Source organism: Ruoffia tabacinasalis, assembly GCF_042652985.1.
In the GTDB taxonomy this organism is placed as follows: domain Bacteria; phylum Bacillota; class Bacilli; order Lactobacillales; family Aerococcaceae; genus Ruoffia; species Ruoffia tabacinasalis.
In genome coordinates this window covers 1-55,936 of the sequence record NZ_JBHSHQ010000027.1, presented here as the reverse complement: position 1 = coordinate 55,936, position 55,936 = coordinate 1, and the positions used below count along the sequence as shown (strand labels likewise).

General features: G+C 36.7%; 69 protein-coding genes and 1 pseudogene (1 of these 70 cut by a window edge). 63 read left to right on the top strand and 7 right to left on the bottom strand.

Features of this window, described 5'->3' with window-relative positions; genetic code table 11:
• From ACFO5Y_RS03980 to ACFO5Y_RS03965, 4 genes are all read left to right on the top strand, one after another.
• Window positions 1–241 carry the end of a M20 metallopeptidase family protein gene (locus tag ACFO5Y_RS03980; RefSeq protein ID WP_197103601.1) on the top strand. Its footprint begins 974 nt before the window's first position, so only the last 241 of its 1,215 coding nucleotides appear in the window; the start codon falls outside the window, past its left edge; its stop codon occupies window positions 239–241.
• Window positions 238–1,440 carry an argininosuccinate synthase gene (locus ACFO5Y_RS03975; protein WP_197103599.1) on the top strand — a complete coding sequence of 401 codons (1,203 nt, stop codon included), beginning with the start codon at window positions 238–240 and terminating at the stop codon, window positions 1,438–1,440. The genes ACFO5Y_RS03980 and ACFO5Y_RS03975 overlap by 4 nt, the downstream gene beginning before the upstream one ends.
• A gap of 27 nt (window positions 1,441–1,467) precedes the next feature.
• Window positions 1,468–2,841, top strand: a complete 1,374-nt coding sequence (gene argH / locus ACFO5Y_RS03970; protein WP_197103597.1) for an argininosuccinate lyase — start codon at window positions 1,468–1,470, stop codon at window positions 2,839–2,841.
• 143 nt (window positions 2,842–2,984) lie between these two features.
• Window positions 2,985–4,598: a peptide ABC transporter substrate-binding protein gene (locus tag ACFO5Y_RS03965; protein WP_197103595.1), complete on the top strand. Its 1,614-nt coding sequence runs from the start codon at window positions 2,985–2,987 to the stop codon at window positions 4,596–4,598.
• A 145-nt stretch (window positions 4,599–4,743) separates the two neighbouring features.
• Here ACFO5Y_RS03965 and ACFO5Y_RS03960 read toward each other — a convergent pair whose 3' ends face one another.
• Window positions 4,744–5,478: an MBL fold metallo-hydrolase gene (locus tag ACFO5Y_RS03960; RefSeq protein ID WP_197103593.1), complete on the bottom strand. Its 735-nt coding sequence runs from the start codon at window positions 5,476–5,478 to the stop codon at window positions 4,744–4,746.
• Between the two features lie 155 nt (window positions 5,479–5,633).
• Here ACFO5Y_RS03960 and surE point away from each other — a divergent pair, with 155 nt between their 5' ends.
• From surE to truA, 41 genes are all read left to right on the top strand, one after another.
• Window positions 5,634–6,443 carry a 5'/3'-nucleotidase SurE gene (gene surE / locus ACFO5Y_RS03955; protein ID WP_197103591.1) on the top strand — a complete coding sequence of 270 codons (810 nt, stop codon included), beginning with the start codon at window positions 5,634–5,636 and terminating at the stop codon, window positions 6,441–6,443.
• Window positions 6,444–6,446: 3 nt separating this feature from the next.
• Window positions 6,447–7,466 carry an ABC transporter substrate-binding protein gene (locus tag ACFO5Y_RS03950; protein ID WP_231606811.1) on the top strand — a complete coding sequence of 340 codons (1,020 nt, stop codon included), beginning with the start codon at window positions 6,447–6,449 and terminating at the stop codon, window positions 7,464–7,466.
• Window positions 7,467–7,630: 164 nt separating this feature from the next.
• Window positions 7,631–9,220: an ABC transporter permease gene (locus ACFO5Y_RS03945; protein WP_231606810.1), complete on the top strand. Its 1,590-nt coding sequence runs from the start codon at window positions 7,631–7,633 to the stop codon at window positions 9,218–9,220.
• A complete protein-coding gene (locus ACFO5Y_RS03940; RefSeq protein ID WP_197103589.1) occupies window positions 9,217–10,251 on the top strand; it encodes an ABC transporter ATP-binding protein in 1,035 nt (344 codons plus the stop codon). Before ACFO5Y_RS03945 ends, ACFO5Y_RS03940 begins: the two co-directional genes overlap by 4 nt.
• A gap of 122 nt (window positions 10,252–10,373) precedes the next feature.
• Window positions 10,374–11,411: a phosphate/phosphite/phosphonate ABC transporter substrate-binding protein gene (locus ACFO5Y_RS03935; RefSeq protein WP_197103587.1), complete on the top strand. Its 1,038-nt coding sequence runs from the start codon at window positions 10,374–10,376 to the stop codon at window positions 11,409–11,411.
• 77 nt (window positions 11,412–11,488) lie between these two features.
• On the top strand, window positions 11,489–12,262 hold the full coding sequence (phnC, locus tag ACFO5Y_RS03930; RefSeq protein ID WP_197103585.1) for a phosphonate ABC transporter ATP-binding protein: 774 nt from the start codon (window positions 11,489–11,491) through the stop codon (window positions 12,260–12,262).
• 19 nt (window positions 12,263–12,281) lie between these two features.
• Window positions 12,282–13,103 carry a phosphonate ABC transporter, permease protein PhnE gene (gene phnE / locus ACFO5Y_RS03925; protein ID WP_197103717.1) on the top strand — a complete coding sequence of 274 codons (822 nt, stop codon included), beginning with the start codon at window positions 12,282–12,284 and terminating at the stop codon, window positions 13,101–13,103.
• A 15-nt stretch (window positions 13,104–13,118) separates the two neighbouring features.
• Window positions 13,119–13,928, top strand: a complete 810-nt coding sequence (gene phnE / locus ACFO5Y_RS03920; protein ID WP_197103583.1) for a phosphonate ABC transporter, permease protein PhnE — start codon at window positions 13,119–13,121, stop codon at window positions 13,926–13,928.
• A 439-nt stretch (window positions 13,929–14,367) separates the two neighbouring features.
• On the top strand, window positions 14,368–14,676 hold the full coding sequence (gene rpsJ / locus ACFO5Y_RS03915) for a 30S ribosomal protein S10 (RefSeq protein ID WP_138404402.1): 309 nt from the start codon (window positions 14,368–14,370) through the stop codon (window positions 14,674–14,676).
• 27 nt (window positions 14,677–14,703) lie between these two features.
• Window positions 14,704–15,336 carry a 50S ribosomal protein L3 gene (gene rplC / locus ACFO5Y_RS03910; RefSeq protein WP_197103581.1) on the top strand — a complete coding sequence of 211 codons (633 nt, stop codon included), beginning with the start codon at window positions 14,704–14,706 and terminating at the stop codon, window positions 15,334–15,336.
• 20 nt (window positions 15,337–15,356) lie between these two features.
• Window positions 15,357–15,980, top strand: coding sequence for a 50S ribosomal protein L4 (gene rplD / locus ACFO5Y_RS03905; RefSeq protein ID WP_138404400.1), 624 nt, complete (start codon window positions 15,357–15,359; stop codon window positions 15,978–15,980).
• A complete protein-coding gene (rplW, locus tag ACFO5Y_RS03900; RefSeq protein ID WP_197103579.1) occupies window positions 15,980–16,282 on the top strand; it encodes a 50S ribosomal protein L23 in 303 nt (100 codons plus the stop codon). Before rplD ends, rplW begins: the two co-directional genes overlap by 1 nt.
• A gap of 33 nt (window positions 16,283–16,315) precedes the next feature.
• Entirely contained in the window at window positions 16,316–17,146 is an 831-nt protein-coding gene (gene rplB, locus ACFO5Y_RS03895) for a 50S ribosomal protein L2 (RefSeq protein WP_138404398.1), read from the top strand.
• 37 nt (window positions 17,147–17,183) lie between these two features.
• Window positions 17,184–17,465: a 30S ribosomal protein S19 gene (gene rpsS / locus ACFO5Y_RS03890; RefSeq protein WP_138404397.1), complete on the top strand. Its 282-nt coding sequence runs from the start codon at window positions 17,184–17,186 to the stop codon at window positions 17,463–17,465.
• A gap of 17 nt (window positions 17,466–17,482) precedes the next feature.
• The gene (gene rplV, locus ACFO5Y_RS03885) at window positions 17,483–17,839 is read left to right on the top strand and encodes a 50S ribosomal protein L22 (protein ID WP_138404396.1); all 357 of its coding nucleotides are present in this window, start codon (window positions 17,483–17,485) and stop codon (window positions 17,837–17,839) included.
• Window positions 17,840–17,842: 3 nt separating this feature from the next.
• A complete protein-coding gene (gene rpsC, locus ACFO5Y_RS03880) occupies window positions 17,843–18,502 on the top strand; it encodes a 30S ribosomal protein S3 (protein WP_138404395.1) in 660 nt (219 codons plus the stop codon).
• A gap of 2 nt (window positions 18,503–18,504) precedes the next feature.
• Window positions 18,505–18,939: a 50S ribosomal protein L16 gene (gene rplP, locus ACFO5Y_RS03875; protein WP_138404394.1), complete on the top strand. Its 435-nt coding sequence runs from the start codon at window positions 18,505–18,507 to the stop codon at window positions 18,937–18,939.
• A complete protein-coding gene (rpmC, locus tag ACFO5Y_RS03870; protein ID WP_197103577.1) occupies window positions 18,929–19,123 on the top strand; it encodes a 50S ribosomal protein L29 in 195 nt (64 codons plus the stop codon). The genes rplP and rpmC overlap by 11 nt, the downstream gene beginning before the upstream one ends.
• Window positions 19,124–19,143: 20 nt before the next feature.
• A complete protein-coding gene (gene rpsQ, locus ACFO5Y_RS03865) occupies window positions 19,144–19,410 on the top strand; it encodes a 30S ribosomal protein S17 (RefSeq protein WP_138404392.1) in 267 nt (88 codons plus the stop codon).
• Window positions 19,411–19,444: 34 nt separating this feature from the next.
• The gene (gene rplN, locus ACFO5Y_RS03860; protein WP_197103575.1) at window positions 19,445–19,813 is read left to right on the top strand and encodes a 50S ribosomal protein L14; all 369 of its coding nucleotides are present in this window, start codon (window positions 19,445–19,447) and stop codon (window positions 19,811–19,813) included.
• Between the two features lie 26 nt (window positions 19,814–19,839).
• Window positions 19,840–20,142 carry a 50S ribosomal protein L24 gene (gene rplX, locus ACFO5Y_RS03855; RefSeq protein ID WP_138404390.1) on the top strand — a complete coding sequence of 101 codons (303 nt, stop codon included), beginning with the start codon at window positions 19,840–19,842 and terminating at the stop codon, window positions 20,140–20,142.
• A gap of 27 nt (window positions 20,143–20,169) precedes the next feature.
• Window positions 20,170–20,712, top strand: a complete 543-nt coding sequence (gene rplE / locus ACFO5Y_RS03850; RefSeq protein ID WP_138404389.1) for a 50S ribosomal protein L5 — start codon at window positions 20,170–20,172, stop codon at window positions 20,710–20,712.
• Window positions 20,713–20,730: 18 nt separating this feature from the next.
• Window positions 20,731–20,916 carry a type Z 30S ribosomal protein S14 gene (locus tag ACFO5Y_RS03845; RefSeq protein ID WP_138404388.1) on the top strand — a complete coding sequence of 62 codons (186 nt, stop codon included), beginning with the start codon at window positions 20,731–20,733 and terminating at the stop codon, window positions 20,914–20,916.
• Between the two features lie 34 nt (window positions 20,917–20,950).
• On the top strand, window positions 20,951–21,349 hold the full coding sequence (rpsH, locus tag ACFO5Y_RS03840; RefSeq protein ID WP_197103573.1) for a 30S ribosomal protein S8: 399 nt from the start codon (window positions 20,951–20,953) through the stop codon (window positions 21,347–21,349).
• A gap of 41 nt (window positions 21,350–21,390) precedes the next feature.
• Window positions 21,391–21,927, top strand: coding sequence for a 50S ribosomal protein L6 (gene rplF, locus ACFO5Y_RS03835; RefSeq protein ID WP_197103571.1), 537 nt, complete (start codon window positions 21,391–21,393; stop codon window positions 21,925–21,927).
• 27 nt (window positions 21,928–21,954) lie between these two features.
• Window positions 21,955–22,314: a 50S ribosomal protein L18 gene (gene rplR / locus ACFO5Y_RS03830; protein ID WP_197103569.1), complete on the top strand. Its 360-nt coding sequence runs from the start codon at window positions 21,955–21,957 to the stop codon at window positions 22,312–22,314.
• A gap of 21 nt (window positions 22,315–22,335) precedes the next feature.
• A complete protein-coding gene (gene rpsE / locus ACFO5Y_RS03825) occupies window positions 22,336–22,839 on the top strand; it encodes a 30S ribosomal protein S5 (protein WP_138404384.1) in 504 nt (167 codons plus the stop codon).
• An 11-nt stretch (window positions 22,840–22,850) separates the two neighbouring features.
• Complete coding sequence (rpmD, locus tag ACFO5Y_RS03820) at window positions 22,851–23,030, top strand: 50S ribosomal protein L30 (RefSeq protein WP_138404383.1); 180 nt, start codon at window positions 22,851–22,853, stop codon at window positions 23,028–23,030.
• A 33-nt stretch (window positions 23,031–23,063) separates the two neighbouring features.
• Window positions 23,064–23,504: a 50S ribosomal protein L15 gene (gene rplO, locus ACFO5Y_RS03815; RefSeq protein ID WP_138404382.1), complete on the top strand. Its 441-nt coding sequence runs from the start codon at window positions 23,064–23,066 to the stop codon at window positions 23,502–23,504.
• Window positions 23,504–24,799, top strand: coding sequence for a preprotein translocase subunit SecY (gene secY / locus ACFO5Y_RS03810; protein WP_138404381.1), 1,296 nt, complete (start codon window positions 23,504–23,506; stop codon window positions 24,797–24,799). Before rplO ends, secY begins: the two co-directional genes overlap by 1 nt.
• Window positions 24,800–24,832: 33 nt before the next feature.
• Window positions 24,833–25,483, top strand: a complete 651-nt coding sequence (locus tag ACFO5Y_RS03805; protein ID WP_197103567.1) for an adenylate kinase — start codon at window positions 24,833–24,835, stop codon at window positions 25,481–25,483.
• A 45-nt stretch (window positions 25,484–25,528) separates the two neighbouring features.
• Window positions 25,529–25,747 (top strand): translation initiation factor IF-1, encoded by a 219-nt coding sequence (gene infA, locus ACFO5Y_RS03800; protein ID WP_138404379.1) that lies wholly within the window; start codon window positions 25,529–25,531, stop codon window positions 25,745–25,747.
• Window positions 25,748–25,779: 32 nt separating this feature from the next.
• Complete coding sequence (rpmJ, locus tag ACFO5Y_RS03795; RefSeq protein ID WP_124058139.1) at window positions 25,780–25,893, top strand: 50S ribosomal protein L36; 114 nt, start codon at window positions 25,780–25,782, stop codon at window positions 25,891–25,893.
• Between the two features lie 27 nt (window positions 25,894–25,920).
• Window positions 25,921–26,283 (top strand): 30S ribosomal protein S13, encoded by a 363-nt coding sequence (rpsM, locus tag ACFO5Y_RS03790; RefSeq protein ID WP_138404378.1) that lies wholly within the window; start codon window positions 25,921–25,923, stop codon window positions 26,281–26,283.
• 27 nt (window positions 26,284–26,310) lie between these two features.
• Window positions 26,311–26,703: a 30S ribosomal protein S11 gene (gene rpsK, locus ACFO5Y_RS03785; RefSeq protein ID WP_138404377.1), complete on the top strand. Its 393-nt coding sequence runs from the start codon at window positions 26,311–26,313 to the stop codon at window positions 26,701–26,703.
• 83 nt (window positions 26,704–26,786) lie between these two features.
• On the top strand, window positions 26,787–27,731 hold the full coding sequence (locus tag ACFO5Y_RS03780) for a DNA-directed RNA polymerase subunit alpha (protein WP_197103565.1): 945 nt from the start codon (window positions 26,787–26,789) through the stop codon (window positions 27,729–27,731).
• Between the two features lie 42 nt (window positions 27,732–27,773).
• Window positions 27,774–28,154, top strand: coding sequence for a 50S ribosomal protein L17 (gene rplQ, locus ACFO5Y_RS03775; protein WP_138404375.1), 381 nt, complete (start codon window positions 27,774–27,776; stop codon window positions 28,152–28,154).
• Window positions 28,155–28,407: 253 nt separating this feature from the next.
• Window positions 28,408–29,247, top strand: coding sequence for an energy-coupling factor ABC transporter ATP-binding protein (locus ACFO5Y_RS03770; RefSeq protein WP_197103563.1), 840 nt, complete (start codon window positions 28,408–28,410; stop codon window positions 29,245–29,247).
• On the top strand, window positions 29,217–30,119 hold the full coding sequence (locus ACFO5Y_RS03765; RefSeq protein ID WP_138404373.1) for an energy-coupling factor ABC transporter ATP-binding protein: 903 nt from the start codon (window positions 29,217–29,219) through the stop codon (window positions 30,117–30,119). Before ACFO5Y_RS03770 ends, ACFO5Y_RS03765 begins: the two co-directional genes overlap by 31 nt.
• Window positions 30,112–30,918 carry an energy-coupling factor transporter transmembrane component T family protein gene (locus ACFO5Y_RS03760; protein WP_197103561.1) on the top strand — a complete coding sequence of 269 codons (807 nt, stop codon included), beginning with the start codon at window positions 30,112–30,114 and terminating at the stop codon, window positions 30,916–30,918. The genes ACFO5Y_RS03765 and ACFO5Y_RS03760 overlap by 8 nt, the downstream gene beginning before the upstream one ends.
• Before the next feature lie 22 nt (window positions 30,919–30,940).
• The gene (truA, locus tag ACFO5Y_RS03755; RefSeq protein WP_197103559.1) at window positions 30,941–31,714 is read left to right on the top strand and encodes a tRNA pseudouridine(38-40) synthase TruA; all 774 of its coding nucleotides are present in this window, start codon (window positions 30,941–30,943) and stop codon (window positions 31,712–31,714) included.
• A gap of 85 nt (window positions 31,715–31,799) precedes the next feature.
• On the opposite strand, the gene ACFO5Y_RS03750 is transcribed toward truA, so the two are convergent.
• Entirely contained in the window at window positions 31,800–32,309 is a 510-nt protein-coding gene (locus ACFO5Y_RS03750; RefSeq protein ID WP_197103557.1) for an N-acetyltransferase, read from the bottom strand.
• Window positions 32,310–32,446: 137 nt separating this feature from the next.
• On the opposite strand from ACFO5Y_RS03750, the gene ACFO5Y_RS03745 reads away from it, so the two are divergent.
• Window positions 32,447–33,097, top strand: a complete 651-nt coding sequence (locus tag ACFO5Y_RS03745) for a hypothetical protein (RefSeq protein WP_197103555.1) — start codon at window positions 32,447–32,449, stop codon at window positions 33,095–33,097.
• 61 nt (window positions 33,098–33,158) lie between these two features.
• Here the strand turns inward: ACFO5Y_RS03745 and thrC are convergent, their stop codons facing one another.
• The gene (gene thrC, locus ACFO5Y_RS03740; protein ID WP_197103554.1) at window positions 33,159–34,640 is read right to left on the bottom strand and encodes a threonine synthase; all 1,482 of its coding nucleotides are present in this window, start codon (window positions 34,638–34,640) and stop codon (window positions 33,159–33,161) included.
• 223 nt (window positions 34,641–34,863) lie between these two features.
• Here thrC and ACFO5Y_RS03735 point away from each other — a divergent pair, with 223 nt between their 5' ends.
• From ACFO5Y_RS03735 to ACFO5Y_RS03725, 3 genes are all read left to right on the top strand, one after another.
• Window positions 34,864–35,259, top strand: a complete 396-nt coding sequence (locus ACFO5Y_RS03735; protein ID WP_197103552.1) for a DUF3224 domain-containing protein — start codon at window positions 34,864–34,866, stop codon at window positions 35,257–35,259.
• A gap of 75 nt (window positions 35,260–35,334) precedes the next feature.
• Entirely contained in the window at window positions 35,335–36,813 is a 1,479-nt protein-coding gene (locus tag ACFO5Y_RS03730; protein WP_197103550.1) for a phosphate:AMP phosphotransferase, read from the top strand.
• Between the two features lie 228 nt (window positions 36,814–37,041).
• Complete coding sequence (locus ACFO5Y_RS03725; RefSeq protein WP_197103548.1) at window positions 37,042–38,211, top strand: ABC transporter substrate-binding protein; 1,170 nt, start codon at window positions 37,042–37,044, stop codon at window positions 38,209–38,211.
• A 116-nt stretch (window positions 38,212–38,327) separates the two neighbouring features.
• Here ACFO5Y_RS03725 and ACFO5Y_RS03720 read toward each other — a convergent pair whose 3' ends face one another.
• Window positions 38,328–39,299 (bottom strand): lactate/malate family dehydrogenase, encoded by a 972-nt coding sequence (locus ACFO5Y_RS03720; RefSeq protein ID WP_197103546.1) that lies wholly within the window; start codon window positions 39,297–39,299, stop codon window positions 38,328–38,330.
• 481 nt (window positions 39,300–39,780) lie between these two features.
• On the opposite strand from ACFO5Y_RS03720, the gene ACFO5Y_RS03715 reads away from it, so the two are divergent.
• From ACFO5Y_RS03715 to ACFO5Y_RS03690, 6 genes are all read left to right on the top strand, one after another.
• A complete protein-coding gene (locus ACFO5Y_RS03715) occupies window positions 39,781–40,944 on the top strand; it encodes an ABC transporter substrate-binding protein (RefSeq protein WP_197103544.1) in 1,164 nt (387 codons plus the stop codon).
• Between the two features lie 277 nt (window positions 40,945–41,221).
• On the top strand, window positions 41,222–42,100 hold the full coding sequence (locus ACFO5Y_RS03710; protein ID WP_197103542.1) for a branched-chain amino acid ABC transporter permease: 879 nt from the start codon (window positions 41,222–41,224) through the stop codon (window positions 42,098–42,100).
• A gap of 8 nt (window positions 42,101–42,108) precedes the next feature.
• Window positions 42,109–43,080: a branched-chain amino acid ABC transporter permease gene (locus ACFO5Y_RS03705; protein WP_138404361.1), complete on the top strand. Its 972-nt coding sequence runs from the start codon at window positions 42,109–42,111 to the stop codon at window positions 43,078–43,080.
• Window positions 43,077–43,853, top strand: a complete 777-nt coding sequence (locus ACFO5Y_RS03700; protein ID WP_138404360.1) for an ABC transporter ATP-binding protein — start codon at window positions 43,077–43,079, stop codon at window positions 43,851–43,853. The genes ACFO5Y_RS03705 and ACFO5Y_RS03700 overlap by 4 nt, the downstream gene beginning before the upstream one ends.
• A complete protein-coding gene (locus tag ACFO5Y_RS03695; protein WP_197103540.1) occupies window positions 43,853–44,557 on the top strand; it encodes an ABC transporter ATP-binding protein in 705 nt (234 codons plus the stop codon). Before ACFO5Y_RS03700 ends, ACFO5Y_RS03695 begins: the two co-directional genes overlap by 1 nt.
• Window positions 44,558–44,559: 2 nt before the next feature.
• Window positions 44,560–45,207 carry a CBS domain-containing protein gene (locus ACFO5Y_RS03690; protein WP_197103538.1) on the top strand — a complete coding sequence of 216 codons (648 nt, stop codon included), beginning with the start codon at window positions 44,560–44,562 and terminating at the stop codon, window positions 45,205–45,207.
• Window positions 45,208–45,261: 54 nt separating this feature from the next.
• Here ACFO5Y_RS03690 and ACFO5Y_RS03685 read toward each other — a convergent pair whose 3' ends face one another.
• Complete coding sequence (locus ACFO5Y_RS03685; protein ID WP_197103528.1) at window positions 45,262–45,732, bottom strand: glutathione peroxidase; 471 nt, start codon at window positions 45,730–45,732, stop codon at window positions 45,262–45,264.
• Between the two features lie 28 nt (window positions 45,733–45,760).
• The gene (locus ACFO5Y_RS03680) at window positions 45,761–46,474 is read right to left on the bottom strand and encodes a YebC/PmpR family DNA-binding transcriptional regulator (protein WP_197103526.1); all 714 of its coding nucleotides are present in this window, start codon (window positions 46,472–46,474) and stop codon (window positions 45,761–45,763) included.
• A gap of 1,127 nt (window positions 46,475–47,601) precedes the next feature.
• Here ACFO5Y_RS03680 and ACFO5Y_RS03675 point away from each other — a divergent pair.
• The 8 genes from ACFO5Y_RS03675 to ACFO5Y_RS03640 all read left to right on the top strand — a co-directional run bounded on the left by ACFO5Y_RS03675 (window position 47,602) and on the right by ACFO5Y_RS03640 (window position 55,661).
• Entirely contained in the window at window positions 47,602–48,057 is a 456-nt protein-coding gene (locus tag ACFO5Y_RS03675; RefSeq protein WP_197103524.1) for a CopY/TcrY family copper transport repressor, read from the top strand.
• 12 nt (window positions 48,058–48,069) lie between these two features.
• On the top strand, window positions 48,070–50,535 hold the full coding sequence (locus tag ACFO5Y_RS03670; RefSeq protein WP_197103522.1) for a heavy metal translocating P-type ATPase: 2,466 nt from the start codon (window positions 48,070–48,072) through the stop codon (window positions 50,533–50,535).
• An 86-nt stretch (window positions 50,536–50,621) separates the two neighbouring features.
• Window positions 50,622–50,828 carry a copper chaperone TcrZ gene (gene tcrZ / locus ACFO5Y_RS03665; RefSeq protein WP_091268732.1) on the top strand — a complete coding sequence of 69 codons (207 nt, stop codon included), beginning with the start codon at window positions 50,622–50,624 and terminating at the stop codon, window positions 50,826–50,828.
• Between the two features lie 138 nt (window positions 50,829–50,966).
• On the top strand, window positions 50,967–53,048 hold the full coding sequence (locus ACFO5Y_RS03660; RefSeq protein WP_197103520.1) for a heavy metal translocating P-type ATPase: 2,082 nt from the start codon (window positions 50,967–50,969) through the stop codon (window positions 53,046–53,048).
• Window positions 53,049–53,179: 131 nt separating this feature from the next.
• Complete coding sequence (locus tag ACFO5Y_RS03655) at window positions 53,180–53,800, top strand: adenylate kinase (protein ID WP_197103518.1); 621 nt, start codon at window positions 53,180–53,182, stop codon at window positions 53,798–53,800.
• A gap of 71 nt (window positions 53,801–53,871) precedes the next feature.
• Entirely contained in the window at window positions 53,872–54,717 is an 846-nt protein-coding gene (gene lgt, locus ACFO5Y_RS03650) for a prolipoprotein diacylglyceryl transferase (protein ID WP_197103516.1), read from the top strand.
• A 12-nt stretch (window positions 54,718–54,729) separates the two neighbouring features.
• Entirely contained in the window at window positions 54,730–54,912 is a 183-nt protein-coding gene (locus ACFO5Y_RS03645; RefSeq protein WP_197103514.1) for a hypothetical protein, read from the top strand.
• Between the two features lie 326 nt (window positions 54,913–55,238).
• Window positions 55,239–55,661, top strand: coding sequence for a hypothetical protein (locus ACFO5Y_RS03640; RefSeq protein ID WP_197103512.1), 423 nt, complete (start codon window positions 55,239–55,241; stop codon window positions 55,659–55,661).
• Window positions 55,662–55,745: 84 nt separating this feature from the next.
• Here ACFO5Y_RS03640 and ACFO5Y_RS03635 read toward each other — a convergent pair.
• Window positions 55,746–55,936 (bottom strand): annotated as a pseudogene (locus tag ACFO5Y_RS03635) (IS30 family transposase); the annotation flags it as partial.

Below are 55,936 nucleotides of genomic sequence, written 5' to 3'. Positions count from 1 at the left end.
CATTGAAAGAAAACCTGATATGTTCGGTGAAGATTTTTCCGTCTATAGTCAAGTCATTCCAGCAACCTTTGCGATGATTGGCAGTCATAATCATACGAAAGAAACGCAATATCCACTTCATCATCCTAAATTTAATATCGATGAAGGTGTATTAATAGTTGGTTTAAAGATGCTACTTACAGTTGCAATAGAATATAACAAAAAAATAACAAACATGAAATTAGAAGGAGAATTAGTATGAGTAAAGATAAAATTGTATTAGCTTATTCAGGTGGTTTGGACACGTCGATTACAATTCCATGGTTAAAGGAAAATTATGATGCGGACATCATTGCAGTCTGTGTTGATGTAGGTCAAAAAGAAGATTGGGAAGCTGTAGAGAAAAAAGCTATCGCTTCGGGGGCAAGTAAGTTCTACAATCCGCATGTGGCAGATGTTTTAGCTGAAGAATACATTTATCCAGCAATTTCAAGTAACTTGAAATACCAAGGGACTTACTTACTAGGAACTGCGTTGGCTCGTCCATTAATTGCCAAAGAATTGGTCGCTGTTGCCCATAAAGAAGGTGCTACTGCAATTTGTCATGGCTGTACTGGTAAAGGGAATGATCAAGTTCGTTTTGAAACAGGTATCGCAGCCTTCGATCCAGAGATGAAGATTGTTGCACCTTGGCGTATTTGGGATATTAAATCCCGTGAAGACGCACTTAAATATGCTGAATTAAAAGGTGTGCCTGTGACATCAACGATTGAGAAAATCTATTCAGAAGATGAAAACTTAATGCATATTAGTCACGAAGGCGGAGACATCGAAAGTCCTAAGAACGCGGTCGATTACTCAAGCATCCTAAACATAACTAATGCTTTAGAAAATACACCGGATGAAGCTGAGATTGTTGAAATCACTTTTGAACAAGGGAAAGCGACGGCTGTGAATGGGGAAGAATTGAAACCTCATGAAGTATTAGAAACTTTAAATGCGATTGCTGGGAAACACGGGATTGGTGTCCTTGATTGGATTGAAGACAGAACGATTGGAATGAAATCCAGAGGGATTTATGAAACGCCAGGAGCGACTCTATTAATGGAAGCTCATGAACGTCTGGAAAGTTTAACGCTGACAAAAGAAACGATTAAATTGAAACAACACTTGGCCGTTGAATTTGCTGAATTAATCTACAATGGACAGTGGTATTCAATGGCAAGTGATTCGATATTAGCCTTTATGAATCATACGCAAAAGACTGTGACGGGTGATGTTAAACTGAAATTATACAAAGGGAATATGTTACCACACGGATTGAAGAGTGAATTCGCACTATTTGACGAAGATGTTTCAGGCTTTGGTGAAGATGATTTATTCGATCACCATGATGCAGAAGGATATATTAATGTCATTACGTTACCGACTAAGATTCAAAAGAAACTAGGACTTCTCTAAATATTATTCAGAAAAGGAAGAGGATATATGGCACTTTGGAGTAATGAATACCATCAGGAAATGTCGAATTCGGCCTACGAGTTTAATCAATCAATTGTAATTGATATTCGATTATTTGATGCAGATTTACGCGGAAGTATGGCACATGCCCAGATGTTAGGCAAACAACACATCATTGAACCTGACGAGGCGAAGCAATTAGTTGCGGAGCTGTCATCAATGCGCGAAGAATACGCAAATCAAACACTTCAGATTGATTTAAATGAAGAAGACATACATAGTTTTATCGAAGCGGAATTAACACGAAGACTAGGTGATATCGGCAAGAAAATACATACCGGTAGAAGCCGTAATGATCAAGTGGCTACGGCAATGAAAATATATGCCTTAGATGAAGTTGAATGGATGATAGATGCCTTAGAAAAAGTCATGCTTGCCTTCACAGATGAAGCGCAAGAGCATCTTGAGACGATTATGCCAAGTTACACACACTTACAGCGGGCGCAACCAATAACCTATGGACATTATCTCATGGCCTATGTTGAGATGTTCCACCGAGACTATGGACGGATTAAAGATGCTGCGAAGCGAATTAAAGAGACAATGCCTCTAGGTGCCGGTGCCTTAGCAACAACAACTTTTCCTTTAGATCGATCGTATACAACGGAGTTGTTAGGTTTTAGTAATTATTCAAATAATAGTTTAGACGCAGTATCGGACCGAGATTATAGTTTGGAATTATTATCGGCATTTTCTATATTAAGCATGCACTTAAGTCGATATAGTGAGGAAGTGATTATTTGGACTTCACAAGAGTTTAAGTTTCTGTCCTTAAAAGACACATTCTCGACGGGTTCATCGATTATGCCTCAGAAAAAGAACGCGGATATTCATGAACTATTTAGAGGGAAATCCGGGCGTGTTTTCGGTGATTTAATGGGCGTGTTAACTGTTATGAAAGGAATACCTTTAGCATACAATAAAGATATTCAAGAGGAGAAGGAGCGTTTATTCGATGCGATTGATACTGTGAAGATGATGCTCTCATTACTCCCTTCAATGATTGACGAAACGATTGCTAATAAGGAAGTAATGTACAAAGCAGCGAGTACAGGCTTCATTAATGCAACGGATTGTGCAGATTACTTAACGGCTAAAGGTTTGCCGTTTCGTGACGCTTACCAAGTAACAGGTAATATTATTCAGTACTGTGAAGAAACAAATCAAACCTTAGAAACTTTGAGTCTGGCAGAGTATAAAGAAGAGCATGCTTTATTCGAAGAAGATATTTATGATGCGATCGATTTAACAGCTTGTGTTAAACGCCGACAAGTGGATGGTGGACCTGCCCCTGAGAAAGTACAGGAGCATATTGATAAGATTAGAAGCTTACTTATTTAAAAATTATATAATTGCTTAAAGCTTAAAACATGAGTATATCAGCCATTAAAACGCTTAATAATTAAAAAAAAATGACAAAGCCCCTTGTTAAACTCTCATATATACTGTATATTATTAGATATAAATTAAAAGGAGGAACATTAATGAAAAAGTTCTTACGAGTACTTACATTAGTTAGTTTATTTTTATTAAGTGTAGCGCCGTTAGCACAAACAACTGCATCTGCGCAAGATGCTGCAACACTTAACTTATCCCTAGGAGCAGAACCACCTACATTAGACCCTGCTTTAGCAACAGATTCAACATCAGGATCAATCATCCGTAACGTTTTTGAAGGATTAACACACAATAACCATGGTGAAATTGAACCAGGTGTTGCTGAATCATGGGAAGAGAGTGAAGATGGCCTTACTTGGACATTCACTTTACGACAAGATTCAACTTGGTCAAATGGAGACCCAGTTACTGCTAATGATTTCGAGTTTTCATGGAAACGAGCTTTAAACCCTGAAACTGCATCTCAATATGCTTCTATTCTTTACCCAATTGCTGGTGCTGAAGAATTTAACTCAGGTGAAGGCGAAGAAGACGCTGTAGGAGTTACTGCTGTAGATGACTACACATTAGAAGTAACATTAAACAACCCTACACCATACTTCTTAGAATTAACTTCATTCTACACTTACATGCCAGTTCATCAAGCAACAGTTGAAGCCGACTCTACTGGTTGGGCTGCTGAAGCTGGTGAAACATATGTAACTAACGGTGCGTTCAACTTAGATACATGGAACCACAACAGTGACTTAGTATTAGCTAAAAACGCTGAATATTGGGACGCTGATAACGTTGCTTTAGAAACAGTTAACATCCAAATTATCGAGCAAGAATCAACAGCTAACGCTGAATTCCAAGCTGGTAACTTAGATTACTTAGGTACTCCTTACGGAACCGTTTCTCTAGACTCAATCGACATGTACCGTGCTAATGAAGAACTAAACACAGTTCCTTACGCAGCAATCTACTGGTACAAATTAAATACGACAGATGAATTAATGCAAAACGTTAACTTACGTAAAGCATTATCATTAGCAATTGACCGTCAAGGTTTAATTGATAACGTAATTAAAGGTGGACAATTACCTGCATTAGGTGTTGTACCTCCAACAATCGAAGGATTCGAAGAAGACCGTGGCTACATGCAAGATGCAGCATTCGACGAAGCTAATGAATACTTAGCATTAGCTATGGAAGAATTAGGAATTTCAGATCCTAGTGAAATTACTGTTAACATCTCAATTAACGACAGTGAAGCTCACTCAACCATTGCACAATTTATTCAATCTGGATGGGCTACAAACTTAGGAATTAACGCTGAGATTGACTCAACAGAATGGCAAGTATACTTAGACCGTCTAAACGTTCTTGATTACCAAGTAGGACGTATGGGATGGATCGCTGACTACAACGACGCTATTTCATTCTTAGACATGTACCGTACTGCCGAAACTGGTAACAACGATACTGGTTGGGAAAATGAAGAGTACAAAAACTTAATTGATGAGTCTGCTGCAGAAGAAGATCCAGCTGCTCGTACTCAAATGTTATTAGATGCTGAAGCGATTTTCATGGAAGAAATGCCAGTAATCCCAGTATACTACTACACAAGTAACTACGTTATCCAAGATCACGTACAAAACTTAGAGCCAGATGCTTTAGGAAACGTAAGCTTGAAAGACGTAACACTTTCTGCTGAATAATTCACAGATAAATTAACGACTAGGTTAACCTAGAAATTAAATAATACCGCTACAAACAATTGTGCTGTTTGTAGCGGTATTTTTGTGTTTGATATCAACATTATAAAAAATTTAGGATATTTAATATTATTGAAGAGTAATCGTATTAAAAAGTTAGAGAATCTATATCAGATGCCATAAGTACTTCACCATTAAACTCTGCTTTAGCTTCGTCTTTCATATTAGAAAAATTACCATCAGAAGGCAAATGTGTCAAAATTAGCGTCTTAACTCGAGCTTTTTGAGCCAACTTACCTGCTTCAGAAGCGCTCATATGTCCCGTGCCAGTGGAATGGATACTGCCTTCAAAGTTTGTTGCTTCACATAGAAATAGATCAGCGTCTTTAGCAAAATCTATTAATGGTTCAAAGTAAGCAGTATCAGCCGAAAACACAAATATCTTTCCCTCGTAAGTCACTTTTATGGCGTAGCATGGGATTGTATGAGAAACAGAAAGAAACTCGACAGTCGCTCCAATCAGTGAGTAATCGAAGTTTTCTTCAATGACTTCAAGTTGAGCTTCATTAGCTTGAATAGCTTTCCACATGACGTCAGGTTTATTCGGTGCCAAAGTATATAAAGGCTCCTCAACCCATTTGTTCCTTAATGCTCTGTTGAAGCCATATTGTAAGATGCCATAATCAGCGATGTGATCAAAATGTAAATGAGTCAACAATACGGCATCAATCTCATAGAATTTGATTAGTGTAGATAAGCGACTCATTATTCCGCTACCACAATCAATTAATAAAGTTCCTTTTGATGTATGTAATAAATAACCAGTCGTTGCACCACCTTCTTCTGGTGTTCCGCCCCAAAAACCTAAAATATCTAACTTCAATTTGACACCTCTTTTTCAATGATTTTAATCTAATCATAACCCATACTTTTTTGGAAACAATACAATTTACTTAATCTTTACATAAAAAATACAAAGAATTTACAATGCATTGGTATACTTGTTTCTGGACGATAAATGATTTGGCTAAAAAATAAATGAGTTCATTCGCCATGTTGGAGGAGAAGACAATCAAACAGATTTTGATTTCTAATGATGATGGAGTAAATGCTGAGGGTATAAAAGTAATTGCAAAAGTGATGCAAGCATACGGTCATGTTACAGTTGTAGCACCAGATCGTGAACGTAGTGGTCATAGTCATTCGATTACGACTAAATTACCACTTCGAGCTTCAAAGCTTTCAGAAGAAAGTAATTTAAGTGTCTACAGTCTAGATGGGACGCCAGTAGATTGTATTAAATGGGCACTGGAACGCTTATATTCTGACTCATATCCTGACATTGTCATTTCAGGCATTAATAAAGGGGCGAATGTTGGTCAAGATATTTTCTATTCCGGAACCATTGGTGCTGCAAGAGAAGCTAGCTTGTATGGCATTCCTGCAATATCAATTTCGGCTGGAAGGGATAAGAATGAAAAGGTAGATTTTGCTTGGATTGAAGCATCAATCGAAGCTCTTATGCCAAAATTTTTGAATATCGATATACCACAAAACCACATATTAAATGTAAATATACCATCCGTTTTACCATCAGAGGTTAAAGGAGTCAAAGTTGTTGAGATGGATATAGCTCATAAAAGATTTGATTTTAAAGATTATGCAGATACCAAAGGTCATCCTGTTTACTGGATGAATAGTCTTTATCAGACAAGTACGGGTAGTACTCAATCAGATCATTTTTACGTCAAAGAAGGTTATGTTACTGTGTCGCCAATTAATGTTTCAGCAAGTGCACGAGAGATGCTTAGTCAGTTGAACGAAATTTTCAATACTATGGAGGAATAATCAATGAAAAAATTTATGAAAAAATTTGCATTAACGTCTTTACTATTTAGTTCTTTATTTTCAGGAAGCGCAGCTGCCTTAGCTCAAGAAACTAATGAAGATTTATCAGGAGAAATTGAATTCTATACATCACAACCTGATGTAGATGCTGAGCAATTAGTAGAAGCGTACAATGAATTATATCCTAATGTAACGGTAAATATCTTCCGTTCAGGAACTGAAGAAGTTGTAAGTAAAATCAATGCTGAGAATACAGCAGGTGAAGTTTTAGCAGACGTTATCTTATTAGCAGATGCTGTAACTTTTGAATCATTTAAAGAACAAGATATGTTATTAGAATATGTTTCACCAGAAGCAGAAAATATCGATGAAGAATTTGTAGATACTGATGGATTTTATACTGGGACTAAAATTATGACTACTGGTATTGTTTACAATACAGATAATGTAGAAGAAGCACCTACATCTTGGAGTGCATTAACGGATGAAGCTAATGCTGAACAAGTTGTTATGCCAAGCCCATTATATTCTGGCGCTGCTGCATATAACTTAGGAGTATTAACACGTTCTGAAGGATTTGGCTGGGAATTCTATGAAGGATTACAAGCAAATAGTCCAATGATTACAGAAGGTAACGGCGCAGTTATTGAAAACGTTGCGTCAGGACAAAGAAGTTATGGAATGATTGTTGACTATTTAGCAACACGTGCTGTAGCTGATGGATCTCCAGTTGAATTTGTTTACCCTGAAGAAGGTGTTCCTGTTATTACTGAACCAGTTGGGATTATGAGCGCGACTCAAGAGGAAGAAATTGCTCAAACATTCGTTGACTTTATCCTATCTGAAGAAGGGCAAGTGTTACAATCAGAGTTAGGTTATGCGCCAATTCGTTCAGGGGTAGAAGCACCAGAAGGATTAAGAACAGCAGAAGAGTTGGATACTGTATTATCAGCGGACATGAATAAATTATTCCAAAACCGTGATGCAGATAAACAACAATTTGATGAATTATTTGCTGAGTAAGAGAGTGGATTAATTTGAATTCAAATATGAATCAAAAACCTAACCAGAGGAAATCGCCTTTTAGTGCGCTTTCCTCTGTTAGTTTCCAAAGTAAATTATTAATTGTCATATTCTCTATAGTTGTTGTCACATTTTTTATATTGCCCATTGTACGTTTAGCCTTTATGAGCTTCATAGGGGAAGAAGGGCTGACACTATCTTTTTACCAAGATATATTGTCATCAAAACGAACATGGACGGTATTGCGTAATACACTCATCATGATTGTAGGATCAGTAACGATTGCCACAGTTTTAGGTGTCGTCTTTGCTTGGATTATGGCGTATACAGATATTCGTTTTAAAAAAGTGATTCAATTACTTATTCTCCTTCCATTTATTATACCGTCTTATGTCCTTTCTTTAGCGTGGGTCCAGTTCTTTGGGTTTAACGGGATGGTTCAACGGTTCTTTGGTCTTTTTATGGAGGAAGGCTTGTCTTGGAATTTATACAGTATGTCGGGAATTATCGTTGTCATGGGAATTACAACTTTTCCACTGGTGTATCTGTTCACTGTAAACACATTCCGACAAATACCGAGAGAGAATGAATCTGCAGCTCAAATTTCAGGTGCAAGTAAATGGCAGACGTTTAAACGTATCACTATTCCAATGGCTTTACCTGGTATTGCGGGTGGAATGTTTATTGCGTTCTTAGGCAGTCTTGATAACTTTGGTATTCCTGCATTTTTAGGAACACCAGCGAACATTACAGTACTGACGACTTATATTTACCAACAAGTGATTGGATTCGGTGTCACTGCATTTAATCGTGCTGCCGTTCTATCCGTGATACTTGGTGTGATTGCTTTAATTGGTATCGGTTTACAATGGCTTCTGTTAAGAAACTCACGGAGATTAGAAACAGCTAAAATTGATTACGAACCCCGAGTATATTTAGGAAAAAAACGGATGTTAGTAGAGGGTATTATTTTTGTGTTTTTTGCCATTACAACGATACTGCCGTTAATATCTATGATTTTAACACCATTATTACGTGCTTATGGGTTGGATTTCACTCTAGAAAACTTAACTTGGGAGAACTATGAATACATTCTATCAAGTCGGTCAACGACCGATGCCATTTGGGTGAGTTTACGATTAGCTTTCGTAACTGCGATAGCAACAATTATTATTGGTACAGCTATAGCGTATTATCGCGTTCGAAAAGCCACACCATTGTCTAGAGGTCTAGAAACGGTCATTACATTACCCTATGCTTTACCCGGAACAGTATTTGCTTTATCTATGATTTTTGCATGGATGGAGCCAATTCCAGGATGGAATCCAGGGATATATGGATCCATTAGTATATTATATATTGCATACATTACGCGATTTCTAGTTTTACAGGTACGTAGTGGTATAACTGCATTTCAACAAATTGATCCGTCCGTTGAAGAAGCAGCACGAATTGGCGGAAATAATGGTTGGGGTAAATGGCGTAAGATAATACTTCCTTTAATAACTCCGACTGTTATTGGAGGGTCTCTCTTAGTTTTTCTAAGTGCCTTGACTGAGCTTACCGTTTCTTCCTTATTATATTCATCAGATTCTGAAACGATAGGCGTATCGATATTGAGCTTTCAACAATCTGGTTATACATTATACTCAACTGCATTTTCTAGTTTAATCGTGATATTAATTGTAGTTGGATACGGATTGTTGTCTTTATATCAAAGAATTTGGAACAGAAAGGTAGTAAAGAGTAAATGAGCACAATATTAAAAGATGTAAATAAATTATTTGGAAATTTCCAAGCTTTATATGATATTAATTTAACGATTCGAGAAGGTGAATTTTTAGCTATTCTTGGACCGTCTGGATGCGGAAAGACAACACTCTTAAGAATGTTAGCTGGGTTCGAGACAACCTCTGGTGGAACAATCGAAATTAATGATCAAATTGTAGCTAATCATAACAAATCAATTCCACCTGAAAAAAGAAATGTGAGTATGGTTTTTCAAGGATTTGCTTTGTGGCCACACATGACAGTCAGTGAACATATAAAGTTTCCGCTCCAATACGATCAGTTTGCTAGTAAAGAACTAAAAGAAAATAGTTCTAGAAGAGTAGATGAAGTCTTGGATATTATTGACTTGAAAGACAAAGGGAATAATTATCCTCATGCACTTTCTGGTGGTCAGAAGCAACGCGTTTCATTAGGTCGTGCTATTGCTACACAGCCAAAGCTTTTATTAATGGATGAACCGCTAAGTGCCTTGGATGCAGAACTTAGAATTGAGATGCGCCGTGAAATCCAAAGACTTCATCAATTAACTGAAGCATCTATTGTATATGTAACGCATGACCAAGGAGAAGCATTGGCAATGGCAGACCGAATTGTTATTATGAATCAAGGACGAATTGAACAAGTAGGTACGCCTGAGGAGATATACTACCATCCTGAAACTGAATTTGTTGCGACATTCGTAAGTAAGGCAAACTTATTTAAAGGTGAATGGAAAGATAACCAATTCAAGGTTCAGGGTAGTGATGTAACTTGGTCAGATGTCGGTATGACAGAAGTATTGAAAGCTAAGAATATCTATGCGTTAAGACCAGAACAAATTCGTATTAGTAAAAATATAGAAAATCAACTAACAGGTGAAATTCTGACAAGACAATTTCAAGGGAAAGAATATCATTATTCGGTCAATATTAATGGTAAAGTAGTCATAATTCAAAGACCAATTACAGATATATTTGAAGTTGGAGATAGGGTTGGAATTGAGCCAGTTGAATAATTAGCAAGTAAGTTAACAATTCATCACTAATGAATTAACACAAAATTTACATAAAATTGATAGCGGTTGATTGGTGATTGGTATATAATGTTAACGTTATAAAAAAAGGGAGGAATTATCTTATGTTTAAAAATTGGATAAAAAAAGCTGCTTTAACTTTAGCATCTGTAACAACACTTGCTTCAGTAGCAATGCCAGCAGTAGCTGCGCAAGAAACAACTCAAATTGATGAGTTATCAATCGGATTTGTACCATCACGTGATCCGGAAGAAATCGTAACAGCAACAGAACCATTAGAGCAATTATTAATTGACGAATTAGCTACTCTTGGTTATGAAGTAGGTTCAGTAGATATCTCTGTAGGTACTTCATATGAAGCAGTTGGAGAAGGTTTATCAGCAGGGACTATTGATATCGGATTTATTCCAGGTGGAACATATGTATTATATGATGATGGCGCAGAAGTTATTTTAACTTCTACACGTGCTGGTTTAAGTAATGATTCAGACGATCCAGCTGATTGGAATGCGAACGAACCAACTGAAGCAACGGACGAACAAGTAACGTATTACCGTGCTATTATGATTGCAGGACCATCAGAAAAAGGTCGTGAATTAGCAGATAAAGTTAATAATGGTGAAGAGTTATCATTTGAAGACTTAAATTCAGCTAATTGGTCTGTTATGAGTCCATCTTCTTCAGCAGGCTACATTTATCCAACAATTTGGTTACAAGATAACTTCCAACAAAACTTAAGCGATTTAGAAAACGTTGTGCAAGCTGACTCTTACTTAAACTCATTTGCACGTCTAGCTTCTGGTCAAGTAGATATCTTAACAGTATTTGCTGATGGTCGTCGTGACTACGTTGATCAATGGCAATCTGAATTAGGTGGAGAAAATGACATCTGGACAGATACTGATGTTATTGGAGTTACACCAGGTATCTACAATGATACTATTTCAGTAAGTAACAATTCAGAAAATATGTCTGATGAACTTAAATCTGCTTTACAAGAAGCATTCATTAATATTTCTGAGACTGAAGAAGGTAAAGAGATTATCACAATTTACGCTCACGAAGGATATGAAGTTGCTGAGAGTGCGGACTACGATGTAGAGCGTCAAGCACAAGAAATTTTACGTGAACAATCTAACTAATAACTAATATTATAATAAATATTTGAAGGCTAGGATAAATCCTGGCCTTTATTTGCTTGAAGAGAGGTTTGTAAGAAATGATAAAATTTGAAAATGTAAGTAAAAAATATTCTAATGGCGTAACCGCGTTAAAAGATGTGAATTTAACCATCGAACAAGGTGAGTTTGTTGCGATTATTGGTCTATCCGGAGCAGGGAAATCAACATTAATCCGTTGTATTAATCGCATGCACAGTATTTCAGATGGAACACTGACTGTTGATAATGAAGATGTAACTGCCCTAGGCTCAAAAGAATTAAGACGTTTCCGTCGAAAAATTGGAATGATTTTCCAATCATTTAATTTAGTCACTCGAATTAGTGTATTAAACAACGTATTAGTATCGAGTGTGCCAGAGTTATCATTTTGGCGTAAATTAACGGGTAGTTTTACAAAAGAGGATAAAATACGAGGATTGGAAGCTTTAGATAAAGTAGGAATCTTGGATAAAGCATATACGCGTGTAGACCAATTATCAGGAGGTCAACAACAACGTGTAGCTCTTGCAAGAACGTTAGCGCAAAATCCTTCTATTATATTAGCTGATGAACCTGTCGCTTCTTTGGACCCAGTCACAGCTAAAGTTGTTATGGATGATTTTAAACGCATTAATAAAGAAATGGATATTTCAGTATTAATTAATATTCACCATGTTGATTTAGCGTTAGAGTATGCAGATCGTATTATTGGAATTGCAAAAGGGGAAATCGTTTATGATGGTCCATCTAGTGACGTTGATCAAGAAGTATTAAACAAAATCTACCAAAATCAACCTATTGAAGTTGTTGAATCTTCAGTATCACCAGTATAGAGGGGGATTTATTGTGGAAATGAAATTATATGATCGTGTTTTTAAACCCAAAGAAATAGTATTATCTAACGGTAAAAAAATCTATCAAAGAGCGTCAAGAACCCCATTAATTATTTTGTTATTATTAATATTTACATATATTTCAACTAAAGTAACTGAGACCGAATTATCAGTCTTAGCTGAACGTGGGGAACAATTCTTTGTTATTTTGGGACAAATGATTCCACCAAATTGGAGCTATGCAAACAATATATGGAGACCCATGATTGACACTATTCAAATGTCATTACTTGGATCGGTGTTAGGTGCTCTCGTAGCTATACCTATTGCTATGTTATCTTCATCAAATCTAATTCAAAGTCGTTGGGTTACTGGCTTTTTTAAACTATTCTTATCAATTACGCGGACATTACCAACATTGATTACAGCTTCAATCGCAACATTTATCTTTGGAATTGGAACGACTGCAGGTACTATAGCAATATTCATCTTTACGTTTTCCTATATTGGTAAACTAATGTATGAGAATATCGAAAATATTGATATGGGACCCTTTGAAGCCATGGAATCTATGGGATTATCCAAAGTAGAAGCATTCCGATATGCAGTAGTTCCTCAGATTATGCCAACGTACTTATCCGTATCACTTTTTGCGTTCGAGGGTAACATTCGATACGCCGCAATCTTAGGATATGTAGGGGCAGGTGGAATAGGTTTAATCTTAAATCAAGAATTAGGATGGCGAGATTATGCAAATGCCGGGATGATACTACTAATATTAATGGTCGTTGTATTCATAATCGAACAGATCAGTGAATACTGCCGTCAGAAATTGACTTAGGAGGAGGCACAAGAAATGAATAATATGATTAACAAACAACTTGAGCGTGAACCTAATCGACGAGTATACTACATTACAATATTCGCTATTTTACTAGCGTTTCTAATATGGTCAGTAACAGGCGTACAATTCAATGGAATTGATAGTCGAGGCTCAACCATTGCTGGAAATATTATAACAGGAATCCTATCTCCAGATTTAGAATTTCTATTTGAATTCTCTGATGAGGGGGTACCATATTTATTATTTGAAACAATATGTATTGCATTTTTAGGAACAATATTTGGATCAGTACTAGCGATACCTGTAGCATTTTTAATGTCACAAAGTATAGTCGGACCAGTCCTCTCCTTTATTACACGTACATTGCTCGTAGTTATTCGAACAATACCATCCTTTGTATATGGTCTGATGTTTATTAGGGTTACGGGACCAGGAGCTTATGCAGGAGTATTAACAATGTCAATTACATCTATAGGTATGGTTTCGAAATTATACTTAGATACTATAGAAGAAATAGATGATGGAATACTAGAAGCAATGGAGGCTGCTGGATGTAATACGTTTGAGAAGATTAGATATGGAGTTATTCCTCAACTCTTTACAAACTTCTTATCTACAACTATATATCGTTTTGATATGAATTTAAGAGATGCAACAGTTTTAGGTTTAGTAGGAGCCGGGGGTATTGGAGCGCCATTAATATTCGCAATGAACTCATATCGATGGAGTGAAGTTGGTTCGATTTTAATTGGATTAATAATATTGATTTTAGTTATTGAATTTATCTCATCTAAATCCAGAGAGAAATTAGCAAATGGATAATAGCTGACTATATTTAGCCAAGGAAGTTCTTCGGAATTCCCTTGGCTTTTCTATTCCTTCCATTAAATATACAAAAAATAAGTAATAATAAATAAATATAAAAAAAGACTTCCATCCACCAGGATTTTCCATTAAAATGTTACAAAGCTTAAATAGAGACACAAAAACACGTATATATAATAGAAAGAATCATTATTTTGAAGTTTCTTGAAAAAAGTGCAAAAAAAGCTTGCTTCTAAGTGATGTGTTCGTTATAATATTCGTTGTGTCATAAGTAGATTTATTTCTACTGAACGTAACACAGCCCCCTATATTATGAGGTGGGCGAGCTATGAAGCGAGAGGTTGCGACACGCTAGGCTGAGTTGCCAATGACCAGTGTAGTCGGTAATTCTTGCGGAGCAAGTCAATTTAACAAATTTGACGGAGGAGGAAAAACAATGGCAAACCAAAAAATTCGTATTCGTCTGAAAGCTTATGAGCATCGTGCTCTTGATGTATCAGCGAACAAAATCGTAGAATCTGCACAAAGAACTGGAGCACAAACTGTAGGGCCAATCCCATTGCCAACAGAACGTTCGGTGTATACAGTTATCCGTTCACCGCATAAATATAAAGATTCACGTGAGCAATTTGAGATGCGCACACACAAACGTTTAATCGATATCGTTAACCCAACTGCTAAAACAGTTGATGCATTAATGAAATTAGATTTACCAAGTGGTGTAGACGTAGAAATTAAGTTATAAAATAAAAAATAAAATGGAGGTGTACTCATGACCAAAGGAATCTTAGGAACAAAAGTAGGAATGACGCAATTCTTTACGGAGAATGGTGAGTTAATCCCTGTAACAGTAGTGGAAGCTCAACCAAACGTTGTATTACAAGTGAAATCAAATGAAACAGATGGATATGAATCTGTACAATTAGGTTTCCAAGACAAACGTGAAGTATTAGCAACAAAACCTCATAAAGGTCATGTAGCGAAAGCAAACGCTACTCCTAAGCGCTTCATTCGCGAATTTCGTGATGTCGAGCTAGGAGAATATGAAGTTGGGCAAGAAATCACTGTAGAAACATTCGCAGTCGGAGACATCATCGATGTAACAGGAACATCTAAAGGTAAAGGTTTCCAAGGGGTTATTAAACGTCACGGCCAAGCTCGTGGACCAATGGCTCACGGATCTCGTTTCCACCGTCGCCCAGGTGCGATGGCAATGGCAGCTTCACCATCACGTGTTTTAAAAGGTAAAAAATTACCTGGACAAACTGGTAGTGAACAAGTGACGATTCAAAACTTAGAAATCGTTGCAGTAAATCCTGAAGATAACGTTATCTTAATTAAAGGTAATGTACCAGGTGCTAAAAAATCTTTAGTACAAATTAAAAAAGCAGTTAAATCTAACTAATTAAGAGGGGAGGAACGAGAATGACAAAAGTTACTTTATTTAAACAAGACGGATCGCAAGCTGGAGAAGTTGAGTTAAACGAATCGATCTTCGGTATCGAACCAAACGAAAGTGTTATGTTCGATGCAGTAATCATGCAACGTGCATCATTACGTCAAGGTACACACGCAGTTAAAAACCGTAACGCAGTTCGCGGTGGTGGACGTAAACCTTGGAGACAAAAAGGAACAGGTCGTGCACGTCAAGGATCTATCCGCTCACCACAATGGGTTGGGGGAGGAGTTGTCTTTGGTCCGACACCTCGTTCATACAGTTACAAATTACCAAGAAAAGTACGTCGTTTAGCAATTTTATCAGCATTATCACAAAAAGTTGTTGAAGATAAATTTGTAGTTGTTGATGGATTAAGCTTAGATGCACCAAAAACAAAAGACCTTAAAGGAATTTTATCTAACTTAAACTTAGACACTAAAACATTAATCGTTTTAGAAAATAACAACGATAACGCATACTTATCAGCTCGTAACATCGATAACGTTAAAGTTATTGACGAGAACAACATCAACGTATTAGACGTTGTTAACTATGACAAAGTATTAATCACTCAAGCAGCATTATCAACAGTAGAGGAGGCATTAGCATAATGGAATTTTCAGAAGTAATCCTACGTCCAGTAATTACTGAGCAATCTATGTATGACATTGACGATAACAAATACACTTTTGAAGTAGATCGTCGTGCTAACAAAAACCTTATTAAACAAGCTGTTGAAGCTATGTTTGAAGGCGTTAAAGTAGAGAAAGTAAATACTATCAACGTTGAAGGAAAAGCAAAACGTATGGGTCGTTACCAAGGATTCACACGTAAATACAAAAAAGCAATCATCACATTAAAAGCTGATTCAGCTAACATCGAATTATTCGAAACAGAAGAAGACGAAGAATAATTCACAAAATAAGATAAGTAGGAGGGAATTCGAGTGGCAATTAAACACTACAAACCGATAACTAACGGTCGTCGTAATATGACTGGTTATGACTTCTCAGAGATTACAACAAAAACTCCTGAAAAATCATTATTAGAATCGAAAAAACAAAGAGCTGGCCGTAATAGCCAAGGTAAAATCACAGTTCGTCACAACGGTGGTGGACACAAACGTGCTTACCGTGTTATCGACTTTAAACGTAACAAAGACAACGTTGTCGGAACAGTTAAAACTATCGAATATGATCCAAACCGTAGCGCGAATATCGCATTAATTAACTACGAAGATGGAATTAAAACATATATCATCGCACCAAAAGGACTTAAAGTAGGTCAAAAGATTGAATCAGGTGCTGAAGCAGATATCAAAGTAGGGAACGCATTACCATTAATCAATATCCCAGTTGGTACTGTAATTCACAATATTGAGTTAAAACCAGGTAAAGGTGGACAATTAGTTCGTTCTGCTGGAACAAGTGCTCAAGTATTAGGACAAGAAGGTAAATATACATTAGTACGTTTAGCTTCAGGTGAAGTTCGTATGATCTTATCAACTTGCCGTGCAACAATCGGAACTGTTGGTAACGAACAACACGAATTAATTAACATTGGTAAAGCAGGTCGTAAACGTTGGTTATCTAAACGTCCAACTGTTCGTGGATCTGTAATGAACCCTAACGATCACCCACACGGTGGTGGTGAAGGACGCGCTCCAATCGGACGTCCAAGTCCAATGTCACCTTGGGGTAAAAAGACTCTTGGTCTTAAAACTCGTAATGCTAAGAAAAAATCAAGTAAATTAATCGTTCGTGGACGTAAGAAATAATCGTATATAGATTAAATTTCCGAAGGGAGGCTACACTGTGAGTCGTAGTTTGAAAAAAGGGCCATTTATTGACGCACACTTAATGAAAAAAGTAGAAGCTCAAGAAGATGCTCAGAAAAAACAAGTTATTAAAACATGGTCGCGTCGTTCAACAATCTTCCCAAACTTCATTGGGCTAACAATTGCAGTATATGATGGACGTAAACATGTCCCAGTATACATCCAAGAAGATATGGTAGGACACAAATTGGGCGAATTCGCACCAACTCGTACATATAAAGGTCATGCAAATGACGATAAAAAAACAGGAAGACGTTAATAAAGGAGGGAAATTAGATGTCAGAACAAATTACATCTGCAACAGCAACAGCAAAAACAATCCGCATTGCCCCTCGTAAAGTTCGTCTAGTAACTGATTTAATTAGAGGAAAAAGCATAGGTGAAGCAATTTCTATTCTGAAATTCACACCAAGATCAGCATCGCCTGCTGTCGAAAAAGTGTTAATGTCAGCTATTGCTAACGCGGAACACAACTATGATTTAGATTTAGAAAACTTATTCGTAAGTGAAGCTTTTGTTAACGAAGGACCAACTATGAAACGTTTCCGTCCTCGTGCTAAAGGATCAGCTTCACCAATCAATAAAAGAACAAGCCACATCACAATTGTGGTATCAGAGAAAGAGGAGGCATAATACATGGGTCAAAAAGTACATCCAATAGGTATGCGTGTTGGCGTAATCCGTGATTGGGATGCTAAATGGTATGCTGATAAAAAGTATGCCGACTTCCTACATGAAGATTTACGCATTCGTGAGTACATCTACGGTAAACTTTCAGACGCTTCAATTTCAACAATTCAAATTGAACGTGCTGCTAACCGTGTAATTGTTTCAGTTCATACTGCTAAACCAGGAATGGTTATTGGTAAAGGTGGATCTGAAGTTGATGCACTACGTGCACAGTTAAATAAATTAACTGGTAAAAAAGTACACATCAATATTGTGGAAATTAAACAAGCAAACTTAGACGCAAAATTAGTAGCAGAAGATATTGCTCGTCAATTAGAAAACCGTGTTGCATTCCGTCGTGCTCAAAAGCAAGCTATCCAACGTGTTATGCGTGCTGGTGCACAAGGAGTTAAAACACAAGTATCTGGTCGTTTAAACGGTGCTGATATGGCACGTACTGAACACTACAGTGAAGGTACAGTTCCATTACATACACTTCGCTCAGATATCGACTACGCTTGGGAAGAAGCAGACACTACATACGGTAAACTTGGAGTTAAAGTATGGATTTGTCGTGGAGAAATCCTTCCTGAAGTAAATGAAAACAACCAGAGAGGAGGAAATTAATCATGTTAGTACCTAAACGTGTAAAACACCGTCGTGAATTCCGTGGTAAAATGCGCGGAGAAGCTAAAGGTGGAAAAAACATCGACTTCGGAACTTACGGATTAAGAGCCATTGAATCTAAATGGATCACAAATCGTCAAATCGAAGCAGCTCGTATAGCTATGACTCGTTATATGAAACGTGGTGGGAAAGTATGGATTAAAATCTTCCCTCACAAATCATACACATCTAAACCAATTGGTGTTCGTATGGGATCTGGTAAAGGTGCACCTGAAGGATGGGTAGCTCCAGTTAAACGTGGTAAAATCTTGTTTGAAATCGATGGAGTTCCAGAAGAAGTAGCTCGTGAAGCTTTCCGTCTTGCATCAAACAAATTACCTATCAAAACAAAATTCGTAAAACGTGAAGAATATGGTGGTGAATCGAATGCAAATTAAAGAAATTAGAGAATTATCCACTGCTGATATGGTTAACAAAGAAAAAGAATATAAAAAAGAATTATTCAATCTTCGATTCCAATTAGCAACAGGACAATTAGAAAACACTGCCCGTTTACGTCAAGTACGTAAAACAATCGCTCGTATTAAAACTGTCTTACGTGAACAAGAACTGACTAAATAATAAAAGGAGGCAGATGTTAAATGACTGAAGAACGTAACAAACGTAAAGTTTATCGTGGTCGTGTCGTTTCAGACAAAGGAGACAAAACAATCTCTGTTGTTGTTGAAACTCGTGTAGTACACCCTAAATACGGTAAACGTGTTAAATATTCAAAAAAATATACAGCACATGATGAAAATAACAGCGCAAAAGAAGGCGACATCGTCCGCATTATGGAAACTCGTCCATTATCTAAAACGAAACGCTTCCGTTTATTAGATATCGTTGAAGAAGCTGTAATTATCTAATACATAAAGAAGAAATCGGAAGGAGGACATCGGAATGATTCAACAAGAAAGTCGATTAAAAGTTGCCGATAACTCTGGTGCACGTGAAGTATTAACTATTAAAGTACTAGGTGGATCAGGTCGTAAAACAGCTAACATTGGTGATGTAATTGTTGCAACAGTTAAACATGCAACACCAGGTGGAGTTGTCAAAAAAGGTGACGTAGTAAAAGCAGTAATCGTACGCACAAAAACAGGAGCTCGCCGTAATGATGGGTCTTATATAAAATTTGACGAAAATGCATGTGTCATTATTCGTGATGATAAGACACCTCGTGGAACACGTATTTTTGGACCAGTTGCACGTGAATTACGTGACAACAACTTCATGCGTATCGTATCATTAGCTCCAGAAGTTCTTTAATCCAATTACGAAGGAGGAAACAATTCATGCGCATTAAATCAGGAGATACAGTAAAAATTATTGCTGGTAAAGATAAAGGCGAAACAGGAACAGTTCTTAAAACTTTACCTAAGCAAGATAAAGTGATCGTTGAAGGATTAAACATCCATAAACGTCACCAAAAACCTACTCAAATGGCGACAGGTGGAATCGAAGAATTCCCTGCTCCAATTCATGTATCAAACGTAAAATTAGTAGATTCTAACGGAGAAGCAACACGCGTTGGTTACCGTTTTGAAGATGGTAAAAAAGTACGTTTCTCTAAAAAATCAGATACAACACTTAACTAATCATTTTGGGAAGGAGGACAAAGTTTAATGGAAAGCCGTTTAAAACAAAGATATAATAACGAAATCACTAGCAAATTAGTTGAACAATTTAACTACTCTTCTGTTATGGAAGTACCAAAAATAGATAAAATTGTTGTTAACATGGGTGTTGGTGATGCAGTTTCAAATGCTAAAAACTTAGATAAAGCAGTTGCAGAATTAACATTATTAACTGGACAAAAACCAGTTATTACAAAAGCTAAGAAATCAATTGCAGGTTTCCGTCTTCGTGAGGGAATGCCAATTGGAGCTAAAGTTACTTTACGTGGACAAAGAATGTATGACTTCTTAGACAAATTGATCACAGTATCATTACCACGTGTACGTGACTTCCAAGGTATCTCAAACAAAGCCTTTGATGGTCGTGGAAACTACACTTTAGGTGTTAAAGAACAATTAATTTTCCCAGAAATTAACTACGATAACGTAGATAAAGTTCGTGGAATGGATATTGTAATCGTAACAACAGCAAACACTGACGAAGAATCACATGCCTTACTTAAAGAGTTAGGTATGCCGTTTAAAAAATAATAAAGGAGGCGAATCGTATTGGCTAAAAAATCAATGGTAGAAAAAAATCAACGTACACCAAAATATAAAGTGAGAGAATACACACGTTGTGAACGTTGTGGACGTCCGCATTCAGTTTACCGTAAGTTCAAACTTTGCCGTATTTGCTTCCGTGAACTTGCTTATAAAGGACAAATTCCTGGCGTTAAGAAAGCAAGCTGGTAATTCAAATACTTTTAAACTAAGGAGGTAAATACACATGGTAATGACAGATCCAATTGCAGATTTTCTAACAAGAATTCGTAATGCAAACGCACAAAAACATACATCTGTAACAGCACCATCTTCTAATACTAAAGTGGCAATTGCTGAAATCTTAAAAAACGAAGGTTTCATTAAAGGTTATGAAGTAACTGAAGATAACAAGCAAAATGTAATTAAATTAAACTTAAAATACGGACGTAATGACGAAAAAGTTATTACAGGTCTAAAACGTATTTCTAAACCAGGTTTACGTGTTTACGCTAAATCTGAAGATATTCCTAAAGTTTTAAATGGCTTAGGAATCGCAATCGTCTCAACTTCTCGTGGCTTAGTAACTGATAAAGTTGCAAGAAACGAAAAAATCGGTGGAGAAATTTTAGCATACGTTTGGTAATTTGTAGATAAATATTATAAAATATAAGGAGGTGCGGTACTGTGAGTCGTATAGGTAAAAAACCTGTAGTAATTCCATCAGGAGTTACCGTAGAACTAAATGGTACTACAGCAACTGTTAAAGGCCCAAAAGGCGAATTAACTCGTGAACTATCGCCAGCAATTTCATTAGAAATCGCGGATAACGAAATCACTTTCACTCGTCCAAATGACAATAAAGCTAACCGCTCAATCCATGGTACAACTCGTTCATTAATTGCTAACATGATCGAAGGTGTGTCTACAGGATTTAAAAAAGAATTAGAATTAATCGGTGTTGGTTACCGTGCACAAAAACAAGGTAGCAAACTTACATTAAACGTTGGTTTATCACACCCAGTTGAATTCGAAGCTAGCGAAGGTGTTGATTTTGAAGTTCCTTCAAACACACAAATCATCGTTCAAGGATTCAATAAAGAAAAAGTTGGAGAATTAGCAGCAAACATTCGTGCAGTTCGTCCACCAGAGCCGTATAAAGGTAAAGGAATTCGCTATGTTGGTGAATTTGTACGCCGTAAAGAAGGTAAAACTGGTAAATAATAAATAAAAAATTAAAGAGGTGACAAAATGATTTCAAAACCAGAAAGAAATAAATTACGTAAAAAAAGACATTTACGTATCCGTAATAGAATCTCTGGTACTGCAGAGTGCCCACGCTTAAGTGTATTCCGTTCGAATACTAACATCTACGCTCAATTAATTGATGACGTAGCGGGTGTGACGCTAGTCAGTGCCTCTTCACAAGACGAAGAAGTTAAATCAAATGGAACAAAAGTCGAACAAGCTGCATCAGTTGGTAAATTAGTTGCTGAACGCGCAACAGCTGCTGGACATAAAACAGTAGTATTTGACCGTGGTGGATATGTATATCACGGACGTGTTCAAGCATTAGCTGAAGCTGCTCGTGAAAACGGCTTAGAATTTTAATAGAAAGGGGAACATTGTTTAATGGAATTTATTAATCCAGAAACATTAGGCGAAATTGAAGATCGCGTAGTTGCGATTAACCGCGTAACTAAAGTTGTTAAAGGTGGACGCCGTCTACGTTTCTCTGCTTTAGTAGTTGTTGGTGATAAGAATGGTCACGTTGGTTTTGCTACAGGTAAAGCTCAAGAAGTACCAGAAGCGATCCGTAAAGGTATCGAAAATGCTAAGAAAAACATGATTAAAGTCCCTACATCAGGAACAACTATTCCACATGAAATCGTTGGTGAATTCTGTGGAGGACAAGTATTACTTAAACCTGCAACAGCCGGTTCTGGGGTTGCCGCTGGTGGACCAGTCCGTGCCGTTATTGAGTTAGCTGGTATTGCTGACGTAACAAGTAAATCACTTGGATCAAATACACCAATTAACATGATTTCTGCAACTGTTGAAGGTCTAAAAAATCTTAAAGAAGCCGATGAAGTTGCTGCATTACGTGGCAAATCAGTCGAAGAACTTTTAGGTTAGGAGGACATTCAATGGCCAACTTAGAAATCACATTAAAACGTAGCTTTATTGGACGTAAACAAAACCAAATTCAAACAGCTAAAGCGTTAGGCTTAACAAAACTTAACAAGAGTGTTGTGAAACCTGACAATGAATCTGTTCGTGGAATGGTTCGTACAATAAGCCATTTAGTAGAAGTCAAAGAAGCTTAAGTATAAAATCTAATATAAGGAGGTGCCGAAGGAATGAAACTTCATACATTACAACCTGCTGAAGGATCACGCAAATTACGTAACCGTGTTGGGCGTGGACAAGGTTCAGGGAACGGAAAAACAGCTGGTCGTGGACAAAAAGGTCAAAAAGCACGTTCAGGCGGTGGAGTACGTTTAGGATTTGAAGGTGGACAACAACCTTTATTCCGTCGTTTACCAAAACGTGGTTTCACTAACATCAATCGTAAAGATTATGCTGTAGTGAACTTAGAAACATTAAACCGTTTTGAAGATGGCACAACAGTTACACCAGCTTTATTAATTGAATCTGGCGTTGTGAAAAACGAATTATCAGGAATTAAAATTTTAGGTGATGGTAACTTAGAGAAAAAATTAACAGTTCAAGCTGCTAAATTCTCTAAATCTGCAGAAGAAGCTATCACTGGTGCTGGTGGATCGATTGAGGTGATTTAATGTTTTCCTTCTTGAAAAATGCATTCGCTGTTAGAGATATCCGACGTAGAATTTTATTCACTCTGTTTATCTTCGCAGTATTCCGTTTAGGGTCTCATATCCCAGTACCAGGTGTTAACGCTGGTGCTTTACAATCATTAAGCAATACTGGGGTATTAGGTTTATTGAATACTTTTGGTGGGGGTGCACTTCAAAGATATTCTATCTTTGCGATGGGTGTATCACCATACATTACTGCATCAATCATTATGCAATTATTGCAAATGGACTTAGTTCCTAAGTTTACCGAGTGGGCCAAACAAGGTGAAGTCGGTAGACGTAAGCTTAATCAAGCTACTACTTACACTGCAATAGTTTTAGGCTTTATCCAATCTTTAGGATTATCATTTGGATTTAACCAGTTATCTGGTTTAGGTTTAATTAATAACCCTACAATGGCAACTTATTTAACAATTGCTTTAATCTTAACGGCAGGAACAATGTTCTTAGTTTGGTTAGGTGAGCAAATCACACGTAATGGTGTCGGAAACGGAGTATCTATGTTGATCTTCGCCGGTATTGTTGCAGAAGTGCCAAAAGATTTTTATGGATTTTTCCAATCATCTATATCAGGTGTGACAGGTAATGAACTGACACAAAACTTACTAATATTATTAGCCATTGTACTAGTAATCATCGTAAGTATTGTTATTGTAGTTCTAATGGAAAGAGCACAAAGACGTATTCCAATTCATCACTCTAAGAAAGCAACTGGTGCCCGACATACAGCGCACTTACCATTAAAGATTAACTCTGCGGGTGTTATTCCTGTAATTTTCGCAACGTCGTTTATTACAACACCACAAACGATCTTTTCTTTCTTAAGTACTGACAACGCAGGTCCAGTGATGCAATTTTTCGGAAACTTGTTTAACTTACAACATCCATTAGGAGCAGTATTCTATACTGTATTACTAATTGCCTTTACTTATTTCTATTCATTAGTACAGGTTAACCCTGAGAAAGTAGCAGAAAATTTACAGAAACAAGGCGCTTATATTCCAAGTGTACGTCCTGGTAATGATACCGAGACATTTATTACACAATTAATTAATCGCTTAAGTGGTGTCGGTGCATTATATCTAACATTAATCGCCGTATTACCGATCGTTGCTGGATTTATCTGGGAAATACCAATGAATATTTCATTAAGTGGAACAAGTATTTTAATTGTTGTAGGTGTTGCAATAGAAACAACTAAACAAATCGAAGGTAGAATGGTAAAACGTCGCTATAAAGGATTTCTTTATCAATAGTTCATCGATATTAAATAAGTAAGGACGATTTATATGAATATTTTATTAATGGGCCTTCCCGGAGCAGGGAAAGGAACACAAAGTGAACATATCTCCAAAGATTATTCAATGGTACATATTGCAACAGGGGATATCTTCCGTGAAGCAATTAAGAATGAAACGAAGTTGGGATTAGAAGCTAAATCATATACAGATGCTGGTAATCTTGTGCCTGACGATGTTACGAACAATTTAGTTCGTGAACGTTTATCAGAATCAGATGTCCAATCTAATGGATTTATGCTAGATGGATACCCAAGAACGCTTCAACAAGCACATGCACTAGAAGAGAATTTAAAAGAGATGAATTCTGATATTGACGCTGTTATTTATATCGATGTTGATTCAGATGTCCTTGAAAAACGTCTAAGCGGTAGAATTATTTGTCGTAATTGTGGAGCTACTTATCATAAAGTATACAATCCACCTTCAGTTGATGGTGTTTGTGATAACTGTGGTTCTCATGACTTCTATCAACGTGAAGATGACAAACCTGAAAAAGTTAGACACCGTATTAACTTACAGATGGAATCAATTAAACCGATCTTAGAATTCTACGATGATAAAAACATACTACACCGCATTAGTGGTGAAAATCCGATTGAAGTAGTTTATCGTGAGATACGTAATATTCTTGGAGAATAGATACCAAAGCATTTCACTAACTGGTAAAAAAAGGAGGAAGTATTAATGGCTAAAGATGATGTTATTGAAGTAGAAGGAATTATTTTAGAAACCTTGCCAAATGCAATGTTCAAAGTTGAATTAGAAAATGGCCACGAAATTTTAGCTCATGTTTCAGGTAAAATTCGTATGAACTATATCCGTATTTTGCCAGGAGATAAAGTAACAGTTGAAATGTCTCCTTATGATTTGACAAAAGGTCGAATTACATATCGCTTTAAATAGTCGATGGTTAAGAAGTTTAAGGAGGGAAAATGATGAAAGTTAGAGCATCAGTAAAACCAATTTGTGAAAAGTGCAAAGTTATCCGCCGTAATGGTAAAGTAATGGTAATTTGCGAAAATCCAAAACACAAACAACGTCAAGGTTAATTTTAAGAAAAAGGAGGAAACTAGTCTATGGCTCGTATAGCAGGAGTTGATATTCCACGTGACAAACGTATTGTTATTTCATTAACATATATCTTTGGAATCGGGAACACTACAGCAAAACAAATCTGTGCAGATGCTAACGTATCTGAAAACACTCGCGTACAAGATTTATCTAACGATGAATTAGACCGTTTACGTTCTATTGTTGACGGAATCAAAGTTGAAGGTGATTTACGTCGTGAAGTAAGTTTAGACATCAAACGTTTACAAGAAATCGGATCATACCGTGGTAACCGTCACCGTCGTAACTTGCCAGTTCGCGGACAAAACACTAAAAACAACGCTCGTACTCGTAAAGGTCCAAAAAAAGCAGTTCAAGGTAAGAAATAATTAATTTAAAAGGGAGGTTAAGACTTCATGGCAAAAAGACAACAAGCTCGTAGACGTCGTCGCGACAGAAAAAATATTGAACGTGGAATCGCACATATTCGTTCAACATTCAATAATACAATCGTTATGATTACAGACGAGAATGGTAACGCACTTTCTTGGTCATCAGCAGGATCATTAGGATTCCGTGGATCAAAAAAATCTACTCCATTTGCAGCTCAAATGGCATCAGAAGTTGCTGCTAAAGGCGCAATGGAACATGGTATGAAATCTGTAGAGGTTGCAGTTAAAGGACCAGGATCTGGTCGTGAATCAGCAATCCGTTCATTACAAGCAGCTGGATTAGAGGTTTCAGCAATTCGTGACGTAACCCCAATCCCACATAACGGTGCTCGTCCACCAAAACGTCGTCGTGTTTAATGATAATTCCTATATTTAAAAACTTTTAATGTTGCTACAAAATTATCATTGAGACATAACGTATTGAAAGGGGAAAATTACTAATGATCGAGATTGAAAAACCAGAGATTACAACGGTTGAAGTCAGTGAAGATGAAAAATTTGGCAAGATCGTGATTGAACCATTAGAACGTGGATATGGAACAACTCTTGGAAACTCATTACGTCGTATTCTGCTATCTTCATTACCAGGTGCAGCAGTAACTAATATTCAAATTGATGGTGTGCTTCATGAGTTCGCTACAGTCGATGGTGTAGTGGAAGATGTTCCTACGATCATTTTAAACTTGAAGAAGTTAGCCCTTAAATTGCACACGGAAGAAAGCAAAGTAATTGAATTAAATGTTGCGGGTCCAAAAACAGTAACAGCTGCTGACATTATTCATGATAATGATGTACAAATTTTAAATCCAGATTTACATATTTGTACCTTAGCCGAAGATGCAGAATTGAACATGCGTATTAGCGTGTCCAACGGTCGAGGTTATGCACGTAGCGAATACAATAAGAGTGATGATATGCCAATTGGTGTATTACCAATCGATTCAATATATACACCAATTGAAAAAGTGAATTATCAAGTTGAAAATACACGTATTGGTCAAAAGAATATATTTGATAAATTGACTTTAGACATTTGGACAGACGGATCAATTAGTCCAGAAAAATCTTTAAGTTTAGCTGCAAAAATATTGACTGAACATTTAAATATCTTTGTTAACTTAAACGATGAAGCACGCGAAGCTGAAATTATGGTTGAAAAAGAAGAAGCAGAAAAAGAAAAAGTTCTTATCATGACAATTGAGGAATTAGACTTATCTGTTCGTTCATACAACTGCTTGAAACGTGCTGGAATTAATACAATTCAAGAACTTACAAATAAAACTGAAGCTGAAATGATGAAAGTTCGTAACTTAGGACGTAAATCATTAGCAGAAGTTAAAGGCAAATTAGATGATCTAGGCCTAAGTCTGAAAGACGACGAATAATAGATCAGTAGGGTTTATTTTACAAGAAATGGAGGAATCTTAATGGCATACCGTAAATTAGGACGTACAAGTACACAACGTAAAGCATTACTACGTGATTTAACGACTGATGTAATTATCAACGAACGCATCGAAACGACTGAAGCTCGTGCTAAAGAAGTTCGTAAAACTGTTGAAAAAATGATTACATTAGGTAAAAAAGGTGACTTAGCTTCTCGTCGTAAGGCAGCTTCATTCTTACGCCGCGAATTAGCTGATGCTCGTATTGAAGATGACGAAGTAATTATTGAATCAGTATTAGATCGTTTATTCGATAATTATGCTAACCGTTATGAAAACCGTAATGGAGGTTACACTCGTATCCTTAAAAAAGGACCACGACGTGGTGACGCTGCTCCAATGGTAATCTTAGAGTTAGTTTAATAATTAAATAAGAACCAAAAGTTTAGTCACTTAATGATGGAGAGTGTTATGATCAATAATTTGGTCTAGCTCTAATGCACAAGCAATGTTCATTGCTTAGATTGGAGGGGATTTTCTCCTCCAATCCATGTGCTTCTATCGTAAGTGCTTTTTTTATAGTTAAGTATATGATTCTTTTGAGAAACGAAACAAAATAAATGGTATATTTACCTATGAAAAAATCAGTAAGATGTGTCGCGAAAGGAAGATAATAATGAACAATCCTATCATCGAATTAAAAGATATATCATTTCAATATCAAGGCGTAGAGTCTTTTGCTTTGACGAATGTTAACCTGACCATCAATAAAGGAGAATGGGTAGCATTAATCGGACCTAATGGATCCGGTAAATCAACCTTAGCAAAAATTATGAATGGTCTCTTAGTACCTACAAGTGGAGAAGTATTTATCAATGGTAAATTATTAGATGAAGAAACCGTTTGGGAAGCTAGAAGATCTGTCGGAATGGTTTTTCAAAATCCAGACAATCAATTTGTTGGAGCAACGGTTGAAGACGATGTTGCTTTTGGTCTAGAAAACAATGGAGTCGAACGACTTGAGATGATTCAACGTGTTGATGAAGCACTTCAGCAAGTACGAATGACTGAGCATAAAAAGAAAGAGCCAGCCCGTTTGTCTGGTGGTCAAAAGCAAAGAGTGGCACTAGCAAGTGTAATCGCTTTACGTCCAGATGTAATTTTACTCGATGAAGCAACGGCGATGTTAGATCCATTAGGTCGCGAAGAAGTGATTGAAGCGATTGAGAAAGTTAAAGAACAACATGATTTAACTGTTATTTCTATCACACATGATATCGACGAAGCTTCCAAAGCAGATCGAATTATAGTAATGAAAGATGGCGAAAAGAAAAATGAAGGTGTTCCAGCTGATATCTTTAATTTAGGTAAGGGCTTGATAGATATGGGACTTGATTTACCATTCACACAGAAGTTGAAACATGCTTTAATGGAGCGTGGAGTAGATATACCGGACGAATATTTCGATGAGGAGGCTTTATTACAATGGATAATCCAATCGTATTTAACAATGTAGATCATATTTATAATGCGGGTAGTCCATTTGCCGTTTCAGCATTAAAAAATGTGAACTTAAGTATTCCTAAGGGAAAGATTACGGCTATTATCGGACATACTGGGTCTGGGAAATCTACTCTGATTCAACATCTAAACGTGTTGTTACGACCAACGCATGGTACTGTAAAGATTAATGATGTAGAAATTACTGCTGATTCTAAAAATAAAAACTTAAAAGCACTAAGAAAACAAGTCAGTGTCGTGTTTCAATTTCCAGAGTCTCAGTTGTTTGAAGAAACCGTCTTAAAAGATGTGATGTTTGGACCTTTAAACTTTGGTGTTTCCGAAGAAGAAGCTGAACGCATTGCTCGTGAGAAACTTTCTTTAGTAGGTTTACCTGAGAATCTTTACGACCGCTCTCCGTTTGACTTGAGTGGAGGACAAATGAGACGTGTCGCTATCGCTGGTGTTCTAGCCTTAGAACCAAGCGTTCTTGTCCTTGATGAGCCGACAGCTGGTTTAGATCCAGCGGGTCAGAAGTATATGCTTGAGATGTTTGTTAATTTACATCGCCAACAAAACTTAACACTCGTTTTAGTAACTCACCAAATGGAAGATGTGGCCTTATATGCCGATAATGTCATTGTGATGGAGAATGGAACAGTGGTTAAGACAGGAGAACCCTTAGAAATATTTAAAGATGAGGATAAACTAGAAACTTTACAACTTTCCCTACCTCATTCGCTGCAGTTCTTTAAAGACATTGATACTCAGTTAGATACAACTTATATTAAAGAAACCCAACCGATTACTGTAGATCAATTAGCTGATGAGATTGTAAAAATTAAGCAATCTCGTACTCTAAAGAGTGAGGTGTCTCAAAATGTTTGATAAATTACTTTTAGGCCGCTATTTGCAAGGTAATTCAATAATTCATGAATTAGATCCCCGCACTAAATTATTAGGCAGTTTCTTTTTCATTGTCATTGTTTTTTTAGCAAATCATTGGCTAGCTTACTTACTCCTTGCCGCATTTGTATTCTTTGTCATCAAATTAAGTAATATTTCTATATCTTACTTTTTACGTGGAATTCGACCAATGTTGTGGATTATTATGTTCACTGTTATATTTCAGATGTTATTTACTGTGGGTGGAACGGTTTATTTCCAATTAGGTCCGGTAACGATTACATCTTTAGGGGTCATCAATGCGATTTATATCTTTATGCGATTAGTCTTAATTATAATGATGTCAACCATCTTAACTCTTACAACAGCGCCATTAGAATTAACAGATGGTATTGAACACTTATTAAGACCTTTGACTCGTTTAGGTTTTCCTTCACACGAAGTGGCTTTAATGCTTTCAATTGCTTTACGCTATGTTCCTACTTTGATGGATGAAGCACAAAAGATTATGAATGCTCAAAGAGCTCGAGGAGTAGAATTCGATGAAGGTAGTTTCATTGACCGTGTTAAGGCGATGGTACCCATCTTAATTCCACTGTTCGTTAGCGCATTTAACCGGGCTGATGAGATGGCGATTGCCATGGAGGCTCGAGGTTATAGAGGTGGAGAAGGTCGGACAAAATATAGACAATTAAAATACTCAAAAATAGATGCTTATGCACTCTTAATTTTATTATTAGTAACAGCAGCATTAATTGCGATTCGAATCTTTATTGGATAATTTGTAATTGGAGGTAAACTGAATGACGACACGTTATGCGTTAAAAATTCAATATGACGGCACTAACTATGTTGGCTATCAAGTGCAACCAAATGGACCATCGATACAAGAAGCTTTGCAAAAGGCCTTACATATTATGGCAAAGGCTAAACCTGGGGAATTAATTAAGAATTCAACATCGGGAAGAACCGATTCTGGTGTTCATGCACTCGGACAAGTCATCCATGTCGATTATCCAGCTAAAATACAGCCTAATTCAATGCGTAAAGCGTTGAACAGCATCTTAGACCAATCTATTCGAATCGTCGATGTAGCGCAAGTATCGGATGAATTTCATGCTCGCTATCATGCCATCGGTAAAGAGTATCAGTATCGGATAGATATTAATGATTTTCCCGATCCGTTCAAGCGATTATACACGAGTCATCATCCGTATGCTTTTGATTTGGAACGAATTCAAGAGGCGCTTAAGATTATAGTTGGTGAACATGATTTTACAAGTTTTTGTTCTACGAAAACTGACATTGAGAATAAAGTGCGCCATGTGTTAGAAGCTGAAGCTTGGATAGATGAAGCGAAGAACGAATTAGTCTTCCGATTTTATGGAAAAGGTTTTTTATACAATATGGTTCGTATACTGGTTGGAACTCTCCTTCAAATTGGAGATGGCTTAAAGCCAGTGGATGAGATGCAAAGGCTATTAGAAGTAAAAGACCGAAATGAAGCGGGACCAACAGCGCCACCGAATGGCCTGTTCTTAATGCGTGTTGATTATGAAGTGGATCCATTTAAATAACTTTCAAACTGACCTATGAGTGAAGCTCATAGGTTTTTTTATTCACAAAAAAAATACCTGACTGAAATATTAGCCAGGAACAAAATTATTTAGAATATTGAAAAACTTCTCTAGGTGTTCCGTCTTCAATGATAATATCACCGCAATGTTGAAAGCCAAATTTATCGATTAAAGCAATCATAGAAGTATTCTTTCGATGTGTATCGATTTTTATATTGTCGTAATGATCTATAACGTACTGCATACAAAAGCTTCCAGCACCTTTAATCTGTTGATTGGAAGCAATTCGATGAATAGTTACATAAGGTCGGTCATTTAACCACTCACCAGTGATATCTTGATAGGTTGGATCTTCGCCACTTTGAATACACATCGTTGCAACGATTGTTTCCTCTGGTAAGTCCGTTTGGTCTTGATCGTCAATCACACAAACATAGCTATGGCTATTTAAGATATCTGTTTCAATATCACTAGCTGCCGGATAATGATTCGGCCATTGAATATTGTTCCCATTCTTTCTTTGTAATTGTCGGCCGTATTCAATGACTGACATAACATCAGGAATTTCACTTTTCTTTGTTTGTCTTATGTACATTATTACCCTCATTTCGATTTTTGTGGTATGTTTATAAAGTATTAAAAATAAATTTACCCATTTAAACATTCAATTAATATTTATTAAATGGTATCATATGAGTAGCTAATTATTAGTATAATTAAGGAGAGAAATTAATGCAATATATTACTGAGAACCAAGCAATCCGTTTAGCCGCTGATTATATCGAAGATCCAGCCCAAAAATATATCGTTTATAATATCCGTCGTCGTAATTACTTATTACACGATTATTATAAATACTTCTTCCGTTTTAGCCGTCGTGAATCAGTTTGGAATACACCATTATTTAATATTGAAGACATTGCATCTGATTTAACCAATGAAGAAACTGTTGCGAAAGAAATCTTTGCAACTATCAACAAAACTGTGGATGATACATTAAGTTTAAAACATAAGAAAGAATTTTCACTAGATGATTGTGAAGTATTATTAAACTATTACTTTAATGGTAAAACTTATATCGCATTCTACGATTATTATTTAGGTCGCGTTGTATTAATTAAAGAGCGTGATAAATCGAATGATTTCGGTGAATTAATTGGGAGTCGCTACCAATTAATCGGTAACTTGCATACAATTATCAATAAATCAATTGAACTTTCGGATGGATTACTAGAAAGCTTCATGAGTGAGTTAGTCAATGATTTTACACCAATTAGAGAAATTGATGGTTTTGAAGAGTTAAATACAACGCTTCATGCATATATCGTTGAAGAAATTAACAAAATTGACTCATGGGTTAAGGAAGAAAAAGCAAAAGCATAATTATATAAGAAAAGGCAGAAGAACAGTTAAGTACTTCTGCCTTTTGTGTATCTTCGATTACTTATCTAGCAATATTTCGGACAAATTCGCGCATGTCAGAAACTTCTATAGTAGTATCGTGTAACCTTTCTGCCTCAAGTAAACCTTCAATTGCTGGTGGATAAGGGATATTTGATAATTCATTTAATTTATCTAATAATTCTTGATCCGTTAATGTTTCAGCTTCAACACCAAGCGCAACTAAAACAGCCTCGGGGAATTTGTAGGGGCTGGCTGTTGAAATGATAACAGCAGGATTCGTTGAAAGGCCTTCTTGGTTGAGATTACGCCACGCTCGAGACGCTACTGCCGTGTGGGTATCCATAATATAGCCTGTTTCTTTGTAGACAGTATTAATTTCTTCTTTAGTTTGGGCTTCGGTCACATAATCAGATAGGAAACTTGAGAAATGCCCCTGTTCCTCGTCCGTTAAATTATAGTGGCCCTTTGTATCTAATTGCTCCATTAAATCGCTTAAACGCTCGCTATCTTCATTTACAGCATGATAGACAAGGCGTTCTAGGTTACTAGAGACTAGAATGTCCATCGAAGGAGAAATCGTCAATATAAAGTCACGTTGGCGATTGTATTCACCTTCTTGGAAGAAATCATAGAGTACTTTATTATCATTTGAAGCACACAATAGTTTTCCAATTGGTAAGCCTGATCGTTTAGCGTAGTAACCGGCAAGTATGTTACCGAAATTACCCGTAGGAACACTAAAATCAATGTCACTGCCTGCATCAATGTTGCCTTGTTTCACAAGTTGAGCATAAGCATAAAAATAATACACAATTTGAGGGACTAAACGACCAATATTCATAGAGTTCGCTGAAGAAAATTGGCTGTCATAAGATTGAAGTTCGTCACGGAGAACTGAATCATTAAATATGTTTTTAACTTCAGTTTGAGCATCATCGAAGTTTCCAACAATGGAAACAACATGTGTATTATCTCCAGTTTGCGTAAGCATTTGTTGCTCCTGAATAGAACTTACACCACCTTCAGGATAGAAGACAATGATTTTAGTTCCGGGAACATCTGAGAAACCAGCCATTGCTGCTTTACCAGTATCACCAGAGGTCGCCGTTAAGATTAGAATATCATTGTGATTATGATTAATCTCAGCAGAAGTTTTCATTAAGTGCGGTAATATCGATAAGGCCATATCTTTAAAAGCAATCGTTGATCCATGGAATAATTCCAGGTGATAATGTTTCTCATCGATGCCTACTATCGGTGCAATCACTTCTGTATCAAATTTATTATCATAGGCCAATTCTATACAGCGTTTTAGCTGCTCATCAGAAAAGTCGGAAAGAAATGGTTTTAAAATAAAGTGAGCCATTTCTTGATAGGTATATTGACTGAGTAATTCCCAATCTAAGTCAAAACGTGGGAACGATTCTGGAACGTATAAACCACCATCGGTAGCAAGTCCTTGGAGTATAGCTTGAGAGGGTGTTACGATGTTTTTCGAGTTACGGGTACTTTTATAATTCATATTCTCACCTTTTTCTCATTTTATATCATTCAAATTATACTGAATAACTTTACTTTCAGCAATGTTTAATTAAAAATTTAATAGGATAATATAAAGGTATTAATTTGAGTAAGGAAATGCAACCGATTACAAAGTCAGTGAAATAGTTTTTTCAACGAGTGTGTATATTAGAACTTAATGTGGAATAATGCTAAAATGTACGAAATAAGAAAGGATGATTGCCATGTTAGTGTCAACAACTGGAAAAGTAAAAAGAGACTTTAAACAAAATATTTTGACAGATAATAAAGATAAAGTTATCACAGTTTGGAATGTGAGTTATGAGATTAGAAGCAAGGAAATTACGGGAACGATTGAAGCTAATTACCTAACACATCAATCAGAAGCCGACGTTACTCCAGAATTAATTCGTGGTTTTGCTGAATTTCAAGGCACCATCGATGGTAAGCAGGGAAGCTTCACAGCTCAGGAAGATGGTCGGGTACAAAATAATATCTTGAAAATCAACGGTAGAATTATTGATGCGAGTGAAGAACTAAGTATGTTAGTCGGTCGTTACGACTATGATGGTATTCTTTCGGAAAGTGTTTATGAAATTAATTTTGATATTGAGTTTTAAGTAGGAAAGTTGGCACTTTTGTAACAATCAACTTAATTTTTTGGACTAAGTATCATGAAAGGAAGAGGAAAGTGTATGTTAAAAAAATATGATTTCGATGATATTGATGATCGCTATGACAATTTTAAACGGTCGAATCTAGGGGAAGAAATTGATAAGTTACAAAGAATCGTCCAAAGATTAAAGATACCTGTGCTCATCCTAGTGGATGGTTGGGAGAGCTCAGGGAAGGGCGACATTATTAATGATTTAACAAGAGAATTAGACCCGCGTTATGTCAAAGTTGAACTATTTGACAGTCGGTCTGATGTTGATTATCTACATCCAAGCGTGTGGCGTTTTTGGCAAAAACTACCAAGTCACGAAGAAGTCGTCGTATTTGATCAAAGTTTTTACTCACAGGTTATGAACAAAGATGAACGATCGAGTGATAAATTAAAGCAAAGAACTGAAGAATTATTAAACTTAGAACATATGCTTCTGGATGATGGCACTATTGTTATTAAATTCTTTTTACATATTAAAGAAAAAACCCAAAGTAAAAATATAGAAGCTTTAGAAGATTCTAAATTCCGTCAATTTTTACTATCAGATAATGATTATAAACAAAACAAAAACTATGAAGAATATTTAGAATGGTTTGGTAAAGTCTTAAAGAAAACAGATGTGCCTGAAAGTCCATGGAATATAATTAATGCAGAAGACAGAAAGTTAGCAGCTAAGACTGTTTTAGGTATTACGCTCGAAGAAATCACATCAGGGATTGAACGAGTGACTTTAGCAAGAGAGCGAGCAGATAAATCGGATCGTAAATATTATATAGAAGATACCCAGTTAGATGAGTTTGATTTATCTAAGACAATCTCAGATAAAGAGTACGACAAAGAATTAGAAATTTTACAAAAGGAAGCTGCTGATTTAGTTTATGATTGTTATACGAAAGATATTGCTATTATTACTGCTTTTGAAGGGGTAGATGCGGCTGGTAAGGGTGGAGCAATCCAAAGATTGACGCGCCATATTGATCCTCGAAGTTATACGATTCATGGAATTAAAGCACCGACAGATTTAGAAAACAGCTATCATTATTTATGGCGTTTTTGGACCAAATTCCCCAAAGATGGAGACATGGCCATCTTTGACCGAAGCTGGTATGGTCGTGTTCTCGTTGAACGAATCGAAGGGTTTGCTTCAGAGTCAGAATGGGAACGCGCTTATGATGAGATTAATCATACGGAAAAAGTATTAACAGATCACGGAAGTATTGTGATGAAATTCTTTATGTATATTGATGAAGATGAGCAAAAAGAGCGTTTCGAAGATCGCCAAGAAGAACCAGATAAGAATTATAAAATTACCGAAGATGATTGGCGCAATCGAAGCCAGTGGGATGAATATATTGCTGCTTATGAAGAGATGCTAGATCGTACCCATACGGCTAATGCTCCGTGGTATATTGTTGCGACTAATCAAAAGAAATTTGCCAGAATTGAAGTATTAAAGCACTTTATTAATCATATTAAAGAGCATTTAAGTGAGTTACCAGAGTCATAAGCATCAAAATTATAACTTAATATTAATTTAAAATGAGAAAAGTGTTGTCTTTTCTCATTTTATTGTATAGAATATAATTTAGAATAAAGATTTTATAAGAAGAGGAGGATAATAATGGGAGATACAGAAAGCAACTTACAATTAGATAACGACAGTCGATTAATGGTGGCAGGCCTATTATTACTCGGCCTGCCGGAAAAATTTAACTTATAAAATTTGGAGGAAATTATGGACATTAAAATTAAACAAATCGGGAAACATATTATTACTGGGATTACAATCGCATCGGCACTTCTATCGCCAGTCTTAACTTCAGCACAAGATACCGTAAAAATTGGTGCTAACTATGAATTATCCGGGGACGCTGCGTCTTATGGGACTCAAATGTTAGAAGGTTTAGAGTTAGCTGTTGAAGAAGTGAATGCCAATGGTGGAGTACTTGATGGTCAAGAAATTGAGATTGTGAGTTATGATAATCAAAGTGATGTAACAGAATCTGCATCGGTAGCCCAAAGATTAGTAGCTGAAGGCGTTGTTGGAGTGGTCGGACCGGCAACAACAGGAAACACAGAGGCGCAACTGCCAATTTTCACAGAGGCGAACATTCCAATGGTATCTCCATCAGCAACGGATGATAATATTACTTTTGATTCAGCCGGAGATGTTTTAGAATACTTCTTTAGAGTGTGTTTCAATAACTCATATCAAGGAAGTGCAGGAGCAGCCTTTGCTGCTGAAGATTTAAGTGCAACGAATGCACTTGTGTTTGTGGATCAATCGTCAGATTATTCACGCGGGTTAGCGGACAACTTCAATGCTGAATTTGAGAGTCGTGGTGGAACGATTGTCAATGAAGATTCATTTACAGCTGGTGATACAGACTTTTCAGCGATTCTAACAACAGCGATGACACAAGACTTTGATGTTATTTATATTCCAGCTTATTATACTGAAGCAGGATTAATTATTAAACAAGCCCGTGAGATGGGAATTGAACAACCAATTATTGGACCTGACGGATTCTCAAGTGAAGTTTTATTAGACCTTGCAGGAGTTGAGAATGCGAACGACATCTACTATACTGACCACTTCTCAAACGAAAGTGAAGAAGAGTCGGTTCAGAATTTTCTTTCAGCTTTTGAAGAAAAGTATGGTAAAGAAGGTGGAACATGGAACGCACTTGGTTATGATGCAGCTATGTTAATTATTGATGCTATCGAACGTAGTGGTTCAACAGATCCACAAGCCATTACAGATGCGATTGCTGAAACAACTGAATTTGCGGGAGTAACGGGGACATTCGCGATTGACGAAGACCATAACCCAGTAAAACCAGCGGTTATGATAGAACTACAAGAAGGTGAAATTGTTTCGGCTGAGAACGTATCAGCAGAATAATCAGTATAATTTACAAGCAGAAGGGCATAGACCTTCTGCTTTTTTAGTGTGTAAATTTTATAAATCAATACAAAAAAGCTGAGAAGTAAATACCTCTCAGCTTGAATAGTTAATGATTATAGTAATGATTCTGCTAAATCGATCGAAGCACGAATGCTTTCAGCTGAAGCATTTAATTTCTCAGTTTCCCATTCATTTAATGATACTTCGAAGCGTTTAGTCCAACCTTGACGTGTAACTACTGTCGGAGTACTAAATGCTACTGGGCGTTCTGTGTTGTACTCACCATCAAATAATGGTGTACTTACAGGATAAATTGAATGCTCATCTAACAGAATTGAACGTGCTAATTCGATTGATGACTGCGCCACTGCTGCGTTTGTTACTCTAAATTTGTTATCAAATACTTCATAAGCTGCTTGAACAACTTTTTCTTGAACTTCGTCAGCAGTTAATGGTTCAATATCAGGGAAATGCTCTGATAATTGGTCATAAGGAATACCAGCTACACTTACGCGACTTAAGATTGGTACTGCACTGTAACCATGCTCACCCATCATGTATCCACTCACTGATTTAGGATCAACGCCGTAATGCTTACCGATGATATAACGTAATCTTGCTGAGTCTAACATACATCCTGTACTCATCATACGTTCTTTTGGATATGAAAATTCATTCGCAGCCATATAAATGACAGTATCAGCTGGGTTCGTAATAAAGATAATGATCGCTTCTTGCGTTACTTCGCTTATGTTTTTCATAATTGAACGAATAATTGAAGCATTGTTCGTTAATAATTGTTGACGGTCCGCTGGTACTTCACCATTGGGATAAACGTGCGTTGCTGAAACAATGATAACATCCGCATCGCTCAGATCATTATAATCATTTGATGAATGGATGTTAACATTTTGACGAGAAAGTAATCCAGTAGCATGGTCTTGGTCTAAAGCTTCACCAAAAGCTAGCTCTTCTCTACTATCTACAACAACGATTTCCCCGAATAAGTCAGAAGAACTTGCGTAGGCTAAGACATGCTCTCCTACGTGGCCGACTCCGATAATCCCTAATTTTTGTGATTTCATTTTCAAACTCCCTTAAATTAAAATTTTAATAATATTCTTATTTAAACATATAAAAACTGTTTTTTAAAGAAATAATTAATATAAAGTATACTATATGAGTATAACTTAGCAAATTTCACTATTATATGAAAAGTAAATGAGATTATAGTTAAATAATTGTTGACTTAATCTAATTAATCGTTTATTATAAATCTAACAACAAAAGATAAGAGGGAATCACATGAAGAAAAGTGTATTAAACGTTCAAAATATTATTATTAGCATTATCATTAGATAGTGTTTGTAGCTAAATGATTAGGTGCAAACACGGCTTCGGTTGTTTGTGTCTATGAGGTGCTAGTTATTTTGATGCCCACATAGATTGATATCTAGAGTGGGAATATTTGATGCACTTTTTTAAAGTGAGCCAAAAAACCTGACCTAGATAATCTGTCTAAGTCAGGTTTTTTGTTGAAAAATTATTCTTGAGGAGGAGTACAAAATGAAATTAAGAAAATTAGCGTTGTCTTTATTAACAGGATTAGCAGTCGGGTCGAGTTTATTAGGAGCAGGTCAAGTATTAGCGCAAGATACTGTAAAAATCGGTGGAAACTTTGAATTAACTGGAGATGCAGCGGCTTACGGAACACCCATGTCAGAGGCGGCAAAATTAGCAGTTAAAGAAGTAAATGAAAATGGTGGAGTATTAGGTGGTGAGGTTGAATACGTAGAGTATGATAATACATCAGATTTAACTGAAGCTGCTTCAGTTGCTCAGCGATTAGCATCTGAAGACGTTGTCGGAATTGTAGGACCAGCAACAACAGGTGACTCTAACGCACAAATTCCAGTCATTCAAGAAGCAGCAGTTCCAGCAATTTTACCAGCAGCAACGGGGAATGGTATGACATTAGACGATAATGGAGATGTGTTTGAGTATTTATTCCGTGTAGCATTTGAAGATGCATTCCAAGGCCGTGCGGCAGCAACATATGTTACGGAAACATTAGGTGCACAAACAGCAGCATTATTCGTTGACCAATCTACGGACTATGCGACAGGGCTAGAGCAGGCATTTACTGAAGAGTTTGAAGCTTTAGGAGGACAAGTTGTTACAACTGAATCATTCCAATCAGGCGATACTGATTTTACAGCATCGTTAACATCATTACTATCTCAAGAGTTTGATGTACTTTATGTACCTGGTTACTATACAGAAGTTGGTTTATTAATTAAACAAGCACGTGAATTAGGAATTACACAACCGATTGTCGGAGGAGATGGTTTAGGTAACCAAACTTTGGTTGACTTAGCAGGAGCAAGTAACGTAAACGATGTTTACTATACAGCTCACTATTCTCCATTAAGTGAAGATGAAGACTTACAAGCTTTCTTAACAAAGTTTGAAGAAGAATATGGTAAACAAGCAGATCAATTCGCAGTATTAAGTTATGATGCGACAATGTTATTATTAGATGCTGTTGAGCGTGCGGGATCAGCTGATCGTCAAGCAGTTACAGATGCTTTAGCAGCGACGGAAACATTTAATGGGTTAACGGGTACGTTCTCAATTGACGAAGATCATAACCCAGTTAAAGAAGTTTTAATGTTGCAATTAACAAATGGTGAAGTTGCAAACGTAGAAGCTGTTAATGTGGGTGAATAGCAACACGTTTTAAGACATAAACTGTAAGCTATTAACATGTTTGTTATTAGCTTACAGTCTTTTTATTAGAATTAAATTAGAAACATTCAATAAAATATATAATTTGTAGAAGTGTAGTTTAAAAAGGATAAAGACAGAAAAATGAAACGGTTACATTTGTTTTTAATTGGAATTATTAGAGAAAAGCTAATTTATTTAAGAAAACCGGTTGTAAAATTAGAAAGTCTATATTATACTCTTATAAATTATTAAATTTTAACAAGAAAGGAATTTTATTATGCAACTATTTTTGCAGCAACTAGTAAATGGTGTTGCTTTAGGTAGTATATATGCATTGATGGCCTTAGGTTATACAATGGTATATGGTACGATTAAACTAATTAACTTTGCACATGCCGATATATTTATGATGGGTGCCTTTGTAGGGTATTACTTAGTCACAGTTTTAGAGATGAACTTATTCTTAGCAATGTTAATTGCTATGATATTTTGTGCAATTTTAGGAGTCGTAATTGAACGTGTTGCATATAAGCCTTTACGTAATTCAACTCGAGTAGCTTCTTTGATTACAGCTATTGGTGTGTCTTATTTTCTACAGAATACTATGATTTATTTCTTAGGTCCGGAAGTTAGAGCTTTTCCGTCACCACTTGAGACTTCAATCTATCGTATAGGTAATATTGTAATTAACTCTAAACAAATTTTAGTATTTGCTATTACAGTGATCTTAATGATCTTACTGTATATAATTGTTCAACGTTCAAAAATGGGGAAAGCAATGCGAGCTGTTGCCGTAGACTCAGAAGCGTCACAATTAATGGGGATTGATGTGAACCGCGTTATTTCCTTTACATTCGCCTTAGGTTCAGGACTTGCAGGTATTGCCGGTGTCCTAGTTGGTGTTTATTATAATTCAATCTCTCCAGGTATGGGTACAGCTTTAGGTCTAAAAGCCTTCGTAGCTGCCGTTGTTGGAGGCGTTGGGTCAATTCCTGGAGCAATGGTTGGTGGATATGTCATTGGTATTCTAGAAACAATTGTTACTTTCATGGGTGGATCAATGTATAAAGATGCCGTAGTTTATGGATTATTAATTGTTATCTTACTGGTACTTCCTTCAGGGTTGTTTGGTAAGAATGTTAAAGAGAAAGTTTAGGTGAGAACATGCAAAGAATACATTTACGAAGTATATCATGGTTAGCGCTAGCGCTCTTTGGTTTTGCGGCAATCTACTTTCTAACTTCAACAGGCGTTATTAATCCATTCTACCGAATTACATTGATGACAATTATGTTGAACGTTATTTATGCAGCAGGTTTAAACCTTATCTTAGGAGTCGCCGGTCAATTCTCATTAGGACATGCCGGTTTTATTGCTATTGGAGCTTATTCAGCTGCCATCTTTACAAAAGAAATGGACAATAGTACATTAGGTTTATTTGTTGGGATTGCAGTCGGAATGGTCATTGCAATGATCGTGGCATTATTAGTTGGTGTCCCTACTTTAAGACTGAAGGGTGATTACTTAGCTATCGCAACACTTGGTGTTAGTGAGATTATCCGTGTTCTAATTAATAATTTACGTGATATTACAAATGGTCCAGCAGGTATCAGTGGTATTCCATTAGTAACAACTTGGGAGTTAGTTTATATCTTCTTAATTATCATTGTAACGATTATTGTATGTTATACATATAGTAGTAGTGGACGTGCCACTTTAGCAATCAATCAAAACGAAATTGCTGCTGAGGCCATGGGAGTGAGTGTTACTAAATATAAAGTTATGGCTTTTGTTATTGGAGCAATGACGGCAGCTGTTGGTGGGTCACTTCAAGCGACATTCATTGGTATCGTAACGCCAAGTGATTATACATTTAACCGTTCAATTGATGTATTAATCATTGTCGTATTTGGTGGTATTGGTAGTTACACTGGTACTTTCATTGCTGCGATATTATTAGGATTACTTAACTTATTCCTTCAAGACTATGGTCAATTGCGTATGGTTATTTATGCCGTTGCCTTAGTGCTAATTATGATTTTCCGCCCAGGAGGGTTATTAGGAACTTGGGAATTCAAATTTGGTAGTATCGTGGACAGATTATTTGGAAGTAAAGATAAGGAGGCAGTTTCATGAGTCTATTAGAAGTCGATAAATTAACAAAAAACTTCGGTGGATTAGCAGCCGTATCAAATGTTTCCTTAGAGTTGAACGAGGGTGAATTAGTTGGATTAATTGGCCCTAACGGAGCAGGGAAGACAACATTCTTCAACCTTTTAACTGGCGTATATAAACCAACAGAAGGAACAATTAAATTAAAAGTTGATGACGAAATGAAAGAACTAAATGGTAAGCGACCAGATAAAATTAACGGAATGGGCCTAGCAAGAACATTCCAAAACATTCGCTTATTCCCAGATATGACTGTACTTGAAAATGTTCAAGTAGCGATGCACCGAGAAGATGGGAATTCTATGTTCTCAAGTATTTTTAGAACATCTGCTTATTATGAAACAGAAAAAAATATGCGTGAGGAAGCTTTTGAGTTGCTTTCAATCTTTGATTTGGCTAAACATGCTAATGATAAAGCGAGAAACTTAGCTTATGGGCAACAAAGACGTTTAGAAATTGTACGTGCGTTAGCAACTAAACCCAAAATCTTATTCTTAGATGAGCCAGCAGCCGGAATGAATCCGAATGAAACCGCAGATTTAACATCATTAATTGCACAAATCCGTGAGCAATTTAACTTGACGATTGTGTTAATAGAACACGATATGTCTCTAGTTATGGATATTTGCCAAAGAATTTATGTACTGGAATATGGACGATTGATTGCTGAAGGTACACCGAAAGAAATTCAATCAAACGAAGATGTTGTTCGTGCATACTTAGGAGGGGATAGTTAATGTTAAAAGTAAATAATCTCCAAGTAAACTATGGAATGATTAACGCGGTTCGTAACGTGAGTTTTGAAGTTAATGAAGGTGAAATCGTTACTTTAATTGGAGCCAATGGAGCAGGTAAATCGACGATTCTTAGAACAATTTCTGGTTTAGTTAAAGCTGCTGGTGGATCGGTTGAATACGAAGGTAAAAACTTAGAGAAATATTCACCTAAAAAGATTGTTGAAGCTGGAATTTCTCAAGTACCCGAAGGCCGTCACGTATTTAAAGGCTTAAGTGTTAAAGAAAATTTAGAATTAGGTGCGTTTTTACGTAAGGATAAAGATCAAATCGAACAAGACTTACAAAACGTTTATAAACGATTCCCAGTATTAAGTGAACGTCTGAAACAAGACGCTTCAACTTTATCTGGTGGAGAGCAACAGATGTTAGCCATGGGTCGTGCTTTAATGTCTAAACCTAGATTATTATTACTCGATGAGCCATCGATGGGACTTGCACCCATTTTCATTAAAGAAATTTTTAGTATCATTGAATCCATCCAAAAACAGGGAACAACCGTGCTTTTAATTGAACAAAATGCTAAAATGGCATTGCAGATAGCTACACGAGGCTACGTGTTAGAGACGGGTAAAGTTGTTTTATCTGGATCTGGTGAAGAGTTATTAGCAAGTGATGAAGTTCAAAAAGCATATTTAGGAGGATAAAAATGTACGTAAAAGATTATATGACAGCAGAATTAATTACGATTACACCTCAGACTTCTGTGACTGAGGCTCAAGATTTATTACGTAAACATGATATTAATCGTCTACCAGTTTTAAAAAATGACAAGCTTGTTGGTTTAGTAACTAAAGATTTAATTAATCGTAACTTACCATCGAACGCGACAAGTTTAAGTCGTAATGAAATTAACTATTTATTAGAGAAAACAACTGCAGAAGATATTATGGCTACAAAATTACACTCAGCAAATCCAGATACACTATTGGATCATGCAGCGACAATTATGTCTGAGAATAATTTAGGTGTCTTAGTTGTCTTAGAGAACGAAAGATTAGTCGGAGTCATTACAGACAAAGATATCTTTAATGCATTCGTGGATATATCAGGAACGCGCGAACCTGGGACGACTATAGTTGTTGAGTTAGACAAAGACCGTGAAGGTGTGATTGAAGAAATTGGTGATGCCTTAGTTGAGTCAGATAATAACCTAACTCATATGATTGTTTACTATCATCTTGAGAATTCAATTCGAATTGTCATCAGTGTGAATACAGATAGAGTGGATAATTTAGTTCAAGCTATTGAAAAGCGTGGTTATGAAGTTAAATCAGTAACAAAAAAACCAAATTAAGATATAGAGAAAGGCCGTTCCAAACGAAGAGGTTTGAGACGGCCTTTTAAATATTTATAACAGTTCTTGAATATCTTTTTTGAAACTTATAGGTTTAGTTGTTGGTGGATATCTTTTTGCTACCTTACCTTGACGGTCAATTAAAAATTTTGTGAAATTCCATTTAATATCATTGTTAAGTAAGCCGCCTTTTTCTTGTTTTAACCATTGGAACACAGGCTCAGCGTTCTTCCCATTGACATTCACTAATTCATTCAATGGAAACGTCACACCAAAATTAATCTCACAACTTTCTGCCATAGAATCATTGGTTTGATCTTCTTGTTTAAATTGATTGCTCGGAAAGCCAATGACGGTAAAATCTTGTTCTTTGAATTCTTGGTAAAGTGCTTCTAGCTCTTCGAATTGGGAATTGAGACCACATTGTGTGGCAGTATTCACAATCAATAAAACGTGATTATTGTAATCATTCAATCGATAGGGATCACCATTGCTTCGAATAAGTGAAAAGTCAGGTAGTGGCATAATATCTCCTTCTCTAATTAAAGTTATCTTATAGATCTACGTTATGATAAACCTTCTGAACATCCTCGTCATCTTCAAGTGCATCAATGAGTTTTTCAAACTGAGCTAAATCATCTTCCCCAAGTGATACTTCTGATTTAGGAAGCATTTCTAATTCAGCAACTTCGAACTTATCAATTCCAAATGCTTCAAGTGCGTCTTTAATATGGCTGAAATTTGTTGGTTCACCATAAACAACGACTTGGTCATCTTCTTGTTGAACGTCACGGACGTCAACATCAGCTTCGAGTAAAGCCATCATTACTTCTTCTGCATCTTGATTTGCAATTACAAACACAGCTGTGTTATCAAATAAATAACTTACTGAGCCACTGACACCCATGTTTCCACCGTTTTTACCGTATAAAGAGCGGACATTTCCAGCAGTACGATTTACATTATTCGTTAAGGCATCAACGATAATCATTGAACCACTTGGACCGAAGCCTTCATAACGTAATTCTTGGAATTGCTCGTCATCTGATCCTTTTGCTTTATCCACAGCGCGATCGATAATATGTTTAGGTACATCATAAGTCTTTGCACGTTCAATCGCAAATTTTAGTTTTTGGTTTAAATCGGGATCAGGTTCACCTGATTTTGCTGCTGCATAGATTTCAATACCAAACTTCGCATAGACACGGGAAGTATCTTGGTCTTGCTTCGCTTTTTTTTCTCTGATATTCATCCATTTACGTCCCATTAACTTCACTTCTCTTTCTTAGTTTATCTTATATTATTATAACCATAGTTTCTTAAATTGTTAAATAATAAATTGGTGAGTGTAATTAAGATAAAAGTATACACTTAGAATGCGATGTTGACAAGTTTGAGAGTTAGTAGTTTAACAAAGAATTTTTAGTTGCAAAAGCATGTATATATTAAAATAATGAAGTATATAAATTATCAAAAAAATAAATATAAAAGCGGGCGGCAGGATGTTTTTAACTATATCACTTTCTGTAGTGGTTACGGGACTTATATTTATTTATATTTGGTATAAAGAACCAGGAAGATGAGCCTAAGGCGTTTTCTTTCTCGCTTTTGCCCTATGTTTAGCTTTATTATTATTTTATCTATTGGTGATGTATGAGCAGTTGGCAATTTTAATTGGTTTAGCCATAATGTTATTAGCTATCTTATTAATAGGGTCATTAAGGATTAACGTTGGCTTTACCTATAGTGGGATATTGCTAGTTAGACGTGAAGGGTTTAAGTTTCATAATATTTTTTCTTCATTATATTCTGCGGGCTTAATATTTTACATAATGGTGTGGCCGATGGTTTCAGATTTCACAGAGCGTACGATTTTTAATACGGTTTATATTTATATTTTTTTCTTAATTGTTTTCTTTCTTTTAATTATCAATCTATATTTGATAAGAACGGTATTGAATTTAATGCACTTTTCCAAACCATATCATGATTATCTCGTGGTTCTTGGGGCGGGATTAGATGGGAGAAGGGTTACGGCATTATTAGCTAGTCGAGTAAACAAAGCGATTGAATTATATAGGAAGAATCCTGGTATTAAATTAATCATGACAGGATGTCAAGGGGAAGTGAAGTGGTTGCTGAAGCATCAGTGATGACCAGCTACGCACTTGAAAGAGGAGTACCCGAAGAAGTGATTACCCTAGAGAATATGGTAACCTTATAATTAGTATTGGGTAAAGATAGGAAAACAAAGGCAATAATAGCTGGTTATATTTATTTAAAAAACAAGCTGGTTAAATTTATTTAAAAAAGACTTGACAAGAATGGTTTACAATAGTAAACTTATCTCAAACATTTACGTTTACGCACGTAGACAATAAGGAGGGAAAGAGAATGAGTACAATAGTTATAAACCCTCATATCACGGATGCTGAATGGGAGGTTATGCGTGTAGTCTGGGCGAATGGTCGAGTGACTAGTAAAGAAGTCATCTCCATATTGAAAGAAAAAATGGACTGGAAACAAGCCACTATCAAAACGCTCTTAGGTCGACTGGTTGAAAAAGGCGCACTGAATACAGAACAAGAAGGTAGAAAATATATTTATTCGACAAATATCGAAGAGAAAGAAGCGGTAAGAAGTTTTACAAACGATATTTTCGATCGTATTTGTCGGAAGAATGTCGGGAATGTAATAGAGAGTATCATTAAGGATCATACTTTAAGTTTCGATGATATCCAACGGCTAGAAGAAATATTAGAGATGAAAAAAGCTTTTGCAGTAGAAGAAGTTGATTGTCAGTGTGCAGAAGGGCAATGCGATTGCCATTTACATCATCATGGAGAATAAGGAGCGAAAAAATTGGAGAATAAATCATTTGCCATAGAAGGTATGACCTGTGCGTCTTGTGCACAGACAGTAGAAAAAGCAGCAAAAAAGGTTCGTGGGGTCACACAGGCTTCCGTAAACCTAGCAACAGAGAAGTTAAGTATAGAGTACGATGAACCAACTTTTTCGGTAGAAAATCTACAAAAAGCGGTGGATAATTCAGGGTATGAACTGATTGCCCAAGAGGGAAAGACGCAAACCTTTGCAATTGAAGGGATGACCTGCGCATCCTGTGCACAGACAATTGAAAAAGCTGTCGGAAAGTTGTCGGGCGTAGATAAAGCTTCAGTCAATTTAGCGACAGAAAAAATGCAAGTTTCTTATAACCCGTCAGCAATTTCAGTATCTGATGTGACTGGTGCTGTATCCAATAGTGGTTATGCAGCCGTATTAGAGACTACGGATACTCAAGATCATTCACGAGCAGAGAAGCGTGAGAAAAAAGAAAAAAGAATGAAGCAACTTTCAAATCGTTTTGGGATATCCATTATATTTACAATCCCTTTATTAATTATATCCATGGGTCCAATGGTAGGTATGCCTCTACCAAATATCGTTGACCCAATGATAAATGCATTTAATTTTTCTCTTTTACAACTTATTCTGACTTTGCCGATAATGGTAGTAAGCTGGGAATATTTCCAGAAGGGATTCAAAACCTTATTTAAAGGTCACCCAAATATGGATTCCCTGATTGCGCTTGGTACGGCGTCTGCATTTGTTTACAGCCTTGCTGCGACAATCGGGACAGGCCTGGGTTACGGCAACTTTTCCGATTTACTTTATTATGAAGTAACTGGAGTTATCTTGGCGCTCCATACATTAGGGCTATTTTTAGAAGAACGCTCAAAGGGGCAAATGTCCTCAGCGATTGAAAAATTAGTTAACTTGGCTCCTAAAACAGCTCGAGTAATACGTAATGGTGTGGAACAAGAGATTACTGTGGACGAAGTCGCTTTAGGAGATGTTATTCGAGTTCGTCCGGGAGAAAGTATGCCTGTAGATGGTGTTGTTGTTGAGGGACGCACTTCAGTCGATGAATCAATGCTGACAGGAGAAAGTATCCCCGTGGAAAAGGAAAGTGGAGACGAGGTTATTGGCGCTAGTATCAATAAAAATGGGTCCATTGATTACCGCGCGACTCGAGTGGGAAGTGATACAACTCTATCTCAAATCATAAAATTAGTAGAAGATGCTCAAGGGTCTAAAGCACCCATTGCTCGAATGGCCGATATCATTACCGGATATTTCGTACCGATTGTTATAGCATTAGCCGTTTTAGCAGGGATTGCTTGGTTAATTGCAGGTCAATCTGGAATATTTGTTTTATCCGTTATCATAACAACCCTTGTCATTGCTTGTCCATGTGCCTTAGGTTTGGCGACTCCAACAAGTATTATGGTTGGAACCGGAAAAGGGGCAGAACATGGTGTCTTGATAAAAAGTGGTGAGGCGTTAGAAACCACTCATAATTTAGACACGATTGTATTTGATAAAACAGGGACACTGACAGAAGGTAAACCTATCGTGACGGATATTTTGGTAACTCCTCTTATTACTAAAGAAAATCTTTTATATTATGCAGCTTCCGGTGAAACAGGTTCTGAACACCCATTAGGCGAAGCCATCGTACAGAAATCAAAAGAAGAGAACATGACATTAGCTAAACCAGATCATTTTGAAGCGATTCCTGGACACGGGATTCGAGTTGAAATTGAGGGCAAAGATATGTACATTGGAAACCGTAAACTGATGCTAGAGCAAAAGATTGATTTATCAAGCATGGAAAAAGAATCCGATCGTTTAGCAGACGAAGGAAAAACACCGATGTATCTCTCTGTTGATGGAGAACTAGCTGGAATTATCGCAGTAGCTGACACACTCAAGGAAAATAGTATGAAGGCTGTTAAAGAACTTAGAAGACGCGGTGTTGAAGTAATCATGATTACTGGAGATAACAAACGAACAGCCAAAGCGATTGCTAAGCAAGTGGGTATAGATAGTGTATTAAGTGAAGTATTACCTGAAGATAAAGCAGAGGAAGTCAAAAAACTACAAGAGGCAGGCAAGAAGGTAGCGATGGTTGGAGACGGCATTAACGATGCACCCGCCTTAGCTCAAGCAGATGTCGGAATTGCAGTTGGATCAGGTACAGACGTGGCGATTGAATCGGCTGATATTGTCCTTATGCGTAATGATTTAACCGCTGTATTGACTGCGATTGATTTAAGTCATGCAACGCTACGAAACATTAAACAAAACTTGTTCTGGGCTTTTGCTTACAACCTTGTCGGTATCCCAGTTGCAATGGGTCTCTTGTATATCTTTGGCGGACCATTGATGGGTCCAATGTTTGCGGCAGTCGCGATGAGTTTCAGTTCCGTATCGGTCTTGCTCAATGCTTTACGTTTAAGACGATTCAAACCAGCAGTTGTTTAGAAAATACGTAACTTATCTGGGATTTAAACTTCTACCTATCTATATAATAGGAGAAGATAAATAAAAATAAAAAGGGGAATAGAATAATGAAAAAAGAAGTATTATTAGATGGCGTAAAATGTGCAGGTTGTGCCAATACAGTGCAAGAAAAATTTTCAGCTATTGAAGGGGTTGAATCTGTAGAGGTTGATTTAGCGACTAAAAAAGCAGTACTTGAAAGTCAAACAGAGATTGATACCGAAACGCTCAATGCTGCTTTAGCAGACACTAACTATTCAGTATTAAGTGCATAAAGTACGAATATCATTTATTCATAGATAGTAGATAGAGATAAAGTATAGAACCCTTTTCATGAGAATTATATGCAGTGTTAGATGAGAGGGTTCTAAAACTTTAAAATCAGTCTCTAATCTAATAAGGAGGAATTAAAAATGAGTAATAACAAAAAACATTCGTCACATAGTCATCATAATCACGGCGACATGGATCACTCAAAACACGACCATAATGAAATGGAACATCACGGGGGGCATCACGATCATCATGCTGGTCATGACCACAGTGGGCATGGCGGGCACGATCATCACCACCATGGAGATTTCAAGGAGATATTTTTAAAATCATTGCCTATGGGAATTATCATTATGATTTTATCGCCTATGATGGGGATTTCATTACCATTTCAGTTTACATTTCAGTATTCTGATATATTGGTGGTTCTTCTCTCTACGATTTTGTACATTTATGGAGGTAAACCTTTCTATATGGGGGCAATAGATGAGTTTAAAGAAAAAGCTCCTGGAATGATGGCTCTTGTCACTCTTGGTATCTCTGTATCCTACTTTTACAGTGTTTATGCAGTCATTGCTAGATATGTGACTGGTGAACATGTGATGGACTTTTTCTTTGAATTTTCTTCATTAATATTAATCATGTTGTTAGGTCACTGGATTGAGATGAAAGCTGTTGGAGAAGCAGGAGATGCACAAAAAGCATTGGCTGAGTTGGTGCCGAAAGATGCTCATGTTGTATTGGAAGACGATTCAATTGAAACACGTCCAGTTGCTGACTTGCAAGTAGGTGATTTGATTCGTGTTCAGGCTGGAGAAAATGTTCCAGCAGATGGAACCATTCAGCGCGGCGAATCACGTGTTAACGAAGCACTTTTGACTGGGGAATCGAAACCAATTGAAAAAAATCCCGGAGATGAAGTTATCGGAGGATCAACCAATGGTGACGGAGTCCTCTATGTGGAAATAAAGCAGACGGGCGATAAGTCCTTCATATCTCAGGTTCAGACATTAATCAGTCAAGCTCAAAGCCAACCATCTCGGGCAGAAAATCTTGCACAAAAAGTTGCAGGATGGCTCTTTTATATTGCGGTTATTGTAGCGCTTATTGCCCTTGTTATATGGATGATTATCGCTGATGTATCAACGGCAGTTATTTTTACAGTCACCACATTAGTTATTGCTTGTCCGCATGCGCTGGGTCTGGCTATTCCATTGGTTACCGCACGTAGTACCAGCTTAGGGGCCAGTCGGGGATTATTAGTGAAAGACCGCGAAGCTTTGGAGTTGACTACAAATGCAGATGTTATGGTTTTAGATAAAACGGGAACTTTAACGACTGGTGAGTTTAAAGTACTAGATGTTGAACTCTTTAATGATAAATATACGAAAGATGAAATTGTTGCCTTATTGGCAGGTATCGAAGGCGGATCTAGTCATCCTATCGCTCAGTCAATTATCAGTTACGCAGAACAGCAAGGTATACGTCCAGTAAGTTTTGATTCGATTGATGTTATTTCCGGCGCTGGTGTAGAAGGTCAAGCTAACGGACATCGTTATCAATTAATCAGTCAAAAAGCATACGGACGTAATCTAGATATGGATATTCCAAAAGGAGCAACCCTCAGTGTCTTAGTAGAAAACGACGAAGCAATCGGTGCTGTAGCTTTAGGGGATGAATTAAAACCAACAAGTAAAGAATTAATACAAGCCCTTAAAAAGAACAACATTCAACCCATTATGGCTACGGGTGACAATGAAAAAGCGGCTCAAGGAGCGGCAGAAATTTTAGGTATTGATTATTTGGCTAATCAATCTCCTCAAGATAAATATGAATTAGTTGAAAAACTTAAAGCAGAAGAAAAGAAAGTTATCATGGTCGGTGATGGGGTCAACGACGCACCTTCTCTTGCATTAGCAGACGTTGGTATAGCTGTTGGTGCCGGAACTCAAGTAGCATTGGATTCAGCCGATGTCATCTTGACACAGTCAGACCCTGGCGACATTGAATCCTTTATCGAGTTGGCTCAGAAGACCACACGTAAGATGAAAGAAAATCTTGTTTGGGGAGCAGGGTATAACTTTATCGCGATTCCAATAGCTGCAGGAATACTAGCACCAATTGGCATAACATTAAGTCCAGCAGTCGGTGCCGTCTTGATGTCACTTTCGACTGTAATTGTTGCCATCAATGCTATGACATTGAAATTAGAGCCAAAATAAACAGTTATTTGGCACATGAAATAATTGAATGAGCTTATCGTGTAAAAATACAATAGTTTCACAGGAAAGGAAGAGATGAAATGATTTAAAAAATCATCTCTTCCTTTTTTAGTTTATAAGGAGGAAAAATTATGAGGCTGGTCCTTTTAGGGTTACCTGGTGCTGGGAAAGGCACCCAAGCTAAAAGAATCGCAGAGGAGTACCACCTGACGGCTATTTCAACTGGTGAAATGTTACGAGAAGCAACCAAGGAGAAAGATACATTCGGACTCAGAGTGCAAGAATATATGAATAAAGGAGAGCTAGTTCCAGATGAGTGGATAAACTCATTGGTTAAGAGTCGCTTACAAGCAAAAGATGTTGAAAATGGCTTTGTTCTGGATGGTTACCCACGTACCCTACAGCAAGCAAAAATGCTCGAAGCTTACCTACAAAGTCAGAATCAGAATTTAGACGCTGTTTTCTTTTTAGATGTAAGTCAGGATACGTTAAGACATCGGTTAGCGCAACGAGGGAATCTTCGTTCAAAAGAAAAACAAGGAAATTCCCAAATCGAATCAAAAAGGGAAAAAATTCGACTGGATGACAAACCAGAAGTGATTGAAAATAGGCTACACATTAATAAGGAATTAATGGAATCACTTATTCACTTCTACAAGGAGCGAAATTTGCTTTGCGTTATCAATGGTGAAGGGGATTTTGACAATGTGTTTGACAATATAAATGAGGGTTTATTGTCTGTAAACAAATAACTACACAAATTGAACTTAAATTATGTGATTTAAAACAATTAACTAATGTAAGCTATGAAGGGGATTGAAGAATGAATGTTTTACTTAGTGTAATCGATCCAGTTGCTATTTCAATTGGCCCGATAAAGATTTATTGGTACGGAATTATTATTGCTCTAGCGATGCTGATCGGCATTTCATTAGCTACAAAGGAAGCTCAAAAACTGGGACTTGAAGAAGATACCATGGTAGATATGGCATTATGGGCCATACCAATTGGCTTTATCGGTGCCCGACTTTATTACGTTTTATTCAAATGGGACTACTATATACAGAATCCGAGTGAAATCATCGCAATCTGGAATGGTGGAATTGCCATTTATGGGGGGCTAATTGCGGGTGGTCTCGCAGTATACTGGTTTGCAAGAAGAAAGAAAATGACGCTAACTCTTTTACTAGACATACTGGCACCTAGTGTCCTCCTAGCTCAATCGATTGGTCGCTGGGGAAATTTTATCAATCAAGAGGCCCACGGTGAAGCAGTGAGTCGCCAATTTTTAGAAACTCTTTATTTACCAGAGTTTATTATTGAACAGATGAACATAAATGGTACCTATTACCACCCGACATTTTTGTATGAATCGTTATGGAGTTTATTAGGTTTTATCCTTCTTATTATCCTAAGGAATCAGAAAGGCCTATTACGTCGAGGAGAAGTTGCCCTCAGCTATGTCATTTGGTATTCAGCAGGAAGGTTTTTTATTGAAGGCATGCGTACAGACAGCTTATGGATAGGCGATTTCTTACGAGTTTCACAAGGCTTGTCCCTCGTTTTGTTCGTAGCAGCACTGGGTGTTTTGATGTATCGCAGGTACTATACCTATCCGCCAGTACCCTATTATAAGGATGAGCCCAAACTGTCCAAAGCAGCAAATTAAGGAGGTGAAGATATGCTAGACAGATGGCAGTTAATTAACAGAGAGACCGACAAAGTGGAAATGAAAGGAGCATTGCAAGAGATTCTGGAAGAATTGGATGTGCCCTCTCCTGAAGAGATTTCAGATCAATACACACTAACGAAACCTCAAAATCACTCCACAGGAGATCATGAAAAAAGAAGAGTCAATGAATAAAGCTCTTTTTAGGTTAAATGCAAAAGCTGAATCAGAAAAAGTTTACGACTTTTTGATTCAGCTTTTTTGTCGATTAAGAGTGTACTCAAAATCGACACAAGAAGTACGCTTGGTTTGTGGTCTTCTTTATGTAGTCTAGAAGTGTCGATTTAAAAATAATTTTTGGAAGTATTTTTTTGTTTATTTATCTACTCACTGAGTGTAAAAAGAACACCAATCTGCTATGATTAAAATGTTTAGAACTAATCATAGAATTAAATTCTCAAGTATCATGTGAAATAATCAAATTATCAAATCAGTTTTAAGAAGAAAAGGGGGATAAGATTATGAATAAGACGTTGATTGAATTTCAGGAAAAAGCAATTAATTTTGATTGGGCAGCTTTAGCACAACTAGCAAAAGATCATGTTAATCCTGAACAATTAATAAAAGATATTTATGCAGATGGATATACAGATGGATTCACAGATGGGTATTCAGAAGGTACATTAGATGGAAAAACTGAAGTGCTTATAAAAATTGCGACAATAGGAATCCCATTAGCTGCTTTAAGTACTTATAGTGTAGGTAAACTATGGAATCGACATAAAAAATCAAAAGAAGAAATAGAGATACTTGCTAAAGAAAATGCAAAATTAAAAGCAGAAAAATATACTGAAAAAGTTAAAGATTCAAACAGGAATGAGAAAATCGCTGACAATGTAATTTCGATAAATTTTAAAACTGAAATTAGGAATATAAAATTGTAAATTTCAAGTTCAAGTTAGCCACTTAGTCTCAAAAAATTTTATGATTGTTCTTTCTTTGATTTAACTTAGCTCTTTTCCATATGCTTAGATTGCCTGACGTTCCTGATGGAAGGCGCGGACAAAGCGTTCATAGGGTGTGTCATAAGCCAAGATGCGACGTGGATAGGCATTCATCCACTGTTGTATTCTTAAGCATTGCTCTTTAGTGATTTCCCTCAATGAACAGCCTTTTGGAAAGAATCGCCGAATCAACTTATGTTGGTTTTCACTGGACC

Excerpts from the sequence above, each read along its gene's own strand:
- ACFO5Y_RS03975 (WP_197103599.1), top strand. The coding sequence starts at position 238 with ATGAGTAAAGATAAAATTGTATTAGCTTATTCAGGTGGTTTGGACACG.
- argH (WP_197103597.1), top strand. The coding sequence starts at position 1,468 with ATGGCACTTTGGAGTAATGAATACCATCAGGAAATGTCGAATTCGGCC.
- ACFO5Y_RS03965 (WP_197103595.1), top strand. The coding sequence starts at position 2,985 with ATGAAAAAGTTCTTACGAGTACTTACATTAGTTAGTTTATTTTTATTA.
- surE (WP_197103591.1), top strand. The coding sequence starts at position 5,634 with ATGAGTTCATTCGCCATGTTGGAGGAGAAGACAATCAAACAGATTTTG.
- ACFO5Y_RS03950 (WP_231606811.1), top strand. The coding sequence starts at position 6,447 with ATGAAAAAATTTATGAAAAAATTTGCATTAACGTCTTTACTATTTAGT.
- ACFO5Y_RS03945 (WP_231606810.1), top strand. The coding sequence starts at position 7,631 with ATGAGCTTCATAGGGGAAGAAGGGCTGACACTATCTTTTTACCAAGAT.
- ACFO5Y_RS03940 (WP_197103589.1), top strand. The coding sequence starts at position 9,217 with ATGAGCACAATATTAAAAGATGTAAATAAATTATTTGGAAATTTCCAA.
- ACFO5Y_RS03935 (WP_197103587.1), top strand. The coding sequence starts at position 10,374 with ATGTTTAAAAATTGGATAAAAAAAGCTGCTTTAACTTTAGCATCTGTA.
- phnC (WP_197103585.1), top strand. The coding sequence starts at position 11,489 with ATGATAAAATTTGAAAATGTAAGTAAAAAATATTCTAATGGCGTAACC.
- phnE (WP_197103717.1), top strand. The coding sequence starts at position 12,282 with ATGAAATTATATGATCGTGTTTTTAAACCCAAAGAAATAGTATTATCT.
- phnE (WP_197103583.1), top strand. The coding sequence starts at position 13,119 with ATGAATAATATGATTAACAAACAACTTGAGCGTGAACCTAATCGACGA.
- rpsJ (WP_138404402.1), top strand. The coding sequence starts at position 14,368 with ATGGCAAACCAAAAAATTCGTATTCGTCTGAAAGCTTATGAGCATCGT.
- rplC (WP_197103581.1), top strand. The coding sequence starts at position 14,704 with ATGACCAAAGGAATCTTAGGAACAAAAGTAGGAATGACGCAATTCTTT.
- rplD (WP_138404400.1), top strand. The coding sequence starts at position 15,357 with ATGACAAAAGTTACTTTATTTAAACAAGACGGATCGCAAGCTGGAGAA.
- rplW (WP_197103579.1), top strand. The coding sequence starts at position 15,980 with ATGGAATTTTCAGAAGTAATCCTACGTCCAGTAATTACTGAGCAATCT.
- rplV (WP_138404396.1), top strand. The coding sequence starts at position 17,483 with ATGTCAGAACAAATTACATCTGCAACAGCAACAGCAAAAACAATCCGC.
- rpsC (WP_138404395.1), top strand. The coding sequence starts at position 17,843 with ATGGGTCAAAAAGTACATCCAATAGGTATGCGTGTTGGCGTAATCCGT.
- rplP (WP_138404394.1), top strand. The coding sequence starts at position 18,505 with ATGTTAGTACCTAAACGTGTAAAACACCGTCGTGAATTCCGTGGTAAA.
- rpmC (WP_197103577.1), top strand. The coding sequence starts at position 18,929 with ATGCAAATTAAAGAAATTAGAGAATTATCCACTGCTGATATGGTTAAC.
- rpsQ (WP_138404392.1), top strand. The coding sequence starts at position 19,144 with ATGACTGAAGAACGTAACAAACGTAAAGTTTATCGTGGTCGTGTCGTT.
- rplN (WP_197103575.1), top strand. The coding sequence starts at position 19,445 with ATGATTCAACAAGAAAGTCGATTAAAAGTTGCCGATAACTCTGGTGCA.
- rplX (WP_138404390.1), top strand. The coding sequence starts at position 19,840 with ATGCGCATTAAATCAGGAGATACAGTAAAAATTATTGCTGGTAAAGAT.
- rplE (WP_138404389.1), top strand. The coding sequence starts at position 20,170 with ATGGAAAGCCGTTTAAAACAAAGATATAATAACGAAATCACTAGCAAA.
- rpsH (WP_197103573.1), top strand. The coding sequence starts at position 20,951 with ATGGTAATGACAGATCCAATTGCAGATTTTCTAACAAGAATTCGTAAT.
- rplR (WP_197103569.1), top strand. The coding sequence starts at position 21,955 with ATGATTTCAAAACCAGAAAGAAATAAATTACGTAAAAAAAGACATTTA.
- rpsE (WP_138404384.1), top strand. The coding sequence starts at position 22,336 with ATGGAATTTATTAATCCAGAAACATTAGGCGAAATTGAAGATCGCGTA.
- rpmD (WP_138404383.1), top strand. The coding sequence starts at position 22,851 with ATGGCCAACTTAGAAATCACATTAAAACGTAGCTTTATTGGACGTAAA.
- rplO (WP_138404382.1), top strand. The coding sequence starts at position 23,064 with ATGAAACTTCATACATTACAACCTGCTGAAGGATCACGCAAATTACGT.
- secY (WP_138404381.1), top strand. The coding sequence starts at position 23,504 with ATGTTTTCCTTCTTGAAAAATGCATTCGCTGTTAGAGATATCCGACGT.
- ACFO5Y_RS03805 (WP_197103567.1), top strand. The coding sequence starts at position 24,833 with ATGAATATTTTATTAATGGGCCTTCCCGGAGCAGGGAAAGGAACACAA.
- infA (WP_138404379.1), top strand. The coding sequence starts at position 25,529 with ATGGCTAAAGATGATGTTATTGAAGTAGAAGGAATTATTTTAGAAACC.
- rpmJ (WP_124058139.1), top strand. The coding sequence starts at position 25,780 with ATGAAAGTTAGAGCATCAGTAAAACCAATTTGTGAAAAGTGCAAAGTT.
- rpsM (WP_138404378.1), top strand. The coding sequence starts at position 25,921 with ATGGCTCGTATAGCAGGAGTTGATATTCCACGTGACAAACGTATTGTT.
- rpsK (WP_138404377.1), top strand. The coding sequence starts at position 26,311 with ATGGCAAAAAGACAACAAGCTCGTAGACGTCGTCGCGACAGAAAAAAT.
- ACFO5Y_RS03780 (WP_197103565.1), top strand. The coding sequence starts at position 26,787 with ATGATCGAGATTGAAAAACCAGAGATTACAACGGTTGAAGTCAGTGAA.
- rplQ (WP_138404375.1), top strand. The coding sequence starts at position 27,774 with ATGGCATACCGTAAATTAGGACGTACAAGTACACAACGTAAAGCATTA.
- ACFO5Y_RS03770 (WP_197103563.1), top strand. The coding sequence starts at position 28,408 with ATGAACAATCCTATCATCGAATTAAAAGATATATCATTTCAATATCAA.
- ACFO5Y_RS03765 (WP_138404373.1), top strand. The coding sequence starts at position 29,217 with ATGGATAATCCAATCGTATTTAACAATGTAGATCATATTTATAATGCG.
- ACFO5Y_RS03760 (WP_197103561.1), top strand. The coding sequence starts at position 30,112 with ATGTTTGATAAATTACTTTTAGGCCGCTATTTGCAAGGTAATTCAATA.
- truA (WP_197103559.1), top strand. The coding sequence starts at position 30,941 with ATGACGACACGTTATGCGTTAAAAATTCAATATGACGGCACTAACTAT.
- ACFO5Y_RS03750 (WP_197103557.1), bottom strand. The coding sequence starts at position 32,309 with ATGTACATAAGACAAACAAAGAAAAGTGAAATTCCTGATGTTATGTCA.
- ACFO5Y_RS03745 (WP_197103555.1), top strand. The coding sequence starts at position 32,447 with ATGCAATATATTACTGAGAACCAAGCAATCCGTTTAGCCGCTGATTAT.
- thrC (WP_197103554.1), bottom strand. The coding sequence starts at position 34,640 with ATGAATTATAAAAGTACCCGTAACTCGAAAAACATCGTAACACCCTCT.
- ACFO5Y_RS03735 (WP_197103552.1), top strand. The coding sequence starts at position 34,864 with ATGTTAGTGTCAACAACTGGAAAAGTAAAAAGAGACTTTAAACAAAAT.
- ACFO5Y_RS03730 (WP_197103550.1), top strand. The coding sequence starts at position 35,335 with ATGTTAAAAAAATATGATTTCGATGATATTGATGATCGCTATGACAAT.
- ACFO5Y_RS03725 (WP_197103548.1), top strand. The coding sequence starts at position 37,042 with ATGGACATTAAAATTAAACAAATCGGGAAACATATTATTACTGGGATT.
- ACFO5Y_RS03720 (WP_197103546.1), bottom strand. The coding sequence starts at position 39,299 with ATGAAATCACAAAAATTAGGGATTATCGGAGTCGGCCACGTAGGAGAG.
- ACFO5Y_RS03715 (WP_197103544.1), top strand. The coding sequence starts at position 39,781 with ATGAAATTAAGAAAATTAGCGTTGTCTTTATTAACAGGATTAGCAGTC.
- ACFO5Y_RS03710 (WP_197103542.1), top strand. The coding sequence starts at position 41,222 with ATGCAACTATTTTTGCAGCAACTAGTAAATGGTGTTGCTTTAGGTAGT.
- ACFO5Y_RS03705 (WP_138404361.1), top strand. The coding sequence starts at position 42,109 with ATGCAAAGAATACATTTACGAAGTATATCATGGTTAGCGCTAGCGCTC.
- ACFO5Y_RS03700 (WP_138404360.1), top strand. The coding sequence starts at position 43,077 with ATGAGTCTATTAGAAGTCGATAAATTAACAAAAAACTTCGGTGGATTA.
- ACFO5Y_RS03695 (WP_197103540.1), top strand. The coding sequence starts at position 43,853 with ATGTTAAAAGTAAATAATCTCCAAGTAAACTATGGAATGATTAACGCG.
- ACFO5Y_RS03690 (WP_197103538.1), top strand. The coding sequence starts at position 44,560 with ATGTACGTAAAAGATTATATGACAGCAGAATTAATTACGATTACACCT.
- ACFO5Y_RS03685 (WP_197103528.1), bottom strand. The coding sequence starts at position 45,732 with ATGCCACTACCTGACTTTTCACTTATTCGAAGCAATGGTGATCCCTAT.
- ACFO5Y_RS03680 (WP_197103526.1), bottom strand. The coding sequence starts at position 46,474 with ATGGGACGTAAATGGATGAATATCAGAGAAAAAAAAGCGAAGCAAGAC.
- ACFO5Y_RS03675 (WP_197103524.1), top strand. The coding sequence starts at position 47,602 with ATGAGTACAATAGTTATAAACCCTCATATCACGGATGCTGAATGGGAG.
- tcrZ (WP_091268732.1), top strand. The coding sequence starts at position 50,622 with ATGAAAAAAGAAGTATTATTAGATGGCGTAAAATGTGCAGGTTGTGCC.
- ACFO5Y_RS03660 (WP_197103520.1), top strand. The coding sequence starts at position 50,967 with ATGAGTAATAACAAAAAACATTCGTCACATAGTCATCATAATCACGGC.
- ACFO5Y_RS03655 (WP_197103518.1), top strand. The coding sequence starts at position 53,180 with ATGAGGCTGGTCCTTTTAGGGTTACCTGGTGCTGGGAAAGGCACCCAA.
- lgt (WP_197103516.1), top strand. The coding sequence starts at position 53,872 with ATGAATGTTTTACTTAGTGTAATCGATCCAGTTGCTATTTCAATTGGC.
- ACFO5Y_RS03645 (WP_197103514.1), top strand. The coding sequence starts at position 54,730 with ATGCTAGACAGATGGCAGTTAATTAACAGAGAGACCGACAAAGTGGAA.
- ACFO5Y_RS03640 (WP_197103512.1), top strand. The coding sequence starts at position 55,239 with ATGAATAAGACGTTGATTGAATTTCAGGAAAAAGCAATTAATTTTGAT.